Origin of the sequence: Brevibacterium sp. VCM10 (assembly GCF_000583215.1) — a bacterium.
Taxonomy (GTDB): Bacteria; Actinomycetota; Actinomycetes; order Actinomycetales; family Brevibacteriaceae; genus Brevibacterium; species Brevibacterium linens.
Genome location: NZ_JAJB01000027.1, coordinates 1 through 57,671, shown reverse-complemented (window position 1 = coordinate 57,671; position 57,671 = coordinate 1). Strand labels below are relative to the sequence as shown.

Sequence of the window (57,671 nt, the reverse complement as noted above, 5' to 3'; positions counted from 1 at the left end):
TGGTCGGCGATGGGCATCCGTGTGGCCATCTACCCGCTCTTCGCCATCCAGGCACTCAAAGCCGATACCGCCGTGGCCGGACTGGCCCTGACGATGTTCGCCATCGGCAACGCCTCGGCGGTGACAGTGGTCGGACGCTTCGCCGACACTCTCGGGCGCAAACCCTTCATCCAATGGGGACTGTTCGTCCTCGGCGTGACCACCGCGGCGCTGGCCTTCATCGACTCGATCTGGCTGTTCTTCGCGTTCTCCATCATCGCCGGTGTCGGCTCCGGCCTGGCCAACCCCGCGCAGCAGGCCACCGTCGCCGATGTCATCGGCCGCGACCGCAAGGGCGGCCGAGTGCTCGCCCGCTACCAGATGGCCCTCGACGGCGGAGCCATCCTCGGCCCGATCATCGCCGGAGCCGTCGTCGACCACTTCGACTACTCGTGGGCGTTCCTGCTCACCGGCGTCCTCGGCATCATCGCCGCAGGCCTGTGGTTCTTCGGCCGTGAGACCCGTCCCCGCCGGCCGGAGTCGACCCGCTGACGGACCAGCGGCCGCCCGTGCCCGGCTCCTGATTCGGAGAAGTCAGGTTTTCCTCATGGGCGGTTCAGGCGACACTCACTAGGATGGTTGATTGAGTCGGCGTTCTGCGTCGTCGCCCCTCTGCCTACGACAAAGAAAGTCCCCTCTGTGAGTTTCCTGACCCGGCTGAGCCTGAAGAACCGGGCGCTCATCGCGCTCATCTCCGTCGTCGCCGTCATCTTCGGCGTCATCGGAGCCGGTGCCCTCAAGCAAGAGCTCTTCCCGTCCCTCGACAACCCCCAGGCCACGGTCACCGCCTCGTACGAAGGAGCCACCCCCGAGGCCGTCGAATCCGAAGTCACCGACCCACTCGAAGGGGCGCTGACCGCACTGCCCGAGGTCGAGGAGATGACCTCGACCTCCTCGGCGGGCAGTGCGCAGATCACCGTGAGCACGAAGTACGGCGACGACTCCGATGACGTCGTCCGTGCCCTGCAGCGCGCCGTCTCCCAGGTGCAGCCGACCCTGCCCGACGGGGTCGAACCGAACGTCATGATGATGGGCACCGACGATATTCCTGTCCTCGCCCTGTCCGTGACCTCGGACGCCGATGAGGACCAGCTGGCAGCGAATCTCGAAGACATCGTCGAACCGGAGCTGAAGAAGGTCGACGGCGTCTCCCAGGTCCAGATCGCCGGAGCGAAGACCAAACAGGTCGAGATCAGCATCCGCCGCGACGACCTCGAGGACGAAAGGGCGAACCTCGACGAGGTGGCCGGAATCCTCCAGTCCAACGGCGTGCCCACCTCGGCGGGTGAACTCAAGGGCGCCGACGGTACGGCCCCGGTCGAGGTCGGCACCCGCATCCGCTCGCTCGATGCGATCAAAGACCTCGTCATCTCCGGCACGGACGGACCGATCCAGATCTCCGACGTCGCCGACGTCAAGCTCGTCGACGAACCCGTCGAGTCGATCTCGCGCACGAACGGCGAACCCTCGCTGTCCGTGTCGGTGATGAAGGAATCCGACGCGAACACCGTCGACGTCTCCCACGCGGTGGCCGACAAGCTGCCCGAACTCGAGAAGACGATGGGGGAGAACACGGAATTCGTCTCCGCGTTCGACCAGGCACCCTTCATCGAACAGTCCATCCACGACCTCCTCAACGAGGGTGGGCTGGGCCTGATCTTTGCGGTCCTCGTCATCCTCGTCTTCCTGCTGTCGGTGCGGGCGACGATCATCACCGCCATCTCCATTCCGCTGTCCCTCCTCATCGCCATGATCGGCCTGTGGATGGGCGGGGAGACCCTCAACATGCTCACCCTCGGTGCGCTGACGATCTCCGTGGGCCGCGTCGTCGACGACTCCATCGTCGTCATCGAAGCGATCCGCAGGCGCCACGCCTCCGGTGGTGACAAATTCTCGAACATCCTCGCCGCCGTCTCCGAGGTGGCCGGGGCCATCACCGCATCGACGCTGACCACGGTGGCTGTGTTCCTGCCGCTGGCGTTCGTGACCGGGCAGACCGGCGAGATGTTCCGGCCCTTCGCCCTGACCGCGACCATCGCCCTGCTCTCCTCCCTGTTCGTGGCCCTGACGATCGTCCCCGTCCTCGCCTATTGGTTCCTGCGTCAGCGTGAAGCGAAGGTCAAACTCACCCGTGCGGAGAAGAAGGAGATCCGCCGCAGCCGCAAGTCGATGCTGTCGCAGTGGCGGGCGGAGAAGAAGAAGGCGAAGAAGGCCGACAAGAAGCGCGACCTCGTCGCGGCCGGTGCCGCAGCCGAGGACACCGGGGCCCGAGACAGTGCCGACGCCGCCACCCATTCCGAACCGACCGGAGTGGCCGCGGGCGGTCCGCGCTACGGCGAATCCGCAGACGGCACGGAAGCAGTCGACGAACTCGCCGGAATGCACTCGCCGGTGACCCGTCTGCAGAAGACCTATATGCCGGCGATCTCGTTCTCGACGAAGCACCCGATCGTCATGATCCTCATCGCCGTGCTCGTGCTCGCCGGCACCGGAGCGATGATCCCGCAGCTGAAGACCGAACTCTTCGGCGACACAGGGCAGGATTCCCTGCAGATCTCGCAGACCTTCGACCCTGGCACCGACCTCGACGAGGCATCGAAGCAGGCAGAGAAGGTCGAGGACATCCTCGCCGACGAATCCGATGTCGACAATTACCAGCTGTCGCTGGGCGGCACGTCATTCGGCTTCACCGACGATTCGTCCCTGACAGGTACCTATATCGTCAACACGAAGTCCGGAGTCTCGGCGCAGTCGATCTCCGCGGACCTGCAGAAGCAGTTCGACGATCTCAAGGGCGCCGGCGACGTCGAGGTGGCAAGTCAGAGCTCGACTCCGGGTTCGCAGACGATCGACGTCACGCTCACGGCCACCGATCCACAGGAACTCGAGGACGCGACGAAGACGGTCAGCGACAAGCTCGAAGGGGTGTCTTCGGCACAGTCGGTGACCAGTGATATCGCTGCGGTCCAGCCCGTGATCGAGGTCAAGGTCGATCATGAGAAGGCAGCCGAGGAGAACCTCACCGAGGCGTCCATCGGCCAGTATGTGCAGCGTGCCATGCATGGTCAGCAGATCGGTGAGGTCGTCATCGACGATGTCTCGCATTCGGTGCTGCTCTTCGACCGCAATGCCGACACTGTGGAGAAGCTGCGCAAACTCAAGATCCCGGGCAAGCCGGAAGAAGCGACGCCTGCCGGCGGAGCAGGCGCGGCAGGAGGTGCCGGAGGAGCCGGCGGTTCAGGTGATGCCGGCGCGGCCGGAGGCGCCGGTGGCACGGGTGGCGCTGGTGGTGCGACTGGCGGCACCGGTACGGCAGGCGGCGACCCGAACGCGGGCGCTCCCGTGACCTCGGAGCCGCGCTTCATCGAACTCGATGACGTCGCCGAGGTCAAGGAAGTCAAAACTGCTCCGACGATCCGTCACACGGATTCGCAGCGTTCGACCACCGTGTCCGTGACCCCGGAAGGCGATGACCTCGGAGCCGTGTCGACCGAAGTGCAGTCCGCCCTCGACGAGGTGGACCTGCCCGATACGGTCGCCGTCGACACCGGAGGTGCCACCCAGGAGCAGAACGAAGCGTTCTCGCAGCTGGGACTGGCGATGCTCGCCGCGATCCTCATCGTCTTCATCATCATGGTCGCTACGTTCAAGTCACTGCTGCAGCCGTTGATCCTGCTGGTCTCGATTCCGTTCGCGGCCACCGGCTCGGTTGCGCTCTCGCTCATCACCGACACCCCGCTGGGGCTGACGTCGATGATCGGTCTGCTCATGCTCATCGGCATCGTGGTCACGAATGCGATCGTGCTCATCGACCTCATCAACCACTTCCGCATCCGCGGGGTCGATCTGCGCACAGCTATCGTCCACGGTGCTCGGCTGCGTTATCGTCCGATCCTCATGACCGCGGCCGCCACGATCTTCGCTCTGCTGCCGATGGCCCTCGGCCTCACCGGCGGGGGAGTGTTCATCTCCAAGCCGCTGGCGATCGTCGTCATCGGCGGTCTGGTCAGCTCGACCCTGCTCACGCTCATCCTCGTGCCCGTGCTGTACCTGCTGCTCGAAGGAGTCAAGGAACGCCGGGCCGAGAAGAAGTACGTGAAGAACATGGCCCGAGGTGAGGTCCTCGACGCTGCCGAGGCGCGGGCGCGGCAGCGTGAGACCGCCACGGTGCCTGCCGGTGCAGGTACTGCCGCCGGTTCCGGTGACACCCGGACACGGACAGAAGGAGAGGCTCCCACCGAGGCGCCCGCACCGACCGTGGACTCGACGTCAGCGGACTCGACGTCCGCGGATTCGGCCGGGGCCGCCTCGGTGCCGGAGGCGACGACGGGGTCCGACCGCCTCGACGACGGACGCGGCGACGAACCCGCCGGCAGTGACGGAGGGGACGCCGACGGGGAGCGAGGCGATGCGCCGGGAACGGACTTCACCCTGCGCAGCCAGCACCCGCGCCGCGACGACGGGCACGGTGAACCCAAACACTGAGCCGTCCCCGCTAGAGTTGAGTCCATGACGACCGAGCTCGAACCACAGGAGAGAAAGCGCCTGTGGTTCGAGCTCGGCCTCATTGCGGCGCTGTCCCTGGGCCAGGCGTCCGTCTACGCGATCGTGCGCCTGGCAGACATCGCCACGCGCGGACCGATCAGCGACGCCCAGGCGAAACTCAACACCTCGATGTCGCCCCGGCCGGGCTTCGACCTGATCTATCAGCTTCTGGACATCGGCTTCGCCCTCGTTCCCGTCGCCCTCGGGCTCTACCTGCTCAGTCGAGACCGACCGGCCCGGCCGCTGCCCATCCGGCTCGGAGTCGACGGGCACCGACTGCGCGACCTCGGCCACGGTGCCCTCATCTTCCTCGTGATCGGCATCGGCACCCTCGGGGTGTACGCGGGCGGCAGGGCATTGGGGATCACGGCCGAGATCCAGCCGTCCAACCTCGGCGATCATTGGTGGACGATCCCGGTGCTGCTGCTCTCGGCCGCGAAGAACGGAATCCTCGAAGAGGTGCTCATCTTCGGCTTCGGAGCACTTCGACTGCGGCAGCTGGGGTACGGACCGTGGCCGATCATCATCTCCCTGGCGCTCTTCCGGGCCAGCTACCACCTCTACCAGGGCATCGGCCCGTTCATCGGCAACGTCGCCATGGGCATCATCTTCGGCTGGTACTTCCTGCGCAAGGGCAGACTCATGCCGCTGGTGTGGGCGCACGTCATCATCGACGCCGTCGGATTCCTCGCCCCGGGAGTGCTCGCCCTCGTCGACATCGGCTGAGGCCAGGAGCCCCAGGCTGAGACCAGGACCCGAAGCCGGGACAGGCGAACGGGACACTCATTCCTCCCTCCGGGTTCACCTCTGATTCACCGACGGGTAGTTCCAGGGCCGCTTGCCGGTGACAGTCTCGATCGGGTGAGTCCTTCCGGCTCCGCCCTCTGTACCGGGCGGGTCCCGGACTGGGAAGATACCCGATACAAGGAGAGAATCGATGCGAACCTTTCTGCCGATGGCCGACCATGTGCGTGGCAAGCGCAGCCCCGTCACGTGCGCACTGAAGTGCGACAACGCCTGCCTCAAGGCCACCTGCAACACATCGGCAAATGGGTATTTCCGCGATATCGTCAATGCGAAGCTCAGCCGTCGCGCGGTTCTCGGTGCCTCGGCTGCAGGTGCCTTGGCCATCGCAGTGACCACTGCACCCAGCCCGACCGCACGCTCTGCCGCCGCAGCCACCGCAGGCAGTCTGGCCTTCACCGCCATCGACCCGGTCCAGCACGAGGTCGACGAATTCGTCGTCCCCGAAGGCTACTCCTGGCATCCGATCGTCCGCTGGGGAGACCCCTTGTTCCCCGACTCCCCGAAATTCGACCCGGAGAATCAGAGCCCAGAGGCGCAGCGCCGCCAGTTCGGCTACAACAACGACTTCCTGTCCATCCAGATCGACCCCGACGACTCCAACCGGGCCGTACTCTTCGCCAACCAGGAATACACGAACGACGCCATCATGTACCCCGAGGACATGGACGGAGCCGATCAGCGGGCGATCAGCCGTGAAGCCCACGGACTGACCGTTGCCGAACTCATCCGCACGGACGAGAAGTCGACGTGGACGATCGATGTCAACGGAAAGAAGAACCGCCGGTTCCTCATCGACACCGAGTACGAGTTCACCGGTTCCGCCGCCGGTTCCGATCTGCTGCGGACGAAGGACTACCCGAACGGTGACAAGGCGCAGGGCACTCTCGGCAACTGCTCGGGCGGGCTCACGCCCTGGGGCACTCTGGTGTCCGGTGAGGAGAACTTCAACTCGTACTTCAAGGCGCAGGGCACCTCGGCGGCCGATAAGCGCTACGGTCTCGACAGCGAAGACTCGGCCAACGGGTGGGAAGCCGATGTCGACCGATTCGATACGAACAAACCGGGCTACGCGAACGAAGCGAATCGGTTCGGCTGGATCGTCGAAGTCGACCCCTGGGACCCGAATTCCACCCCTCATAAGCACACGAACATGGGCCGCTTCAAACACGAAGGGGCGAACATCACGATCTCCGATTCGGGCCACGCCGTGGCCTATCTGGGAGACGATGAGAAGTTCGACTACCTCTACAAGTTCGTCTCGAAGGACACCTACGTCGAGGGCGACCGCGAACACAACAAGACGCTGCTGACCGACGGCGACCTCTACGTCGCGAAGTTCACCGGCAACTCACCGAAGTCCGAGATCGACGGCAGCGGTGAGGTGCCCGCCGACGGCGAGTTCGACGGCAGCGGACAGTGGCTTCCGCTGGTCAAGGACGGCAAGTCGCAGGTGTCGGGATTCTCCGTGGAAGAGGTCCTCGTCAACACCCGTCTGGCCGCCGACAAGGTCGGGCCGACGAAGATGGACCGCTGCGAAGACGTCGAACCGAACCCGGTCAACGGCCGCATCTACGTCGCCTGCACGAACAACTCCGACCGCGGCACCGACGGGAAGGCCGCCGCAGATGAGGCCAATCCGCGCACGGAGAACCGCGACGGGCACATCGTCGAGATCACCGAGCGCTCCGGCGATCATACGGGCACCGAATTCGACTGGACGCTGCTGTTGGTCTGCGGAGACCCGAAGCAGGGCGACGCCACCTACTTCTCCGGCTTCCCCGCCGATCAGGTCTCACCGATCTCCTGCCCGGACAATGTCGCTTTCGATACTGCCGGAAACCTGTGGATCTCCACCGACGGTGCTCCCGACGGCATCGGCTACTGCGACGGTCTGTTCAAGGTCACGATCGACGGTGACCAGCGCGGTCGGGTCGAACAGTTCCTGTCCGTGCCTCGCGAAGCCGAGGTCTGCGGACCACTCGTCCACGATGAGTATGAGTCAGCTTTCGTTGCGGTCCAGCACCCAGGTGAGGACGGCTCCTATGCCGATCAGCACTCGCAGTTCCCCGATTATGTCGACGCGACCGATGTCGATAAGGGAGTGGCCGCGATGCCGCGGCCCACGGTCGTGCAGGTCATCAAGGGTGACGGCGGATCGGCACCGGATCCGACTGAACCGCCGAAGGACCAGGACTCCGACGCCGACGGCACAGATGAAGGGGCCAAGGACTCGGATGAGAACGGCAGCTCAGATGGTGCCGGAACGGGTGAGGACACCGATGCCAAGGGCGACAGGACCGGAACGGATGCCGACAGCTCCGGATCGACTGCCGGGTCGCAGGACGGCGCGAAGGATGCCGCAGCAGCTGGTGCGGCCGCGAGCGCCGGAAGCGACGGCGGCTCCGGTTCGGGCGGTTCAGGCGGCTCCGGCTCGGGCGGCGGTTCTTCGAACGGCGGCTCGGGTTCAGGTGGGTCCGGCTCAGGAGGCTCCGGGTCGGACGGCGGTGAACTGCCGTGGACCGGCACTGACAGCACTCTGCCGCTGCTCGGCGGCGGAGCAGGTCTCCTCGCCGCCGGCGGTGCGATGGCGACGGCCGCTCATCTGCGTCGGAAGAAAGCAGATGGGACGGAAAGCGAGCAGGGATCGCCGATGGAGACTCAGGGCGACTGATGACTCCACGACCATAAGCTGAAGAAGGCCAGAGGCGACACTGCCTCTGGCCTTCTTCGACTCCGCTGTGTGCGCGGACGCTGAGGGCCTCAGATGGTGACGGGGCCGTTCTCCGTGTTGAAGCTCACCGACATGATGCCCGGCGTGCCATGGGGAGCGGACCAGTCGATGTTGATCTCCGAGATCGGCTTGGCATCCTGAGTACCCAGCCAATCGCGCAGACGATCGCGGTCCCCGGCGATCTGCAGGGTGTCGATGTCGACGCCCACATTCGTCTTGTACGTCGACGGGTGCTGCGAGGAGTCGGCGGACCACTTGATGAAGAACGGCAGCTGGGGATCGGCGATGAGCCCCTTGACGCCGATCTGCAGCCACCGAAGTTCCAAACCGGACTCCGGCGTGCGGTTTCCATCGACAGCCTTGCGCTCGAGGCGGGTTTCGACTGCGGTGAGATCGTCGACCGAGACGCACCAGCCCATCCAGCCGCCGCCGAGCTCGGAACGAGCCCGGACGGCCTGACCGAAGGGCGTCGAGAGAGCGGCCGGATGCTCCAAGGCTTCCACGACTTCGAGGTAATGACCGTTCGCTAGGGGGAAGATGAGGTTTCTGGTGCCGAATCGAGGATGCACACCGCCGTCGTAGGGAGCCACTCCGAGCTTGTCCGCGATCCGCTCGGCGGTCGCACGATAGCCGTCAGGTTCACTGGCGTATGACACATGATCGAGTTTCATGACACGACAATCGCATAACCTGGCTCACACTGCCCCTTAGGCTTACCTAAGAAATCGTGATGATCGTCACGCTGGGGTCCCGGCCGTCGCCAAAGCGAAACCGCCCGGATGTCATCATCCGGGCGGTCGCAGATCAGCGCTGAGTTCTCAGCACAGTGAGAGGGGAGGGACTCAGTGGCCCTCGGCCTTGAACCGTTCGATGGAGGCGTTGATCTCGGCCTCGGCGGCTTCGCGACCGGCCCAGCTCGACCCCTTGACGAACTTGCCGGGCTCGAGGTCCTTGTACCGGCTGAAGAAGTGCTCGATCGAGTCGAGCATGAACTGGTCCACATCCGAGACGTCGGTGTAGGAGTCCCACCGGGGATCTCCGGCGGGAACAGCGAGAACCTTGTCGTCGCCGCCGGCCTCGTCTTCCATCTGGAACATGCCGATCGGGCGGATGTCGACGAGCACACCGGGGAACAGCGGCTCCGGCAGCAGCACGAGTACATCGAGAGGGTCGCCGTCGTTGCCGAGAGTGTCCTCGATATAGCCGTAGTCGGCAGGGTACTGCATCGATGTGTAGAGGTAGCGATCGAGCTTGACCCGACCGGTCTCATGATCGACTTCGTACTTGTTGCGGGACCCCTGAGGGATCTCGATTGTGGCCAGCAGTTCCATAGTGCTCCTTCACGTTAGGGGTGCATCACTAGAATAGATGGTACAAGTCCCCGTCACCGCCCACCGACGGCGACCACCCCACGGTCGTCGAGGAATGAGAGCCTGCGTTTGAACGACACCGATGCGCCGCCGAATCCGTCGGACTCCGGCTCCCCCCGCCGCGAACGCAGAAGATCGCGGCGGAAGAGGGGCGGTGCGATCACAGCCGGGATCATGGTCCTCGCCCTCGGCGCCTATGTCGCCGTCGACGCCTATGACCTCGTGCCCGGTCTGCCCGGTGTGCTCACCACCGACCCCCAGGTCGAGGTCCAGACCGTGCCCACCCCGCAGGCCCGGGCTCAGCAGGTGCCCGCTCCTGCCTCGGCGGTCGACGATTCGGCTCCTGTGCCCACACGGATCCCGAAGACGATCGACGCCGTCCTCAAGGAGTCGAAGGTCACAGGCTTCGGCCTCGAGGTCCGCGACGGGATCAGCGACGACGTCCTCTACGCGAAGGACGAGACGAAGCCGCGCACTCCCGCCTCCGTGACGAAGGTGCTCACCGCGGCCGCCGCCCTGTCCGCGATCGGCGGGCAGACGCGCCTGGCGACGACGACGGACTTCGATGCGGACACGCACACCCTGACGCTGACCGCCGGAGGCGATGTGCTCCTGTCGGCCGGAGATTCCGATCCCGGTTCGGTCAATGGGCACGGGGGACTGCGGACCCTGGCCGAGGACACCGCGGCCGCACTCAAAGACCAGAACATCACCGAGGTGGCCCTGAACCTGGATACGAGCCGCTATGTCGGCGAGGACTTCGACTCCGGGTGGTCCCGGTCCGATATCGCCAAGGGCGTGATCACCCCGATCCAGCCGATCATGGTCGACACCGCCTACATCGGATCGACGAACGCGGAATGGCGCGGCCGCAGCGAGCACCCCGCCAAGGACGCGTTCTCGATCTTCGAAACAGAGCTGAAGAAGACCGGGATCACCGTCACCGAGGCGGCCGACGAGTCCGAATCCGAGACGCCGACCGAGAATCCGAAGGAACTCGCCCGGGTGGAGTCGGCGACGATCTCCGAGATCGTCGAATACGCGCTCGTGCACAGCGACAACGTCGTCGCCGAAGTGCTCGGCAATGAGGTCGCCATCGCCCAAGGCAGGGACGGCAGCCTCGAGAACGGTCCGAAGGCGGTCCTGGAGGCTCTCGGCGACTCCGTCGATCTCGGGCGCACCCACCTCGTCGACACCTCGGGGCTGTCCTATGACAACCGGATCGCCCCACACGATCTCACGACCGTCCTGCAGGCCTCGGTCGTCGCCGATGACTCTCTGGCTGGGCTCGTCAGCTACTTTCCCGTCGGCGGACTCACCGGCACCCTGCATGACCGCTTCCTCGACGAGAAGAATGCCTCCGGGGTGGTGCATGCGAAGACCGGAACGCTGTCGACCGTGACTTCTCTGGCCGGGGGAGTGCTCGACGCGGAGGGACGTTACCTCGTATTCTCCATCCAGATCGACGACGTGGATAAGGATAAGATCTTGGAAGCCAGAAAGACCGTGGACGATATCGTCACAGCCCTCGCGAACTGCGGCTGCCGATGATCATCGACGAGGGATTCGCCGCCCGCACCGCCCGTGAGCTCGTCTCCGCGGCGAAGGTCCCCGAACCGGGTGTGCTCGAGACACTCGTCGAGGGGATGAAGGACAATGCGCTGACGGCTCAGGACCTCGTCCTCGATTCGTTTCTGCTGCCGCCGGAGCACGCCGACGCGGTGCGCGGGCGGCTCTCCGCCGGTTCCGTGCTCGTCCTCGATCAGGTCAGCTGGGTCAAAGCCAATGCGCAGTCCGTCAACGGAATGCTCGACGAGGCGGCCCTGCCCGCCCCGGTCAGCTCCGCCACCGCGATGGCCGGTGCCGTCGAGGTCGCCGGGGTGCTCTCGCTCCTGTCGACCCGCGTGCTCGGCCAGTTCGACCCCTTCGCTGTGGAGACGGGACGGCTGATGTTCGTCGCCCCCGCCGTGCTCATCGCCGAGAAGGCCATGGACGTCGATCCGCGTGACTTCCGCATGTGGGTGGCCCTCCACGAGGCCACCCACCAAGTGCAGTTCGCGACGGCGCCCTGGCTGCGCGACCATATGCGCACCCTGCTCTCCGGGGCGGTGTCGACCCGACTGACGATGCCGGGAGTCGGCGGGATCGTCGACCTCTTCGCCACCCTTGGCCGCATCGTCAAGGGCGAGGCCAGCATCATCGACCTCATCCGCGACGAGAAAATGCGCGGCGCACTCGACGAGGCCACCGCGATCCTGTCCCTGCTCGAAGGCCACGCCGATGTCGTCATGGACGAAGTGGGCGCGGGAGTCATCCCGAGCGTGCGCCGGCTGCGCCGGAAGTTCGAGGCTCGGCGTGACGCGAGTCAGGGCGGCTTCCTCACCAATCTGCTCGGAATGGACCTCAAACTCGCCCAATATCGGGACGGGGCGAAGTTCGTCCGGGCCGTCCGCCGCGAGGTCGGACAGAAGGGCTTCTCCCGCATCTATGCCGAACCCGCGAACCTTCCCCGCACGGCGGAGATCCACGATCCGCAGCTCTGGCTCGACCGTGTCCACGGCTGAGGGGCCGCGCGACGCAGCCTCGCCGAGGCGGCCGACCCTCGACCCGGCGAGTGCCGCCATCCGCGCTGCCGTGCGTGCCGCACTCGCGGACGCAGGAGCGTCCGCACCGGGCCTCATCGTCGCGGTGTCCGGGGGAGCGGATTCGATGGCGCTGCTGCACGCGGCCGCGTTCCTCCACCGGCGCGGTGAGATCCGTGCCCGTGCGCTGACCGTCGACCACGGACTGCAGACCGTCACCGCCGAGGTAGCCGACCGGGTCGCCGCCACCGCCGAATCCTGGGGCGTGCCTGCCGAGGTGATGAGGGTGAGCATCGACGCCGGAGACGAAGGCCTCGAAGCCGCGGCGCGCACCGCCCGCTATGCCGCCCTCGAAACCGCTCGGGCGGCAGCCGGAGCCGACTGGATCCTCACCGCCCACACCCGCAGCGACCAGGCCGAGACCGTTCTGCTCGGCCTCATGCGCGGATCGGGCACCCGGTCCCTGGCCGGGATGAGCCCGCTGGCCGGTCGCCTCATGCGGCCCCTGCTCGGCCTCGACCGAGACCAGACCGAAGCGTCCTGCCGGGCCCAGGGCATCGAGTTCTGGAACGATCCGATGAACGCCGACACCGCGTTCACCCGAGTCCGGGCCCGGCAGCTGCTGGCCGGACTCGAAGCCGAACTCGGCCAGCCGATCACCGCGAACCTCGCCCGCACCGCCGACCTCTGCCGCGCCGATGCCGATTTCATCGATGCCCACGCCGAGGCGGCAGGGCAGCAGGTCCGCGCAGCCGCCTCGGTGCCGGTGGAGGTCTTCACCGCACTCGACGACGCCGTGCTCAGCCGAGTCGTGCGCGACTGGGTGATCTCACTCGGCGTGCCCGGACAGAACCTCGGAGCGGTCCGAGTCGCCGAACTCTGCGCCCTCATCCGCGACCGCAGGCGCGGTCGACTGTCCCTGCCCGGGGACATGGAAGTCGTCGTCGGAGGCGGGCAGGCCGTGTTCCAGCCGGCCGCGAGGGCCCGCTGAGGCTCAGCTCAGCCGCGGCCCGCCTGCCAATTCGCCGCCGGAGGCGATGAGCCGACCTGCCTTGAACACATCCCTGTCCCGTGGGCAGTCCATGATCGCCGAGGTGACCGTGTCGGCGTCGATGAGCACGAAGTCGGCGGGAGCACCCACGGCCAGACCGAACCGGGAATCGTCGACCAGCGCCGAACCGTCGGGGCGATCACCGGCCATGACCTGAGCTCCTCCGCGGGAGGCGATATCGAGACAGCCTTCGATGTCGGCATCACGGCGGAACCCGTTCGTGAACGCCAGCTGCCAGGTCCGGCGCAGCAGGTCGCCGTCACCATAGGGGCTCCAATAGTCCCGCTGACCGTCCTCACCGAGTCCCAGGGCCACGCGGCGGGCGCGGATGAGCGCCTGCGGCAGCGCACCCTTGGCCGGGGCAACCGTGGTCAGGGCCACTCCCGCCTCGGCGAGGACATCGAGGATCCGGGCGACCTCGGGTTCCGGGTTCGTATTCAGTGCGAACGCATGCGAGACCGTGACCTGCCCGGCCATGCCCGCGGCTCGGGTCCGCGCGGCGATCTCCTCGAGCGAGAACAGCCCCGCGGTGCCCGCCTCGTGGAGGTGGATGTCGATGCCCTTGCCGTGCTTGTCCGCCAGGCCGAAGACGACATCGAGATGGGAGACCGGATCCCGGTCGTAGAGCAGCGGATCGAGTCCGCCGACGAGGTCCGCGCCGTCGGCCAGCGCCGCATCGAGGAGCTCTTCGACGCCCTGTTCCCGCACGATACCCGCCTGCGGGAACGCGACGATCTGGAAGTCGAGGACATCGGCATGCGCCTCGAGTGCGGCCTTGACCCCGTGGAAGCGCTCGAGACCGCAGTCGGCGTCGACCTGTGCGTGCGAACGGATGCGCGTGCCGCCGGAGGCGACGATTCTCGCGATCGCAAAAGCGGCCTGATCGGCGACGCTGCGCTCGCCGCCTCGCCAGTTCTCCCGATCGTTCATGATGTACCCGTGCAGAGTGCCGTCGGCGGTGTGCGGACGGAACGTCTGGCCCATCCGATTCGAATCCAGGTGGGCATGGACGTCGCCGAGGCTCGGCAGCAGGATCCGCCCGGCACCGTCGATGACCTCGGCCCCGGTCGGCGTCGGCCCGGTCGTCGGTGACGCGGACTCGGTGGCGGCATCCTCAGCGGGGGAGAGGCGAGAGATTCGTCCCTCGGTGATCTCGACATCGAAGGCGGGAGCATCGGGGGTGCGCGGGAAGAGGCGCACATTCTTCACAACGATCATGTGCCCAGCCTACGACCGCCAGGCGGTATACCATCGGAGATCGTGCCCGGCAGCGCGCCTCCGTGGGGCCGCGGCCCGCGTGCTCGGCGACAACAGCTGTCTGAAAGGATGACGCCATGACGACTTCGCCCCAGCAGGGCTTCCGACGCTCCCGCGGCCTCGACGGTCTGGCCCTGGCCTGCCTCGTCCTCATCGCCGCCTCACTGCGGCCGGCAGCCTCCTCGCTGGGCCCCGTGCTCTCCGAAGTCAGCGACGGATTCTCCCTTGCCGAATGGCAGACCGGTCTGCTCACCGCTCTGCCGGGACTCGTGTTCGCCGTCTGCGGCATCATCGCCGTGCCCCTGCTCAAGCGCCTCGGTCTGTTCTCCGCACTGGCCCTGAGCGCCGCCCTCATCGTGGCAGGCATCGGTCTGCGCGCCATCGTCACCGAATGGGTGGCCTTCGCTCTGCTCACGGTCCTCGCCCTGGCCGGAATGTCGATCGGCAACGTCATCCTGCCCGTCTACGTCAAGTCCCGCTTCCCGTACCGGCCCACCCTTGGCGCGACGACGTTCACCGTCTCGCTCGGCCTCGGATCGATGCTGCCCTCGCTGCTGACCGCGCCCCTGGCCGCACAGTTCGGCGGGTGGCGCGTCGGCCTCGGCTTCTGGATGATCCTGCCCTTGTCCGCGCTCATCACCTGGACGGTGCTGCGGATACTGAAGTCCGTACCCGTCCTGACCGGACAGGCCGCGGAGCCCGGTGGGCAGCAGGCGGAGGCGCCGCCCCGGCGAGCTGTCTTCACCTCACCCAAGGCGCGGTACATGGCGATGTTCTTCGGCCTCCAATCGGCCAACGCCTACCTCCAGTTCGGGTGGCTGCCGCAGATCTACCGCGACGCCGGACTCGACCCCTTCCTCGCCGGGATCATGCTCACGATCGTCACCTTCGGCGGTCTGCCCGGCGGATTCCTCGCCCCGCAGATCATCGTCCGAAACATCGCCCCACGGGCCTTCCTCGTCTCCTTCGGCGCCAGTGCCGTTGGCGGCTATACCGGACTGCTGCTCAGCCCGGCCACCGTGCCCTGGCTGTGGGCGGCTCTGCTCGGCTACGGCGGATTCGCGTTCCCCGCCGCACTGGCGCTCATCACCTCACGCACCCGCGAGGTCTCGGTCACGGCCTCGACTTCGGCTTTCGTCCAGTCGTCGGGCTATGTGCTCGCCGCGCTGTGCCCACTGGCCGTGGGCGGACTGCTCGGGATCAGCGGCGGCTGGCAGGTGCCGCTGTGGTTCATGGTCATCATCTCCGCGCTGATGGCGATCACCGGCTGGCTGTCGGCCGGTCCGGGGGTCGTCGACGACGAACTGGGTCCGACATCCGGGTCCACTGGCACCGGTGAGGCAAAGTGACCCATAATTGAATCTCCAGGACCCGCATCTGAGGAGAATCGACACTCGTGGACATCAACGATCTCGGCAATGACATCGAAAAAGTACTCGTCTCGGAAGAGCAGATAGCCGCACGACTCGTTGAACTGGCCGCAGCCATCGATGAAGACTACAAAGACAAGGACATCCTCCTCGTCGGCGTGCTCAAAGGCGCCGTGATGGTCATGGCCGACCTCGCCCGTGCCCTGCACTCTCCGGTGACGATGGACTGGATGGCCGTGTCCTCCTACGGATCGGGCACCAAGTCCTCCGGCGTCGTGCGGATCCTCAAGGACCTCGACACCGACCTCACCGATCGCCACGTCCTCATCGTCGAAGACATCATCGACTCCGGCCTCACCCTGTCCTGGCTGGTCCAGAACCTGCGCACCCGCGGAGCTGCCACCGTCGAGATCTGCACCATGCTGCGCAAACCCGAAGCCGTCAAGGTCGACATCGACGTCAAGTACGTCGGCTTCGACGTGCCCAACGAATTCGTCATCGGCTACGGCCTCGACTACGCGGAGAAGTACCGCAATGTGCCGTTCGTCGCGACCCTGGCTCAGCACGTCTACAGCTGAACCGACTGCACCGCTTTTACGCCCGCGGCGAACCCGGGCCGCCTCCGGGGTCTGTGACGGAATAGATTCGGCACGCATTCGGGCTATAGGGGTGCGAAGTACTAGGCTGTGGGGGATGTTCCCAGGCAGCCTCGGTAGCCTGAAACGGTTGCCCACATCTTTTTCCTGAGAGGACTTATGGCCGAGTCGAACAAACGTCGCCCCCTGCTGAACAAGGCGACGAAGGGCCCATTGGTCTGGATCGTCCTGGCACTGCTCGTCGTATCGATCGGTGCTCTGCTGTTCAGCCAGTCCGGGTTCAGCCAGATCGACACCGAACAGGGTCTGCAGCTGCTGGGAGACGACAAGGTCGAACAGGCCAAGATCGTCGACAAGGACCAGCGCGTCGACCTCACTCTCAAGGACGACTACACAGTCGACGACAAGGACTTCGGCAAGAAAGTCCAGTTCTTCTACGTCGAACAGCGCGGCGAGCAGGTCGTCAAGGCCGTCGACTCCGCCGCACCGGACAAGGGCTTCACCGACGAGGTTCCCAAGCAGAGCTGGCTGATGTCGCTGCTGGGCACGCTCATCCCGTTCGTCATCATCTTCGTCGTCTTCTGGTTCCTCATCTCGCAGATGTCGGGCGGGAAGATGATGAACTTCGGCAAGTCGAAGGCGAAGCTGGTCAACAAGGAGAACCCGGACGTCACCTTCACCGACGTCGCCGGAGTCGACGAAGCCCTCGAGGAGCTCGAGGAGATCAAGGAGTTCCTCGCCGAACCGGAGAAGTTCAAGGCCGTGGGAGCGAAGATCCCCAAGGGCGTGCTCCTCTACGGTCAGCCCGGAACGGGCAAGACCCTGCTGGCCAAGGCCGTCGCCGGTGAGGCCGGAGTCCCGTTCTACTCGATCTCCGGTTCCGACTTCGTCGAGATGTACGTCGGCGTCGGTGCCTCCCGAGTCCGTGACCTCTTCGAACAGGCGAAGTCGAACGCCCCGTGCATCATCTTCATCGACGAGATCGACGCCGTCGGCCGCCAGCGCGGCGCCGGAATGGGCGGCGGGCATGATGAGCGCGAACAGACTCTAAACCAGCTGCTCGTCGAGATGGACGGATTCGACGTCAAGACCAACGTCATTCTCATCGCCGCGACCAACCGCCCCGACGTCCTCGACCCGGCGCTGCTGCGTCCCGGCCGCTTCGACCGGCAGATCCCCGTCGAGGCCCCGGATATGAAGGGCCGCAAGCACATCCTCGAGGTCCATGCCGCCGACAAGCCGCTGGCCGACGAGGTCGACCTCGGCCAGGTCGCGAAGCGGACCCCCGGATTCTCCGGCGCGGACCTGGCCAATGTCCTCAACGAGGCGGCCCTGCTCACCGCACGAGAGAACGCGAAGGTCATCGACAACCGGATCCTCGATGAGGCCATCGACCGCGTCATCGCCGGCCCGCAGAAGCGGACCCGACTGATGAACGACAAGGAACGCCTCGTCACCGCCTACCACGAGGGCGGACACGCCCTCGTCGCCGCGGCCATGAATCAGACCGACCCCGTCACCAAGGTCACGATCCTCCCGCGCGGACGCGCACTGGGCTACACGATGGTGCTGCCGAGCGAAGACAAGTACTCGACGACTCGCAACGAGCTGCTCGACCAGCTCGCCTATGCCATGGGCGGGCGCGTGGCCGAGGAGATCGTCTTCCACGATCCGACCACCGGCGCCAGCAACGACATTGAGAAGGCGACGAATATCGCCCGCAAGATGGTCACCCAGTACGGCATGAGCGACAAGCTGGGCATGGTCAAGATCGGCGACGACCAATCCGAACCCTTCGCCGGACGCGGCTACGGCGGCGGCGACGAATACGGGGATTCGACCCTGTCCTCGATCGATCGCGAGGTCCGCGGTCTTATCGACTCCGCACACGCCGACGCCTACTGGGCGCTGACGCACAACCGCGATGTGCTCGACAACCTCGCCTACCAGCTGCTCGAACGCGAAACGCTGGACCAGGCCGCCCTGGAAGAGATCTTCGCCCCCGTCGTCAAGCGCGCCACCCGCGACGTGTGGCTGGCCCACGACGATCGACCCGTGTCCGAACGCGGTCCCATCGCACCGCCCGCACCGCTGAGCGAACGCAGCGACGGTGACGGCTCGACCGGCGCCGAGGTCGACACCACCGACATCCCCGGAGCCGGACCCACCGGTGTCAGCGGACCCCATGTCCCGCACAACCCGCCGGGACCCGAGAACCCGAACGGCCCCACCGGCCCGACCGGAGGATCCGGCGCAGGCGGTCCCGGAACCGGGGGACCGGCGAAGAATGAGACGGACGAGGACAGAGGGAACAACGACTGATGGCCGATATCGAAGAGGTCTCCGCCGGCCTCGGCCCTGCCCCCTCGGGGCAGGAGAACAAGGTCGACCAGGAGCGCATCGCCGCTGCCGTGCGTGAGATCCTCATCGCCGTCGGCGAGGACCCCGACCGGGAAGGTCTGCTCGAGACTCCCGGCCGAGTGGCTCGCGCCTATGAGGAGATCTTCGCCGGGCTCCACCGCGACCCGGCCGAAGTCCTCGGCGTCACCTTCGACATCAGCCACGAGGAGCTCGTCCTCGTCCGCGACATCGACCTGTACTCCACCTGCGAACACCACCTCGTGCCCTTCCACGGAGTCGCCCACATCGGCTACATCCCGAGCAAGAACGGCAAAGTCACGGGGCTGTCGAAGCTGGCCCGCCTCGTCGAGATCTATGCTCGTCGCCCCCAGGTGCAGGAACGCCTGACCTCGCAGATCGCCGATGCGCTCGTCGACCACCTGGAACCGCAGGGCGTCATCGTCGTCGTCGAGGCCGAACACCTGTGCATGACCATGCGCGGAGTCCGCAAGCCCGGAGCTTCGACGATCACCTCGGCCGTGCGCGGGCAGCTGCGCGAAAGCGCCTCCCGGGCAGAAGCGATGAGTCTCATCCTCGGCCGCTGAGGCCAGAACACGGATCACCCAGCGATGGATCTCTCAGCAGCGAAGACGACGCAGATCATGGGCGTCCTCAATGTCACCCCCGACTCCTTCTCCGACGGCGGACTGTGGTTCGACCACGACATGGCCGTCGGCCACGGCCTCGAACTCATGGCCGCCGGTGCCGACATCATCGACGTCGGAGGCGAATCGACGCGTCCGGGATCGGCCCGCGTCGACGAAGCCGAAGAGCTGCGCCGAGTCGTGCCGGTCGTGCGTGAGCTCGCCTCTGCCGGAGCAGTCATCAGCGTTGATACGATGCGTGCCCGTGTCGCCGCAGAATCCCTGGCAGCCGGGGCTCATATCATCAACGACGTCTCCGCCGGACAGTCGGATCCGACCATGCTCAGCGTCGCCGCCGAATCCGGAGCCCCCATCGTGCTCATGCACTGGCGCGGCTACCTCGATCAGGCCTCGGCGACCTTCCACTACGACGATGTCGTCGCCGAGGTGATCGCCGAACTGCGCACCCGCATCGACGAAGCCATCGCCGTCGGCGTGAAACCTGCGAACATCATCGTCGACCCCGGCCTCGGATTCTCGAAGAACGCCGAACACAATTGGCAGCTGCTGGCCGCGCTCGACGAATTCGCCGCCCTCGACCATCGGCTCCTCGTCGCCGCCAGTCGGAAGCGCTTCATCGCCTCCCTGCTCAGCCCCGATGACCCGAAGCAGGCCGAACAGGCGGCGAAGGATCAGGCCACGGCCACGATCTCCGCGATCTCCGCACAGGCCGGCGCCTGGGCGGTCCGCGTCCACGATCCGGCCACCTCGGCGGTCGCGTGCAAGGTCATCGCCGCGGTCCGGGAACACTCCGCAGCAGCGAACCCTGCCGCGAACCTCGACACGGAGGACAACGGGCGATGACCGGCGCCGAGGCGACCCCCGACCGCATCGAACTGCGCGGGCTGACGGTGCGCGGCAACCACGGCGTGTTCGACTTCGAGAAACGCGAAGGCCAGGATTTCGTCATCGACGTCACCCTGCACACCTCCGTCGCACGTGCCGCGGCCACCGACGACCTCGCCGAGACGATCCACTACGGCGAACTCGCCGAAGACGTCGCCGGAATCGTCGAGAACAACACCTTCGACCTCATCGAGACGCTGGCCGACCGCATCGCCGACCACTGCCTGAGCCTGTGCGAGCACGTCGAAGTCGTCGTCCACAAACCCTCCGCCCCGATCCAGCGGACCTTCGACGATGTGCGCATCCGCGTCGAGCGCCACCGTGCTGCCGGCGCAGACGCGGGGGAGACCGAAGCGTATCTCAGCCTCGGGGCGAACCTCGGCGATGCCGCGGACACCCTCGACCAGGCGGTGGCCGCCCTCGACCGGCATCCCGACATCACCGTCACCGGCCGTTCCTCACTCTTCCGCACCGCGCCCTGGGGCGGAGTCGACCAGGACGACTTCCTCAACCTCGGAGTGCTCGTGACCACGACGCTGCCGGCACTCGAGCTGCTCTCGGTGGCACAGGGAATCGAAGTCGCCTGCGGGCGCACGCGCGAACTCAGGTGGGGACCGCGCACCCTCGACATCGACCTCATCCGCGTCGGCGGCGAGGACGCCGAGCAGCACCGCCGGACTCCGCGGCTGACGCTGCCGCACCCACGCGCCCATGAACGCGCCTTCGTGCTCGCCCCCTGGGCCGAGCTCGTCGGAGACACACTCATCGACACCCCTCGGGGGCGGCGCCCCCTCAGCGCGGTTCTGGCCGAACTCGACGACCAGGACATCTCCCGGATCACCTCTGGATAACCGCCCGCGATCTGAGAGACTGGGAAGCATGCAGAGAACCTCCTCGTCCACCCTCGCCGTGTGGGCCGTCATCGGCACGGTGCTCTCGATCGTGGTCGACGTGGTGCTCGAAAGCCAAGGGTTCTCACTGCCGGGCCTGCCGTGGTTCGCCGTCATCGGCATGCTCGTCCTCTCCGTCATCCTGTTCCTGCTCGGCTGGCCCATCAAGAAGTGGAACGACGGGGACCGGACGAAGGAGATCGACCCGATCCAAGCGGCGAGAGTGGCGATCATGGCCAAGGCCAGCGCTCTGACCGGGGCCGGACTCTCCGGCTGGTACCTCGGCAACGCCGGGTACTATTTCCTGTCGGCCCCGGGGATCCGCAACGATCTGGCCGCAGGTATGCTTGTCGCAATGATCTCTGCCGCCGTGCTCATGATCGTCGGCATGATCGTCGAGGGATTCTGCGAGATCCCACCCCAAGACCCGCCGGGAGCCGAAACAGCATGAACCGCGACCCCTTCTTCTTCTCCGTCGGAGCCGATGTGCCCTTCAACCGGGTGAGCTCGAAGTACGGGCGGAAAGAGGTCCTCGCCTCAATGATTCTCCTCGTTCCGCTGCTCATCGCCGCCCTCGTCGTCGCGATCATCTTCACCTCCGAGGTGCCGTGGCTGCACCTGGCCTGGATCGCCGTCGCCGTCTACGGCATCCTCTCGACGATCATCATCCTTCGGCAGGCCCGCGCCATCGGCTATGCCGAACGTGAAGACGACCTGCTCGTCCGCCGCGGCATCATGTTCCACCGCGCCACCGTCGTGCCCTACGGCCGACTTCAGTTCGTCGACGTCGACGCCGGCCCCATCGACCGCATGTTCGGCCTGGCGACCGTCAAGCTCCACACCGCGTCGGCCGCCACCGACGCGACGATCCCCGGACTGCCTCGCGCCGAAGCCGATCGCCTGCGCGACAGCCTCGCCGGACTCGGCCAGGCCAATCTCGCCGGACTGTGACCATGCGTGACGAATCCTCGCCCAACTCTCCGAACCCCGGCACCGAGGCGGCCGCACCGGAGGTCTGGCACCGCGTCCATCCGCTGACGCCGATCCTCGAGAGCCTCGGTGTCCTCGTCGGTATCTTCATCGCCGCAGCCTACGGTCTGCAGAACTTCTTCCAGAGTGCCGTCGAAGACCTGGCCTCCGGCCGCTCCGTCAACCTCACCTTCGCCGAATGGCTGGGCGCCCACCCGCTGGTGATCCTCGCCGTCGTCGGCGGAATCATCCTGCTCCTTCTCCTCACAGCCTTCTTCAGCTGGCTGGCCTGGCGAGTCATGGGGTACCGGGTCGACGCCGAAGCGATCTACTATCGGCGCGGACTGCTGTCGAAGAAGCTGCGCAAGGCCCGCCTGGACCGCGTCCAGTCGATCGACCTGCAGCAGAAGCTGCTGCCGCGCATGCTCGGAATGGGCGAACTCGTCTTCGACGTCGCCGGCGGCACCGACTCGAACATCTCCCTGAAATACCTGTCGAAGAAGCGTGCCGAAGAGCTTCGCGATGAGCTTCTCGCCGCGGTGAAAGCAAAGAAGAGCGCATCCGCTGCGGTCGCCACGGCACCGACCGGAGCCACAGCCGAGCACGGTGGGCCCGAGCCCGAAACAGGAGCAGCCGGAGAGGCTGAAGCCGGTGCGGATGCGGCAGGTCAGCCACGGGTCACGGCCGGTGGCCACGGCGGCCCGGGCCTCGACTCCAGCAGAGAACAGCCGGGTATCGATCTCTCCGTGCCCGAACGCAGCGCCGACAGCCTCGGAGTCCGGCTGAGCAAACGGCTGGGCGTCCTGGCCGACGACGTCTCCCACGAAGCGGAAGGCAGCCTCAACGATCTGCTGGCTCCGTACCACCTCTCGGCCGATGTCGGTGAGGAGGGCGAGATCATCCGTGTGCCCGCTCACCGTGTCATCGTGTCCTCCCTGCTCAACACCGGAACGCTGATCTCCGTCGGCGTGATCGTCGTCCTCATCGCCATTGCCGTCGTCTTCCTCGTCGTCGGGATCGAGGAGGCCTTCCTCCCGATCCTCATCGGTGGACTGCCCGGCATCTTCGCCGCATTCACCGCATTCAAGAAGAACCTCGACAATGCCAATTTCGTCGTCCGCATCAGCGAAGACGGGCTGGCCGTCAGGCATGGACTCTTCTCCACCTCCCGCAAGGTCATCCCCCTCGACCGACTGCAGGCCGTCTGCCTGCATCAGCCGCTGCTGTGGCGCTGGGCCGGCTGGTGGAGGGCCGAGTACAACATCGCCAGCGACGGAGGCAAGAACGACGAGAATCTGCTCCTGCCCGTCGGCGATATCGACCAGGCACTGCTCATGGTGGGTCTCGCCCTGCCCGACCCGCAGCTGCCCGCAGGCATCTCCGCCGACGGCCTCGTCCGGTCAGCCATGTACGACCGGAAGTCCACACATCCCGACGCAGCGGCGGCCGAGGGGCTGTTCCACGCGCAGCCGCGCTCCTCACGGGTCATCGACCCCCTCGTCTGGAAGCGACGCGCCTATGCGCTCACCGATTCCCTGCTCGTGCTGCGCCTGGGCATCCTCGACCGACGTGTCGACTTCGTGCCCCATGTCAGGGTCCAGTCCCTGCGCTACTATCAGGGCCCGCTGATGCGAGCGCTGAAGCTGGGCACTGTGGCCGTGCATTCGACCGCCGGTCCCATCACCCCACTCGTGAAGCATCAGGATGCCGACGCCGCCAAACGCTTCTTCACCGAGCATGCCGAACGCACTCGGATCGCCCGCCAGACCTACGACGCGGCGGCGAAGAGCCCCCACACCGACCGGACACAGATCCTCGAGGAGGACGAAGGATGAGCCAGGACGACGCACCGCGGCTGGGCATCGGAATCATCGGCTGCGGCCGCGTCGGGGCCAGCATCGGAGCCGCCTGGAGGCAGGCGGGGCACGCCATCATCGGCGTCAGCGCCACCTCGGCGGCGAGCCTCGAACGCGCCGAGGAGATGCTGCCGGCAGTGCCCGTCCTCGACCCGGATGAGATCACCGAACGCGCCGAACTCGTCCTCGTCGCCGTTCCCGATGACGAGATCGCGCCGTTGGTCACGGGTCTGGCCGACCTCGGACGCATCCACGCCGGGCAGATCCTCGTGCACTGCTCCGGCCGGTACGGAACGGACGTCCTCGACGCCGGGACCCGCCTCGGCGCCCTGCCCATCGCCCTGCATCCGTCCCTGACGTTCACCGGAACCGAAGTCGACCTGAGTCGGCTGCGGCAGGCGACGATCGCGGTCACCGCGCCGGCACCGATCCGTCCGGTGGGGGAGGCCCTCGTCGTCGAACTCGGCGCCGAACCGATCGACATCGCCGAAGCGGACCGCCCCCTCTACCACGCGGCCATCACCCACGCCTCGAACCATTCGATCACGATCCTCGCCGAAGCCATGGAACTGCTCTCAGAGGCCGGAGTCGCCGATCCCTCGGCCGTCCTCCACGCCCTCGTCGACGCCAGCGTCGCCAACACCATGCAGAATGGGCCCAAGGCACTGACCGGACCGATCAGCCGCGGCGACGTCGGAACCATCGAAGCGCACCTGGCCGCACTGAGCGAATTCAGCCTCAGCCGGTCGAACCCGTCCGTGCGCAACAGCTACATCGCGCTCGCGCGATCGACAGCCGCGAAAGCCCTGGCGATGGGACGGATCACAGAAGCCCAGGCACAGCAGATCCTGACTGCTCTGGACTGACCGCCGAATTCCCCCGTACGGCCCGTCCACGGTAGCCTTGAAGCATGGCGAACACCGACTCGAAGACACCTGAGAACGCAGACCTTTCACCCGAACACCTCGACCCGGAACAGATCCGGATCCGAAAGGACAAGCGCCAGCGTCTCCTCGATGACGGAACCGACGCCTACCCGGTCACGGTGCCCCGCACGCACAGCCTCGCCGAGGTCCACGCCGCCCACGACGGACTCGAAGCCGGTGAGGAGACCGACGACGTCGTCGGCGTCATCGGCCGCGTCGTCTTCGTCCGCACCACAGGAAAACTCTGCTTCGTCACCCTGCAGGCCGGCGACGGCACCCGACTGCAGGGCATGCTCTCGCTGCGCGAAGTCGGTCAGGAGCGCCTGGATGACTTCAAGACCGACGTCGACCTCGGCGATTTCCTGTTCCTGCACGGGAAGGTCATCAAGTCCAAGCGCGGTGAGCTCTCCGTCCTCGCGGACTCGTGGACCATGGCATCGAAGGCCATCCGCCCGCTGCCCGGCCTGCACACCGAACTCGCCGAGGACACTCGCGTCCGCCAGCGCTACCTCGACCTCATCACCCGCGAGCAGGCCCGGGAGACGATGCTCACCCGAGCCAAAGTGATGTCATCGCTGCGGAAGACCTTCGCGGACCAGGACTTCGTCGAGATCGAGACCCCGATGCTGCAGACCATGCACGGCGGTGCCTCGGCGCGCCCATTCAAGACGCATATGAACGCCTACGACATCGACATGTATCTGCGCATCGCCCCGGAGCTGTTCCTCAAGCGGGCGGTCGTCGGCGGAATCGAGAACGTCTTCGAGATCAACCGGAACTTCCGCAATGAGGGCGCTGACTCCACGCATTCCCCGGAATTCGCGATGCTCGAGGCCTACCAGTCCTTCGGCGACTACCACTCGATCGCCGATCTGACGAAGACCCTGATCCAGAACGCGGCCCAGGAAGCCACCGGATCTCTCATTGTCACTCTCGACGACGGCACCGAATACGACTTCGGCGGAGACTGGCCGGTCGTGAGCATGTACGACTCCCTGTCCGAGGAATCCGGCGTCGAGGTGACCCCGGAGACCGGTTTGGACGTCCTCGACAAGATCGCCGCCGACAACAACGTCGACTTGAGCGGCGTCTTCCGTTCACACGGCAAGTACGTCGAAGAGCTGTGGGAGCACTTCTATCAGGACAAGCTGTGGGCTCCGACCTTCGTCACCGACTTCCCGGTCGATACCTCACCGCTGGTGCGTGAGCACCGGACGAAGAAGGGCGTCGTGGAGAAGTGGGACCTGTACGTGCGCGGATTCGAGCTGGCGACCGGCTATTCCGAGCTCGTCGACCCGATCATCCAGCGGCAGCGCTTCGAAGCTCAGGCTGCGGACGCTGCTCGCGGCGACGACGAGGCGATGGGTCTCGACGAAGACTTCCTCATGGCCATGGAGCACGGAATGCCGCCGACCGGCGGAATGGGAATGGGGCTCGACCGTCTGCTCATGGCACTGACAGGTTTGGGAATCCGCGAAACAATTCTGTTCCCATTCACCAAGCCATTGGCTTCTTCGCAGGAGGACTCGGCTCAGGAGGGCTGATGTGAATATGTTGGATATCCTCAAAGCGCTGCTCCCGTCGATCTGTGTGGGATTGCTGTTCTGGTATGTATTCCGGAATATCGTCCGCGCAGATCGCAATGAACGCGCACAGGTTGATAAGTACTATTCAGAGATTGAAGTTAGCGGAATCGAGGATAATCCCGAAACGGATGTTAAGATGACAGCGACAAAATCCTCTGATTACGAAAAGAGTGAACATGGCAAGGGAAATGCGCCTCGTTCTCACGGATGATTTCGACGGAAGCGAAGCGGCGGAAACCGTTCGCTTCAGCCTCGACCAGGCGACGTACGAACTCGAGCTCTCAACCGAGAATGCCGAAAAGCTCCGTGAGACGTTCGCCCCATTCATCGCCAAAGCACGTCGTGTAGCCAACACCGGTGGCCGTGGCCGCCGTGCGGGTTCGTCGGGACCCAAGCGGGACACTGCGAAGATCCGCGAATGGGCTCAGAGCAACGGATACCAGCTCGGTGATCGCGGACGGATTCCGCTGGAGATCGTCGAAGCATATGAAGCAGCGGAGAAGTAAGAGGTTCATCCGAAAGCCGATAACCTCCGATTAGTCCCGAGGGGCCAGCGAATTGAATCGCTGGCCCCTCGGGTCTTTTTGTGCTCGGCCTCGACATTATCGAATTCAGTGGTCCGGCGATGCGGCAGAACGGCAGTGATGAAACGTCACAGACAATTGCCAGGTACAAAGCAGTTGACGGTCATGTCGATGAATGGTCCGGGCAAATGATTCGTTGAACTGAGCGGTGAATCAAGGTGCCCTGAGCCGGGGTTCGCGAATGTCGTCAGCGCATCGAGACGATAATGCTGTTGGTTGAGGTCGTCGGGATCAGTTGTGTTCGTGCCACTTTGATCTGCTCCGGCTCTCCCGCCCGCAGCGGTCTGCAATGCGTACGGCCCCAGTTCGACGGTGGCGAAGCCTCGGCGACCAGGGAATTTCGCCGACAGCCAAACCCATTCGGCTCATGGCGAAACCTGCAATAGATCCGCGGTCGTGGTGGTTAGGCTCAGAAGAATCAGAAGACCGAGGAGGATGAATATGTTCGAGCGGTTCACCGACCGAGCACGACGCGTCGTGGTGCTCGCGCAGGAAGAAGCAAAACTTCTCAAACACAACTACATCGGCACCGAGCACATTCTGCTCGGCCTCATCCACGAGGGTGAAGGTCTGGCAGCGAAGGCTCTCGAGGGCATGGACATCTCCCTCGAACAGGTGCGTGACCAGGTCCAGGAGATCATCGGCCAGGGCCAGCAGGCGCCCAGCGGCCACATTCCCTTCACCCCGCGGGCGAAGAAGGTCCTCGAGCTCAGCCTCCGTGAAGCCCTGCAGCTGGGTCACAGCTACATCGGCACCGAGCACATTCTGCTCGGCCTCATCCGTGAGGGCGAAGGCGTTGCCGCGCAGGTGCTCGTCAAGCTCGGCGCGGATCTGGGACGCGTCCGTCAGGAAGTCATCAAGCTGCTGTCGGGCTACCAGGGCAAGGAACCCGTGTCCGCCGGTGGTCGCGAAGAGGGAACCCCCTCGGGGTCGCTCGTGCTCGACCAGTTCGGCACCAACCTCACCGCCGCGGCCCGCGAAGCCACGCTCGACCCGGTCATCGGCCGGCACGAGCAGATGCAGCGCGTGATGCAGATCCTCTCGCGCCGCACGAAGAACAACCCCGTCCTCATCGGCGAACCCGGTGTCGGCAAGACTGCTGTCGTCGAAGGACTCGCACAGGCCATCGTCAACGGCGATGTTCCCGAGATCCTCGCCGACAAGCAGCTCTACACCCTCGACCTCGGTTCGCTGGTCGCAGGTTCCCGCTACCGGGGTGACTTCGAAGAGCGCCTGAAGAAGGTGCTCAAGGAGATCCGCACCCGCGGCGACATCATCCTCTTCATCGACGAGATCCACACCCTCGTCGGTGCCGGAGCCGCCGAAGGTGCCATCGACGCCGCGTCGATCCTCAAGCCCATGCTGGCTCGGGGTGAGCTGCAGACCATCGGTGCGACCACTCTGGACGAGTACCGCAAGCACATCGAGAAGGATGCCGCGCTCGAGCGTCGGTTCCAGCCGATCCAGGTTCCCGAACCGTCGCTGGCGCATTCGATCGAGATCCTCAAGGGTCTGCGGGACAAGTACGAAGCGCACCACAAGGTCACCGTCACCGACGGGGCTCTGGCAGCCGCGGTGAATATGTCCGATCGCTACATCAACGACCGGTACCTGCCGGACAAGGCGATCGACCTCATCGACGAAGCCGGTGCCAAGCTGCGCATCTCGCGTCTGTCGGTTCCCCAGGAGATCCGTGACCTGGAGGAGAAGATCCTCGAGGCCCGCCACCGCAAGGAAGCCGCCATCGATGCTCAGGACTTCGAACTGGCAGCCTCGGAGCGTGACTCCGAGATGAAGCTGCAGAAGGAGAAGGAAGAGGAGACCGAGGCATGGCGCAAGTCCGGCACCGACACCTCGAAGGTCGTCGATGCCGATCTCATCGCCGAAGTGCTCGCCTCTGCCACGGGCATCCCGATCTTCAAGCTCACCGAGGAGGAATCCTCGCGTCTGCTCCGGATGGAAGACGAGCTGCACAAGCGCGTCATCGGTCAGGAAGACGCGGTCAAGGCGATCTCGCGGGCGATCCGGCGTACCCGTGCCGGACTGAAGGATCCGAAGCGTCCCTCCGGTTCGTTCATCTTCGCCGGACCCACCGGCGTCGGCAAGACCGAGCTGGCCAAGGCGCTGTCCGAGTTCCTCTTCGGCGATGAGGACTCGCTCATCAGCCTCGACATGTCCGAGTACTCCGAGAAGCACACGGTCTCGCGACTGTTCGGTTCGCCTCCGGGCTACGTCGGCTACGAAGAGGGCGGTCAGCTCACGGAGAAGGTTCGCCGCAAGCCGTTCTCGGTCGTCCTCTTCGATGAGGTGGAGAAGGCCCACTCGGACATCTTCAACTCGCTGCTGCAGATCCTCGAGGACGGTCGCCTGACCGACTCGCAGGGCCGTGAGGTGGACTTCAAGAACACCATCATCATCATGACGACCAACCTCGGTACGCGTGATATCTCGAGTGGACTCCAGCTCGGATTCCAGGTCGAGGGTGACACGAAGACCAACTACGACCGGATGAAGCAGCGGGTCAACGAAGAGCTCAAGCAGCACTTCCGTCCCGAGTTCCTCAACCGTGTCGATGACACGATCGTGTTCCCGCAGCTGAGCATGGACGAGATCATCAAGATCGTCGATCTCTTCCTCGAGCGTCTCGATGTCCGCCTGGCTGATCAGGGCATGAAGGTCGACGTCACCGCCAAGGCGAAGGATCTGCTCGCCGAGCGCGGCTACGATCCCGTCCTGGGTGCCCGACCGCTGCGTCGGACCATCCAGCTCGAGATCGAGGACACCCTGTCGGAGAAGATCCTGTTCAAGGAGCTCGGACGCGGTCAGACCGTGAAGGTCGACGTCAAGGGTGAAGGAAAGGACGCTGAGTTCACCTTCGAAGGCATCGAGACCGAGAGCCTGAAGCCCGCTGAGGATGTCGACAGCGAACTCGCAGGTTTGAGTTCGTCCGGTTCGAGCGGGTCCTCGGAGACTTCGGCCTGATCGTTCCTCACCTTCTCGGATAACGCGTAAGAGTCCGGGGAGTCGGCAGCCAGCCGGCTCCCCGGACTCTTTCGTATCTGGACCCGGAGATGGTGTTGAATGTGGGTATGAGCTCACACGCAGGCGACTTCGACCACGAGGGGATCTCCGAAGACCACCATTCCAAGCACGAACTGCCCGGAGGCCTGTACCTGCGACGGGCGAGGACCGGCGACGTCAAAGGCATCGAGGCACTTGTTGCTCCGCTGGCCGGGGAGCGGATTCTGCTCGCCAAGGACACGGTGACGTACTTCGAGTCGCTGCAGGAGTTCTGGTTGGTCGTCGACCCGCAGCCCGATGGGTCGGAGATCCTCGCCGGTTGCGGTGCCCTGCACATCATCTGGGCTGACCTCGCCGAGGCCCGCACGGTCGCCACGTCCCCGGACTATCGAGGCAGGGGAGTGGGCAAAGCGATCATCAGACAGCTCCTCACCGATGCCCGTGAGATCGGTGTCGACCGAGTGTTCTGCCTGACCTTCGAGACCGGATTCTTCGGATCGCTCGGCTTCGAGCCGATCAAGGGCATCCCCGTCTCACCCGAGGTCTACGTCGAACTGCTTCACTCCACCGATGAGGGTGTGGCAGAGTTCCTCGATCTGGCACGGGTGAAACCGAACACCCTGGGCAACTCGCGGATGATCAAATACCTCTGAGACGGACGCGGTTCACACCTCTCACAGGCCGGTGGGGGCGATGGCGGCCGCACCACTTCTGCATTTCCAGTTGTCGCACCGCGGCCCGGGCGTCAGCGGTTCGGCAGTGCCAATCGCCCGTCGATCTGCTGTGCCAGTCCGTCGGTGATGAGATCAGAGATGAGTCGAGAGATCCTGTCCCGGTCGGCGCTGAGTTCGCGCACTCGCGCCACTGCTGCGGCCGTGGATTCGGCCAATGAGTCGAGAAGCGCCGGATCGAAGTCGGTCATCGCAGTGGTGAAGACGTCGAGGCTGACGCCGTGCCGGTCGTCCTCAGCAGCATGGGCGGCTTTGAGAGCGTCCATGATCGCTCCGCGCAGCTGGCGATCCGTGCCCGCCCACTTCTGAGTCTTCGGTTTCGTCGCCGAGGCGGGTCGGCCCAACCGGTTCCATGTGCAGATGTCCTGAAGCGGGCAGGCGGGGCAATCGGGATTGCGAGCCGTGCAGACGAGGGCCCCGAACTCCATGACACCGGCGTTCCACTCAACATGTTCATCCTCGGGCACGAGGCCGGCCGCCCAGGCAGTCTCCTTCCGGCTGGGGGAGCTGGTGGGACGTTCTCTTCCTGCGAAGAGGCGGATGAGAACCCGACGGACATTCGTGTCCAGCACGGTCGTCTTTCGGCCGAAGGCGAAGGACGAGACCGCAGCGGCGGTATAGGACCCGATGCCCGGCAGCCGTTCGAGTTCTTCGGTCGTTTCGGGAACCCGGTTGTCCAGGTTCGCAGCGATGACTTCGGCGGCCTCCTGCAGCCGCAGGGCCCTGCGCGGATAGCCCAAACGGTCCCAGGCGTGGAGGACCTCGGAGGTCGGCGCGGCAGCGAGATCGGCCGGGGTCGGCCACATCTGCATCCAGGCACGCCACCGTGGTTCCACCCGGGCGACAGGGGTCTGCTGAGACATGATCTCGCTGACGAGGATCGCCCAGGCGCTCGTGTTCGGAGCCCTCCACGGCAGGTCGCGGGCGGCTTCTTCGAACCAGGCGATGACCGTGTCCTGGACCCGTCTGAGCACAGGCTCCGTCACCTCGGGAAAGGCGGCAGAAGGCCCGGCGGAATCGGATTCGGAACCGGCTCGGTGTGTCATTTGGATGCTCATTCGCAATTGCCTAGGCTCAAAGCGATGACTCCTTCCAATCGTGGTTCGCAGCCGAGCAGAGCTGCCGGGCAGCCCCGCCAGTCTAGCGGGAAGTTGCCTGCTCACGTGTACCGCAGACGCCGCATCACGCTCGCTGTGGCCGGCCTCCTCGTCGTGGCACTCCTGGTGCTCGGAATCGTCGGCATCGTCACCGCCATCGGCGGCCGCAGTGATGGATCGGACGAGGTCGCCGCCGAGGAGACGACTCCGGCCGAATCGACGACGGCGGCCCCGGTGCCCGATAAGCAGGCGGCGAGCGGAAAATGCCCGGAGGACCAGGTCTCGCTGAAGGCGAAGGTCGATCCGAATTCCGTGAAGGACGGAAAAGAACCCGAATTCGGCATGGTCATCGAGAACGGACACTCGGCCACATGCCTCATCGAGGTCGGCACCGACAAGCAGGAGTTCATCGTCGAAAAAGACGGCGACGTTGTGTGGTCGTCGACGTACTGTGCGGCCGCGAAAGACGAGAATGCAGAGGCGTCCACTGAGTTCGCACCGCAGTCGGAGAAGACCGCGAAGCTCAAGTGGAACCGGATCAAGGTCGACAAGAACTGCAACCGCGAAGACGACGACTTCGCTCCCGGTGACTATGAGCTCATCGTGAAACTCGACGACAAGAAGAGCGAACCGACTGAGTTCACGCTCGAGAAGAGCGCCGCCGAAAAGGCCAAGGAGAAGAAGGCCGCGGAGAAGAAGAGGGCCGCGGAGGAGAAGAAGAAAGCCGACGAAGAGAAGAAGTCGGAGCAGGACTCCGGAGAGAAGGACTCCGGCGAGACGCAGTCAGAGGAACCGCAGGACTGAGCAATCAGGCCCCGCGGTAGGAGCCGACTCCCCACGAGTTGCCATCGTGGTCGCGGAAGTCGAACTCGCGGCCGCCGTGGTCTTGAGTCGCCACCGGTCGAACGATCGCATGCCCCAGGTCGACGATCTCCTGGTAGAGCCGGTCGACTTCGCGTTCGGTGTCGACGACGACGTAGATCGAGCCGCCGCCCACCGCGTCGAGCGCCGATCCGTCGTGGCGGACCGAACCGAACATGATCCCGCCGTTGTTACCGAGCGCGAATTCGGCATGCTCGACGAGCGCCGGGTCCTGCTCATTGCGTACGAGCAGTCTTTCGGTGAATCCGAGCGTGACCAGCAGCTCGATCGTCGCTGCCGCATCGGTGGTCCGGAATGCTGGAAATACTGTCGTGGTCATGACACCAGGATGCGCCAAAACCGTGCGAAAGTCCCGAACTTTCTCACTTCTGTTCCCGCAGGGCGCCATTTGTCAGCATGAGTTCGACGGCCCCGGCGATGTGTTCGCACTCGTCGACTTTCATCTTCTCCGGCGTCGCCACATTGGTCATCGCGCCCTTGGCCACGACGGCATGGGTGATGCCCAGACGTTTGGCTTCGTTGAGGCGTTGGCCGAGATTGGGGACGTTGCGGATCTCGCCGGACAGGCTGACCTCGCCGATCGCGACGAGGTGGCGAGCCAGCGGCTTGCCGAGCAGCGCCGAAGCCAGGGACATGCAGATCGCCAGATCGCTGGCCGGTTCCGACAGCTTCGCTCCGCCGACCGTGGCGGTGAAGACATCGCTCTTGGCGAGGTTCGCCTGTGAGACGTTCTGGCTGAGCACGGCCAGCATCATCGCCACACGTGAGGAGTCGACTCCGGAGACGGACCGGCGGGACTGACCGCCGGCGGATTCGGTGATGAGCGATTGGACTTCGACGAGCAGCGGACGCTTGCCCTCCTGCGTCACGGTCAGGCAGGTGCCGGGCGGGTTCGCCCCGCTGCGCGAGAGGAACAGACCCGAGGGGTCCTCGAGACTCTTGATCCCGTTCTCCTCCATATCGAAGCAGCCCACATCGTCGGTGGGGCCGAAGCGATTCTTCACCGCTCGCAGCATGCGGAGCCGAGAATGCCTCTCACCTTCGAAGGTGCACACGACATCGACGAGGTGTTCGAGGAGGCGAGGGCCGGCGATAGTGCCGTCCTTCGTGATGTGGCCGACGAGCACAGTCGGCAGAGATCGGGCCTTGGCTTCTCGGATGAGGGCGGAGGCGACTTCGCGGACCTGGGTGACTCCGCCGGGGATGCCTTCGACCTCGGAAGAGGCCAAAGTTTGGATCGAGTCGACGACGAGCAGCTCCGGCTGTTCGGCCTCGATCATTCCCAGCACCGAACCCAGATCGGTCTCGGCGGCGAGGAGCAGCGAGTCGGCCAGGGCGTTAATCCGTTCGGCGCGCAGCCGCACCTGGCCGGCGGATTCCTCACCGGTGACATAGAGGACCTTGACTCCGAACATCGCGATCTTCGCAGCGACGTCGAGCAGCAGCGTTGACTTGCCGACACCGGGTTCTCCGGAGAGCAGGACGACCGCGCCGGGCACGATGCCACCACCGAGCACCCGATCGAACTCGGGGACGAACGTCGATCTCGCCTGCGCGAGCGTCGAGTCGATCTCGCTGATCGGCTTCGCTGCGCTGGATTTCTTGACCTTCGTCTTCACCTTCGACGAGTTCGCACCCTTTTCTTCAAGGGTGCCCCAGGCCTGGCATTCGGGGCAGCGTCCCAACCATTTGACCGTCGAATAGCCGCATTCCGAGCATGTGAAAGACATACCGCAATTCTGGCACGGACCACTGACATGAGATTCCTTGCTCGAGAGACCGTCTTCAACAACAGGGAGCCGGCCGGTGTGCGCTGCAGCGGGGGAGTCCGGAGAACGCAGAGGGGCGCCCGACGATGAGTTCGTCGGGCGCCCCTTGCCGGCAGAGTGCGGCAGCCAGGTCAGTCGAGCGTGGTGAGGATTCGGGGACCATCCTCGGTGATGGCGATCGTGTTCTCCGAATGGGCACCATTCGAACCGTCGGCCAGACGCAGGGTCCAGCCGTCCTTGTCGACGGACAGCTTCTTCGACGTGAACGACCACCACGGTTCGATGGCCAGGGTCAGTCCTGGTTTGAGGACCAGTCCGCGACCGCCCTTGCCGCGGTTGGGCACGTGCGGATCTTCATGCATCGTGTGGCCGAGGCCGTGCCCGCCGAAGTCGAGGTTGACGGGGATGCGGTGGGCATCGGCGACGTCACCGATGGCCTTCGAGATATCGCCGAGGCGGTTGCCGGCTTGGGCGGCACCGATTCCGGCTTCGAGGCCGGCCCAGGTGGTGTCGATGAGGCGCTGGTCCTCATCGCTGCCGTCGCCGACGACGACGGAACGGGCGGCGTCGGCGACCCAGCCGTCGATGGACACGGCGAAGTCGAGGGTGAGCAGGTCACCGTCCTTCATCACGTAGTTGTGCGGTTTGCCGTGGAGGACGCCGTCGTTGACGGACAGGCAGATGACATTGCGGAAGGGGCCGGAGCCGAATGACGGAGCGTAGTCCCAGTAGCAGGACTTCGCTCCGGCGTCATCGATGAGCTTCCGCGCGGTCTTCTCCAGGTGCATGATGTCCATGCCCGGTTCTGCGATCGAGGTCAGCTCGGCCAAGGTCTTCGCGACGAAACGGCCGGTCACCGCCATCTTGTCGATCTCGGCGGGCGTCTTCAGCTCAATCACAGGGGTCTCCTTAAATGAGGTGCGGGGTTTCAACGGCGTTCACTGGTCCAGACTCGATTTTAGTCCTCGGCAATGCCGAAGTCGCGGCCGCACCCGGATCTGTGGGCAAGCAGACAGTCGCGCGGCGCCTCCCTCCCGACTCGCTCGGTCAAGGGTTGGCAGCAGATAGCCATTCGTGGACGGGGTGATATCTGCGCCAGCCCTTGGACGAGGCAGGCGGTCGGCGACGGTCCCTCAGAGGAACTCGACGCCCTGCGCCAGCGGCAGCTCGCCGGAGTAGTTGATCGTGTTCGTGGCCGGACGCATATAGGCCTTCCACGAATCCGAACCCGACTCGCGTCCGCCGCCGGTCTCCTTCTCACCACCGAAGGCACCGCCGATCTCCGCACCGGAGGTGCCGATGTTGACGTTGGCGATTCCGCAGTCGGAGCGGGAGAGGAACTTCTCGGACTCGGCGAGTTCGGCAGTGAAGATCGCCGAGGACAGGCCCTGAGGCACCCCGTTGTGGATCTCGAGCGCCTCATCGAGATTCGAATACGTGACGACGTAGAGGATCGGGGCGAAGGTCTCCTCCTTGACCACGGCGGTCTGACTCGGCATCCGCACCACTGCCGGTTCGACGTAGTGGGCGTTCGGGCGTTCATCGGCGAGCACCCGGCCGCCTCCGCAGAGGATCTCGCCGCCCTCTGCCTCTGCCTGTTTGAGGGCCGCCTGCATCGCCTCGTACGAACCCGAATTGATGAGCGGTCCCACGAGCACTCCGTCATCGGTCGGCGATCCGATGCTCAGCGTCTTGTACGCGGCGACGACCTTGGCGACGAACTCGTCGGCGATGGACTCGTGCACGATGAGCCGCCGCAGCGTCGTGCACCTCTGACCGGCCGTTCCGGCGGCCGCGAAGACCACTCCGCGCAGTGCCAGGTCGACATCGGCGCTCGGGGCGACGATGGCGGCGTTGTTGCCGCCGAGCTCGAGCAGGATCTTGCCGAAGCGCTCGGCCACAACGGGGCCGACCTCGCGACCCATCCGCACCGATCCCGTCGCCGAGACCAGGGCCACGCGGTCATCCCGGACCATGACATCGCCGATGTCCCGACCGCCGACGAGGACAGGCGCGAGATTCTCCGGTGCCCCCACCTCGGCGGCGGCCCTGACCAGCAGGGACTGTGCCCCCAGCGCTGCGAGCACGGCGTTCTCCGAGGGCTTCCACACAACCGCGTCACCGGCCACCAAGGCCAGAGCGGTGTTCCATGAATAAACGGCCACCGGGAAGTTGAACGCGGAGATGACACCGACGACGCCGAGGGGATGCCACGTCTCCATGAGCCGGTGACCCGGCCGTTCGCTGGGCATGGTCTTGCCCCACAGCTGCCGGGACTGACCGAGTGCGAACTCACAGATGTCGATCATCTCCTGCACCTCACCGGCCGCCTCCGAGGGGGTCTTGCCGGCTTCGACGGTGATGATCTTCGCCAGATCGTCTTTGTGCTCGCCGAGCAGCTGTCCCCACCGCTGCACCAGCTGACCGCGGACGGGAGCGGGCACGTCCCGCCAGGTCTCGAACGCAGTCTGGGCTGCAGCGATCTTGTTCGCCGCCGTCTGCGCGGTGTCCGCCGCGATCGTGCCGAGGTCCTGTCCCGTGATGGGAGAGCGGGCCGGAAGGCTCGCCGAGGCGGCCGATCCCTCAAGCACGGATGCCTCCACTCCGCAGGCGCTAAGCCCTGAGGTGAGGAGGTCGGTGATGGTCTGATCGGTGGGCAGTGCGGTCATTGCTGTCCTTTCGTCATCTGCTGTGTCGATCGGCGGCTTGGCCGGTCGTCGGTGTTCCGTCGTCGTGGGGAGGTCGGGTGTGAGGGGCGGGTGTGCGAGGACTCAGATCACATTGAGCTCCTTACGCAGCCCGGTGGTGGTGAAGCGTCGTTTGTCCATGGGAGTCACATCGACGAAGGGGGTGCGGCCGGTCATGAGGTCGGCGACGACCTCTCCGACGGCCGGGCCCATGAGGAAGCCGTGGCCGGAGAACCCGCAGGCGTAGAAGAATCCCGGCCTCTCCTCGGCCTCGCCGATGAGGGCATTGTGGTCGGGCGTCATCTCGTACAGTCCCGCCCACCCGTGTTTCGCTTCGACATCGCCGAGTTCCGGGGTGCGGGCGTCGATGTGCTCGGCCAGGGTGGCCAGCCAGTTCGGGTCGCGTTTGTCGTTGAAGGACCAGTCATCGACCTCATCGGGGCAGCCGAACAGCAGCCCGGCCCCTTCCGGGTGGACGTAGTAGCTGGTGGAGAAGTCGATCGTGAAGGGCATCCGCGAGGTGTCGAAGTCGACGGGTTCGGAGACCATGATCTCCCGCCGCAGCGGCTTGACCGGCAGATCGACCCCAGCCATGTCCCCGATGGGGCCCGACCAGGCTCCCGCCGCGACGACGACCTGTTCGCAGCTGATCGTGCCCTGATTCGTGATCACCGAGGTGGCCCTGCGGTCCGTCCCGCCGTCGGTGTCGAATCCGGTGACTTCGCAGTTCTTGACCACCGTGACCCCGCGCTCGCGGGCGGCGGTGACGAAGCCTGCGACGACGGCCTCGGGGGTGCAGTGACCGTCGCCGGGATTGAACGCCCCGGCCACCAGCCCTTCGGTGTTGACGAACGGGGCCAGCTCGGCCACCTCGGCGAGGGTGAGCATCCGCGAATCCAGGCCCATCCGCTGCTGGAGGGCCACATTGTCGGTGAACGCGCGCACGTCGTCATCGTTGTCGAGGAGGAACAGGTAGCCGTTGCTGACCAGATCGATGTCGACGCCGAAATCGGTCTCGAAGTTCCGCAGCACGTCGAGCCCGCGGGCGGCCAGGGCGATGTTGACCTCGTCGGAGAATTGGCAGCGCACCCCTCCGGCGGCTTTCGACGTCGATCCGGCTCCGGGGGTGTCGCGTTCGACGATGATGATGTCGCTGACTCCGCGTGCGGCCAGGTGGTAGGCGATGGCCGCTCCCATGACGCCGGCGCCGATGATGACCACGGAGGCTTCGGCGGGCAGGGCTCTCGACGTGTCGGGGACCCCGTCGGTGTTCGGGGCGGTGGTCGATGCGGTGGGGGATTCCACGGTTCACCTCGCTGTCTGCTGCCGGGGCGACCGTCATTGGGCGCCCAGGAAACGGAGAGTGCCGACGGCGATGTCGGCGTTTGTGTCTTGACTTCATTGTGGTTGCCATCACACTTAAGAACAAGGGAGAGTTTGTGAACACTGCGTTCAAGAAACCTAAAGACAAGGGGGTGCTGCCATGACATGGACGCTCGGACAGCTGCGCACGTTCGTCGCTGTGGCCGAACTCGGGTCGATGACGCGGGCGGCCGACCACCTCGGCTACAGCGTCGGTGCGGTGTCCCAGCACATCTCGGCGCTGCGCCGGGTCGTCGCTTCCGACCTGTTCCGCAGGCGCGGTCGCGGGCTCGTCCTCGCTGAAGCCGGGCGCACTCTGCTGCCCCGGGCCCGGAACATCCTCGCCGCTCAGCAGCAGGCGGAGATGGCGATGCTCGGCCGGGACTTCCGCAGCGAGGCCATCGTCACCCTCGGAGTCTTCGGATCGGCGTCGACGACGGCGCTGCCGAAGGTGGTGCGGGCGCTGGCCGAGCGTCATCCGCATATCGAAGTCCGGGCGCGGGAGATCAATGTCGAGACCATGTCGGCGGCCGTCATCGACGGGGTCATCGATCTGGGGATCGGGATCAACTACCCGGCCGCGCCGCTGCCGCCGATGCGCGGGCTGCGCTGGGCGGCGGTGGCGGACGAGGACTTCGGCATCGTCGTCCCCGCGGGGACGACGCGGCCGAGCGATGACGATCTGGCCGAGGCCGACTGGATCCTCCCACCGGCCGAGGAGCTCTTCGGCCGCGCGATGCGGTTGGCCACCTCGGCGCTGGGAATCGATGCGAAGGAGACCCACATCGTCACGGACACCGCGGTCGCGTTGGCGCTCGCCGGGACCGGGCTCGGCCTGACCTTGGCAACGCCGATCATGATGTCGTTGGGCGGGCCCGACGTCGACCTCCACCCGGTCGCCGAGGCGGGCGGACGCGAGATCATCGTGCTGACTTCCCCGGACCCCAGCGACCCGGTCCGAGCCGTCGCCGAGGTGGTCACCGAAGTCTTCGCCTGAGGTTCCGGCCTAGGATGAGGGCATGAGCTTCGACCATCAGTGGAACAAGGTACGCAGGGCCAACCCCGATCATTCGGCGAACTACGCGCAGCGGTGGCGTGATCTCGCGGCCGCCGGGCACGACATCGGCGGTGAGGCTAGGTTCGTCAACGCCATGGCTCCGCGGGGATCGCGCATCCTCGACGCCGGCTGCGGAACCGGACGGGCCGGCGGACAGCTCATCGACGAAGGGCACACCGTCTTCGGCGTCGACCTCGACGAATTCCTCATCTCCGTCGCCGAGGACGATTTCCCCAGCGGGGAATGGCGCACCGGCGACCTCGCCGACTTCGATTTCGCCGGTGCCGGGATCACCGAGATCGACGTCGCCTTCTGCGCCGGAAACGTCCTGTCCTTCCTCGATCCCGCCTCCCGGCGGCAGACCCTGGGCAACATCAAGTCGACCCTCAAGCACGGCGGTCGATTCGTGTCCGGCTTCGGTGCCGGACGCGGGTACGATTTCGACGACTTCATAGAGGACGTCAAAGCCACGGGGATGTTCGTCGATCAGAAGTTCTCCACCTGGGAGCTGCGTCCCTTCGAAGCTGACAGCGACTTCCTCGTCCTCATCGCCGAAAGGCTGTGAGCCGGTCGATTCGCAATTGCGGCAGAACTAAGCTGGGATCGGCCTGTACTGCGGATCACCTGAAGGAGAACGACCATGATCTTCATCGTCGTAAAATATGACGTGAAACCCGAAAGCGTCGAGAAGTTCCCCGAAGCGGTGCGGGCCTTCACCGAGGCCGTGCGGGAAGAGCCCGGCAACCTGTGGTTCGAATGGTCGAAGAGCCTGGAGAACCCGAACGAGTTCGTGCTCGTCGAAGCGTTCACCGACGAAGGTGCCGAACCTCATGTCAAGAGCGACCATTTCGCCGCCGGTCTCGAAGCCATGCGCCCGCACCTGGCCACGACGCCGAAGATCATCTCCCGCAAGATCGACGGCGAAGGCTGGGACGAGATGGGCGAACTCAAGATCGACTGAACCCCTTCCAGACCTTCATCCCGGGTCGACCGAGCACATAGACTTCTGCCATGGCGACCAAAGCGCAGAACATCGCATCGATCGAAAAGGCCCTCGGCGAGCCATGGGCAGACACCCGTGGTCGTTTGGAGGCAGCCGGGGGAGCGTCGGCGAGTCACAAAGAACTCGCCGACGCTCTCTTTCCCCAGTTCGACGGCAGAGTCGACAACCACGGCTGGTGGGTCCAAGGCGCCGTCGTCGCCTATGAGCAGGAGATCGGACGCCGCGTCCCCGGCCAGCGCGCCGACGGCACCTTCGACGTCGCCGTCTCCCGCACCATCCCCGGCGATCGTTCCGCACTCATCGAAAAATTCGCGTCCCTCGTCGACGACACCCTCAACGAGGTGGCCCTCGACGCCGATCCCCGCACCTCGGAGACGGCGAAGCGCTCCTTCTGGCGAGCGAACCTCGACGGCGGCATCAAGGTCGAAGCCGCCGCTGAGACGAAGAGCGAAGACAAAACCCTCTTCGTCCTCACCACGTCGAAGCTTCCCAGCCCCGAAGCCCTGGAGGAATGGCGGGCCTTCGGCAAGGGCCTCCTCAAACAGCTCTGAGTCGCGCCATATCCGCGTCGCCTCACCCGATGATCGGGTTCCAGACTCCGAGCATGTGAGCCGCACCGATCGCGACCGCGCAGACGGCCAGACTGAGAAGCACCGCCACGACATCTCGGACCGCGAACTTCGACCGCCTGCGCCACGTCCGTCCAGGACAACCGAATGCCCGACCCTCCATCGCCATCGCCAAGGTCGTCGCCCGGCGGATCGAGACCACGAGCAGGACGAACACCCCGCTGAAGAGGCTACCCGTGCGTCGCAGAAGCGAACCTCCGGCGACACCGCGCGCACGGCGAGCCATCGCCAGCACCTGCCACTCACTGACCAACAGTCCGAGCAGGCGTGAGGCCGCGAGAACCGAGACGACGACGACCTCTGGCAGGCGCAGGTGCTGAATGAGCGCATCGGCGAGGTCACGCGGATCGATCGTCGACGCGAGCACGATGAGCGGGATCGCCAAGGCGAGGGCACGGACGAAGATCGCCGCAGCCGCGGCCAGGGACCCCGTGGTGAACAGAATCGGACCGAAGTCGACGACCACATCCCCGGTCTTCTCCGCCAACAGAGCAGTGCCCCAAGCGGCGAGCAGAGCGCCGGCGGGCAGGAACCACAGCCGCTTGGCCGCGGCCACCAGATCGAGTCCGGTCGCCGGCAGCGCCAGCACTGCTGCCAGCAGCACCACCCCGGCAGAGACCAGATCGATGCTCAGCAGCGCCCCGACCATGAGGATGAGAGCGACTGCGATCTTCGTCAGCGGATTGCACCGAGCCAAAGCGGTCGAACGCACCACGGGGATGAGCTGCCCCGGATCCTGTACCGCGACCTCGGGGGAGTGGCGAACGTGCTCATCGAGGCCCTTACTCACCGCGCTCACCCGCCCTGACATGCGAATCCGACTTATTGCCGTCGGATCGCTCTTCATGGCCGCGGTCGCCGAGCTCGAGGAGATCGGCGCCGATGGCCTCGAGGAACGCCAGATCATGGCTGACCGCCACCACTGCGGAACCGTGATCCAAGGCATCGAGGAACATCTCCACCAACCCCGCCCACGTCAGCGCATCCTGACCGAAGGTCGGCTCATCGACGATGAGCACCCGGGGCCGGGGAGCCAGCATCGCCGCCACCGACAGGCGACGCTTCTCCCCACCGGAGAGACTCTGCGGATGAGCCTGCGCCAAACCGGTGAGACCGAGACCCGCAAGAAGCTCATCCACCCGTGCCTGCGACTCGGCGGCAGACCACCCGGCCAGCCGGGGACCCAGCTCGAGTTCGGCCGCCACGCTCGAGGTGAGGAACTGGTGGGCCGGTTCCTGGAAGACCATCCCGATGCGCGCCGCCAGCTGCTTCGACGGCCACGCGAACGGTCGGGGCCGTTTGGCTCCTTCCCGCAGGGCCGCCTCGGCGAGGACCTGCCCGGAGAATTCGGGCAGCAGGCCCGCCAAGGTCAGGGCCGTGGTCGATTTGCCTGCCCCATTCGCACCGATGATTCCGAGGGCCTGACCGGCGCTCAGGCTCAGGTCCAGTCCGGTCGCGGCGGGGGTGGCCATGCGCGGTCGAGCAACGCTGAGCCGATCTGTGCGTAGCAGAACCTCGCCGAGGCGGCCCGACGTCCCACCGAATCCCTCGGTTCCGCCTCGGCGCGGGGTGGGGGAGTCCTGCGGCATCCAGATGCCGCAGCCGATGAGCGTTTCGGTCAGGTCCGGATCGGTGAAGATATGCTCGGGCGGACCTTGGGCGACGATCCCGTCACCGCCCAGCACGATGACACGGTCGACGTGCTCGGTCCACAGCTCCACCCGGTGTTCGACGACGAGCATGGTCGCCTGTGTCTCGGCCTGCACGGTGAGCACGGCATCGCGGACCTCGGTCGCCGAGGCGGGATCGATATTGGCCGTCGGTTCGTCGAGGACGATGACCTCCGGGGCCATCGCATGGATTCCGGCCAGAGCCAGCCGCTGCTTCTGCCCACCGGACAGGGCAGCACTCGGATGCTCCGGGGCCAGATCGAGTCCCAACGCATGCAGGGACTCGGGGACCTGAGCCTCGATGACCTCGGCCGGGAGTCCGAGGTTCTCCATCCCGAATGCCACATCATCACCGACGCGGGAGAAGATCACCTGCGAATCGGGATCTTGGAGGACCAGCCCGGTGCTGCCTCGGCGAGGATCCGGTTTCTCTCCGCCGACGAGGAGTTCACCGGTGGCCTCACCCGATTCCTCGGGCAGGACACCGGCGACGGCGTGGAGGAACGTCGATTTCCCCGCTCCGGAGGCGCCGAGCAGCAGCACCTTCTCTCCGGCCGCGATCTGCAGGTCGAGCGGACCGACGGCCGGCGCGTCACGGTCGGTGTGCGTCCATGAGAAGCCGGCGGCCGTGATCGGCAGCGCCATCAGCGACGGCCGGAGGCGAAGGAGCTCAGAGCTCCGGTGGCCGCGATCGCCCGGTATGCGTACCAGGCGCCGATCCCGGAGATGACGAGGCCGGAGACGATCGCGCAGACCGCATAGATCGCCTGGAACCCGAACTGCCATTCGGCGTTGTACATGATGTTCTCGCTCACGGCCATGAACGCCGCGGCCAGCACACCCGAAGCGGCGGTGACCCACAGGGTGAAGCGTTTGTACCCGAAGGCGGCGAAGACGAGTTCGGCACCGAGGCCCTGCAGCAGTCCCGAGAGCAGAACGGTCGCCCCGAAGTGGGAGCCGAGCACGGCTTCGACGATCGCGGCGATGAGTTCGCACAGGAGTGCGGCACCGGGTTTGCGGATGATGGCACCGGCCAGCGGACCGGCCAGCACCCAGAGTCCAGCGATGAGGCCGATCGACGGCGGGAATGCTTGGAAGGCGAGTTCGAGAACCTTCCAGCTCAGCGCGAGCACCCAGAAGACGAGTCCCACGGCGATGCCGAGCACGGCGGTGGTGACATAGTCGACGACCCGCCACTGCTTGGTCTTCGGCGCCGCGGTGAAAGCCTGCGCGCGGGCGGGGGTGGTGGTCGGCGCGGTGGTATTCGGCATTGTGCCTCCTCATATCAAGGAGGGGTGAAGAGTCTCGACTTCCTTCGGCGGTACTGACCGCATCAGGTTCGAGGGTCTGCAGCTTCTTCTGCACTCTCAGCGCCCCTGACGGCGCTCCCCTGTCGTAGCCACCACTGTACAACAGGGGAGCGACGCGGAGGCTGGGATCGGAAACGACGCGGAGTCCGGGGTCGGTCATCGAGGATTCACTTCCCGTTTCCCTTCCCGTCGACGGTCCTCGAACGACCGGACACTACTGGTCAGTAGGAATAGGCGGGTGAATACGCATCGACTGAAGAGACCGCTCAGTGTGCCCTGTCCGCCGCCACCCTGCTCGCCGCTCTGGTGGCGGCCCCGGTGCCCGTGCGTGCCGAACCATCTCTCGGCTCGGGCGGCCCGAGTTCGACCGCGAGCCAGGACCCGACGGACACACCCGCCGAGGTGGATGCGGGGAGTGAAGCGATCACCGATCCCGTACTGCAGGTCGGAGCCGACTCGACGACGCGCAACCTCTCGTGGATGAGTGAGAACTCCGGCGGGGGAGAAGTCCAGTGGGCGCCGGTCAATGAACTCGAGGGAGGCGAACTTCCCGCCGACGCGGCAGCGGCTCAGACCACGGACTCCGGTCTCGCCACCGACCTCAAACGTCACTTCAACCATGCGAGCATGACCGACCTGGAACCCGACACCGACTACGCCTACCAGGTCGGCAGCGACGAGGACGGGTTCACCGAGGTGCAGCAGTTCACCACAGGATCGTCTGGAGGAGATGACGAATTCCTCGTCTTCGGCGACCCCCAGGTCGGCGCCGGAGGCGGAGACCCCGACGACGCCACCGGCTGGGACCGGACCCTGTCGACGGCCGTGGCCACTGCCGACGACCCGAGCTTCTTCTACTCCTTGGGAGACCAGGTCAACTCCGCCGGCAACCAAGAGCAGTGCGCGCAGTACCTGGCCCCGGAAGCAACCCGGACGATCCCGCAGGCGACCACGATCGGCAACCACGATGTGTCTTCGAAGGCCTACGAACAGCACTTCAACCGACCCAATGTCAGCCAGGATCACGGCGGCGGAGGCATCATCACCTCCGGCGGCGACTACTGGTTCATCGAAGACGGAGTCCTGTTCCTCAACATCAACTCGAACAGTCCGGACTTGGACGCCCACGCCGAGTTCATCGACGAGGTCGTCGCCGAACACGGTGGCCAGGCACGATGGACTGTGCTGGGATTCCACCATTCGATCTATTCGACGGCAACACATTGGAACGATCTCGATGTGAAGCGGCTGCGGAAGGCGATCCCACCGGTCGCGGCCCGCAATGACATCGACCTCGTCGTCTCCGGCCACGACCACATCTATAACCGCACCTTCCTCATGGACGGGGAGGGCAAGCCCGTCGAGGGCTCCGAAGCGGGAGCCGAGGAGGAGAAGGAAGACGGGCAGACGCTCTACCTCACGCTGACCTCGTCATCGGGATCGAAGTTCTACAACTACGTTCCCGGCCTCGACTGGGAAGGCAAGAGCGTCCACAACGACGTGCCCGCCTTCACCCGAGTCCGCGTCAGCGACGAAGCGCTGCGGGCGACGACCTATGAGGTGCCCGCTGGGGGAGCGTCGGCCGATGGCGAACGGGCGGAAGCGCAGGCAACAGCCGAGCAGATCGACGATGTCGAACTCAGGCGCGCCGAGGCGGACGACCCCGCCCCGGGCGCCGAGGCAGAAGCGGCCGAGGCGAACGCCGCAGGGACGAATGATGATGCGGGTTCCTCCGGGACCGCCTCGGCGGGTGGGGATGGAGACCTTCCCCGCACCGGCGGCGGGCTCAGCTGATTGCCACAGCCTTGCTGATCGGCCCGACGCTTCGCATCAGCTCGGTACCACCATGACCGGGCCTCCGGCGTGATTGAGTACTCCGCGCGAGACCGATCCCAGCAGGGCGCTGCGGATCCGTCCGCGCCCGCGGGTGCCCATCACCGTCAGCTGAGCGCGCGAACTGATCTCGACGAGGGTCTCGGTCGGATCGCCGACCGGCACCGAGTTGGTCACCGTCAGGTCCGGGAACTGCTCGGACAGCGTCGCGGCCTCCTTCTCCAGACCTTCGGCCAGCTGCTTCTTCCGTCGCGCGGTGACCTCGGAGCTGAGTTCGAGATCGGGGTACCAATAGAGCCACTCCTCACCGGCCGGCAGCACCACGACGAGTTCGAGCTCCGCTCCGCGTAGGGTCGCCTCGGCGGCTGCGGTGAACATGGCGACCCGACCGGTCTCGGACCCGTCGACCGCGACGACCACCGGGCCAGTGTCCGCGGACGCTGAAGTCGACCGTTCGGCAACAACGATCGTCGGGCAGTGAGCATGCGCCGGCAGGGCCGTGGACACGGAGCCGAGGACGCGGCCCATGAAGCCGCCGCGCCCGCGGGCGCCGACGATGACGACTTCGGCATCGGCGCTGAGAGTCACGAGCGCACCGGCGGAGTTGCCGGGTTCGGTGCGGAAGGACGTCTCACCGGGGTAGTCGCGCAGAAGGTCGACCGCCTCGGCGAGGGTCTTCTCCGCTTGCTTCCTCGCCTTCTCGTCTTCCGGCTCGCTGGGGATGGAGGCCATATTCGGGTAGATCATCGTCGGCAGCTCATAGGCGGTGACGACGGTGAGAACGGTTCTGCGTCGTTCGGCTTCGATGGCGCCGTAGCGGACGGCTTGGGCGGCGAGTTCGGAACCGTCGAAGCCGACGAGGACACCGAGTTCGAGGTTCAGGCCGGATTCGGACGGATTGGTTTGAGCAGACATCTCGCACCTCTCGATCGGGGCCAGAACAACCCAGACGCCGACGACGGCCCCGACAGACGATATCGTCCGCGTCGCCTTCAGTCTACCAAGCAAATTCTACGGACTGTAGAAAAAGTCCGGAGGTGAGAAGCTTCGTCTCACCCGGGCGCGCCCGTGGCTCAGACGCGGAAGCCCAGGTGGGCCAGCGCGATGCGCAGAATATGGTCCTGGCCGTAGCAGAGCTCGCCGACGATATCGGGGCGCAGAGTCTCCTCGGGGGTCAGCCAGTCGAGGCTGAGGGCATCGGCCCGCGGAGTGCATTCGCCGCGGACCTCCATGATGAAGCACATGGCGATCGCGTGCTGGCGCGGATCATGGAGGAGGGCCGAACCCTCGGTGGGGAAGTATTCGGCGATGTGGAACGGGCTGATCGCCGGCGGAATGACCGGCAGCGCCATCGGGCCGAGGTCGTTCTCGGCGTGACGCACCAGCGCGGTGCGGATCGTCTCATGGAAGCGGATCCGCCCGCCCACGACCTCCCGTCCGAGGGTGCCGTCCTCGAGGCTGCGCAGCAGCAGGCCGATGCGTTCGACGTTGCCGGTCTCGCCCACCCGCACCGGGATGGCGTTGACATAGGGGATCGGCATGCGTCTGCGCAGGCGCGCATATTCCGCGTCGTCGAACCAGTTCTCGTCGAAGTCCAGGGCAGTCCGAGTCATGACCCAATATTCCCACAACCATCCCTCGCGGCAGAAGAGCATGGAGACCCCGTTGGTGAACTGGGACACGCTTCGGGTAAAATATCTTGATGTCGAGATAAATTTCCGACCGGCAGGGACCTGCCAAGTGACGTGGCCTACAGTTGTGTCAGCACTACGTGACCATTTCCGGTCAAGGACTATGAAGGGGTATCCATGATCAATCATGAAGTCCGCACCTACAAGAGCTCAGAGAACCTGGCTCGCGAAGATCAGCTCGCATGGAAGATCGCCGAGGTCGCATCCGACCCGACGCCGATCGATTCAGATGTCACCGAAATGGTCATCAACCGCGTCATCGACAACGCTTCTGTGGCTGCCGCATCCGTGCGTCGCTCCGCTCCGACCCATGCTCGCGAACAGGCCCAGACCCACCCGTTCAATCCCGGTGCCAACATCTTCGGTCTGCCGGTGAGTGACCGCTTCTCACCGGAATGGGCCGCTTGGGCCAACGGTGTGGCCGTGCGCGAACTCGATTTCCACGACACCTTCCTCGCCGCAGAGTACTCACACCCCGGAGACAACATTCCTGCCGTGCTCGCAGTCGCCCAGCACAAGGGCATCGGCGGCAAAGACCTCATCAACGGTGTGGCCACCGGCTACGAGATCCAGGTCGACCTCGTCAAGGGAATGTGCCTGCACGAGCACAAGATCGACCATGTCGCCCACCTCGGTCCCTCGGCTGCCGCCGGTATCGGCGCAATGCTCCGCCTGCCCACGGAGGTCACCTTCCAGGCCGTCCAGCAGGCACTGCACGTGACGACGGCGACCCGTCAGTCGCGCAAGGGCGAGATCTCGTCCTGGAAGGCCCACGCTCCGGCGTTCGCCGGCAAGATGGCCGTCGAATCCGTCGACCGTGCGATGCGCGGCGAGGGCGCCCCGAACCCGATCTACGAAGGCGAGGACGGCTTCATCGCCTGGATCCTCTCCGGCCCCGAAGCCCGCTACACCATCCCGCTGCCGGGCAAGGGCGAAGCGAAGCGCGCGATCCTCGACACCTACACCAAGGAGCACTCGGCCGAATATCAGGCCCAGGCGCTCATCGACCTCGCCCGCAAGCTCGGCGGACAGATCGAGGACCTGACGAAGATCAAGCGCATCGTCATCCACACCTCGCACCACACCCACAACGTCATCGGCACCGGTGCGAACGATCCGCAGAAGATGGATCCTCGTGCCAGCCGCGAGACCCTCGACCACTCGATCATGTACATCTTCGCCGTGGCCATGCAGGACCAGGGCTGGCACCACGAGCACTCATATGCTCCCGAGCGCGCCGGTCGTCCCGACACGGTCGAACTGTGGCACAAGATCGAGACCACCGAGGATCCAGAGTGGACCCGCCGCTACCACTCGATCGACCCCAACGAGAAGGCCTTCGGCGGTCGCGTGGAGATCGAATTCGAGGACGGCTCGACGCTGACCGACGAGATCGCCGTCGCCGACGCCCACCCGTTCGGTGCCCGTCCCTTCGCCCGTGCGAACTACATCGAAAAGTTCAAGACCCTGGCCGAGGGCATCGTTTCCGACTCCGAGCAGGCTCGCTTCCTCGATCTGGCCGAGAACCTCGAGAGCCTCGACGCCAAGGGCGTTGCGGAACTGAGCTTCGCCGTCGACGGACTCGAGCACAGCGGATCGAAGGGAATCTTCTGATGCTCGGCGCACAGGCAACCCCCGCCGAGCGCCGCGCCACGTTCCGCGAGCTGCTCGCCGGCGACGAGATCGTCCAGTTCCCCGGCGCCATCAACCCGATCAACGCTCAGCTCATCGAGCAGACCGGCTTCGAAGGCGTCTACATCTCCGGCGGCGCGTTCTCCGCGGCCATGGGCCTGCCCGACATCGGGCTGACCACGCTCACCGAGGTGGCCGACCACGGCCGCAATATCGCCCGAGTGACGAACCTGCCGACCTTCATCGACGCCGACACCGGATGGGGCGAAGCCATGAATGTGGCCCGCACCGTCCAGGAGTTCGAGGACGCCGGAATCTCGGGCATGCACCTGGAGGATCAGGTCAACCCGAAGCGCTGCGGCCACCTCGACGGCAAGGAGGTCGTGACCGCGGCCGAGATGTCCAAGCGCATCAAGGCCGCCGTCAAGGGACGCCGAGACGAGAACTTCGTCATCTGCGCCCGCACCGACTCCCGCGCCGGAGAGGGCCTCGACGCCGCCATCGACCGGGCGAAAGCCTACGCCGATGCGGGAGCGGACATGATCTTCCCCGAGGCGATGAGAGATCTCGGAGAATTCGAGAGATTCGCCTCGGCCGTCGACGTGCCGATCCTGGCGAACATGACGGAATTCGGAAAGAGCGAACTGTTCACCACCGAACAGTTGGCGAATGTCGGAGTCAAACTTGTGATCTACCCGGTCACGACTCTGCGCATCGCCATGGGTGCGATCAAATCGGGCCTGCAGACCATTCGGGACAAGGGCACTCAGGTGGACCTGCTCGAGGGCATGCAGACCCGTGCGGACCTGTATGACACGATCGACTACTCGGCGTACAACGAGTTCGACGCCGCAGTATTCAACTTCTCACAGGAGGGTCACCAGTGACCGAAGAAATCAAGAAGGGCCTCGCCGGTGTCGTGGTCGACACCACCGCAGTGTCCAAAGTGGTCCAGGAGACCAACTCTCTGACCTACCGCGGCTACCCCGTGCAGGAGCTCGCCGCCAAGCGCAGCTTCGAAGACGTCGCCTACCTCATCTGGAACGGCGAACTGCCCACCGAGGCGCAGCTGGCAGAATTCCAGGAACGCGAACGCTCCCAGCGTGCCGTCGATGACAAGCTCGTCGACCTCATCCTCGGCCTGCCCAAGGACTGCCACCCGATGCACGTCGTGCAGACGGCCGTGGCCTACCTGGGCGCCGTCGACCCCGAGGCCGACGCCGAGGGCGCCGAGGCGAACCTCGCGAAGGCCGAGCGTCTCTACGCCCAGCTGCCGACGATCGTGGCCATCGACCACCGTCGTCGTCACGGCCTCGACCCGATCGCCCCGACGAAGGACCTCGGCTACGCCGCGAACTTCTTCAAGATGGTCTTCGACGAAGTTCCCGCCGAGGAGGTCGTGCGCTGCTTCGACGTGTCGATGATCCTCTACGCCGAGCACTCGTTCAACGCCTCGACCTTCACCGGTCGCGTCATCACCTCGACCACCTCGGACCTGTACTCGGCGGTCGCCGGTGCCATCGGTGCGCTCAAGGGCCCGCTGCACGGCGGAGCGAACGAAGCCGTCATGGCGATGCTCGAAGAGGTCGGCACCGCCGACAAGGCGTCTGCCTGGATCGACGAGGCATTGGCCAAGAAGGCGAAGATCATGGGCTTCGGCCACCGCGTGTACAAGAACGGCGATTCGCGCGTTCCGACCATGCGCAAGGCCTTCGAGGACATGGTCGCCGTCAAGGGTGCGAACGATCTGCTCGATCTGTACAACACCTTCGAAGAGGACTTCGTCGGGCGCAAGGGCATCTACCCGAACCTCGACTATCCCTCGGGCCCGGCCTACCACCTCATGGGCTTCGACACCGAGCAGTTCACCCCGATCTTCGTGATGGCTCGCATCACCGGCTGGACCGCGCACATCTTCGAGCAGCAGGCCAGCAACGCTCTCATCCGTCCCCTGAGCGCCTACGACGGTGAGGACCAGCGCGAGGTTCCCGACAGTCGGGGCTGACCTCTCGAAAGGCAGAACACACATGAGACCAGACGGTACATACCGTCCGGTCGATCTCGAGGGTTTCGACTTCGCCGTCTCCGGTGGGGTCGGAACCCTCGTCATTGATCGGACCGAAAAGCGCAATGCGATCTCCCGGCCCATGTGGCGGGCGCTGCCGCAGATCATCGCGAACGTCGATGCCGATGATTCGATCGGCGCGCTCGTGATCACAGGAGCCGGCGGACACTTCTCCGCCGGTTCGGACATTGCCGACCTCAATGTGCCGCTCGATGATTTCTGGGACCTCAACTCCACCGCCGAGGCGGCCCTGGCGAACTCGCGGACACCGACGATCGCCGCGATCACCGGCAACTGCGTGGGCGGGGGAACGGAGATCGCCGCGGCCTGCGATATCCGCATCGCCGCCCCCGGATCGATCTTCGGCGTCACCGCAGCCAAGCTCGGACTCGTCTACCCGGCCGGACCCACGAAGCGACTGGCTCGAATCCTCGGTGATGCCTGGGCGAGGTATCTGCTCATCACGGCCTCGATCGTGAAATTCGAGACGATGGCCGAACTCGGCTTCTTCCACGAGGTCTCCGACACCCCGCTCGAGACGGCGCAGGCTCTGGGGGAGCGGATCGTGGGACTGTCCCGGCTCAGCCAGGTCGGAGCCAAGGCGATCCTCGACGGTGAACTGACCGAGGGCACACAGCCGCCTCGGTGGCTCGATGATGCCTACCGGGACGAGATCATCCGCGGCCAGGAAGCCTTCTTTGCCAAGGAGCCGCCGGAATTCGGCTTCGCCAAATCCGCATGGCAGAACGGTTCCTGAGTTCGTGGGCACGGAGTCCCGAGGAGAGGATAAACTGAGCGAATGCGCCTAGCAGTCCTCGATATCGGCTCCAACAGCGTCCACCTCCTGGTCGTCGACGCCCACGTCGGAGCACCGCCCCTGCCGGCCACCTCGCACAAGGAGGTGCTCCGGCTCGCCGAATACCTGAGCGACGACGGTTCGATCGATGCCGAAGGTCAGGAACGACTGCGTTCCTTCATCGCCGATGCCGTCGAGATCGCCGAAGACCAGGGGGCGGAGCAGATTCTCGCATTCGCCACCTCGGCGGTCAGGGAAGCTCCGAATGGGGTCAGCCTCATCGAATCGATCAACGCCCAGCTCGGGGTCACCCTCAACGTCATGTCCGGCCGTGACGAAGCACGCGTGACTTTCCTCGCCGCCCGCCGCTGGTTCGGGTGGTCGGCGGGGAAGATCCTGCTGCTCGACATCGGCGGCGGTTCATTGGAGATCGCGGCAGGTCAGGACGAGTACCCGCAGGCCGCCGTGTCGGTTCCGCTCGGAGCCGGACGCACCTATTCGGATTTCCTCCCTGACCCGGTGCCCACTGCAGAAGACATCCACCGGCTGCGCAAGCATGCCCGGGCGCAGATCGGACGCATCGCCGGCGACATCAATCGGGTCGGAGTGCCCGACCAGGTCGTCGGTTCGTCGAAGACCTTCCGCTCCCTGGCGCGCATCGCCGGTGCCGCTCCGAGCGGCGACGGAATCTATGCTCCCAGGAAGCTCTTCCGCCGCGACCTCGAAGGCATCATCGACACCCTCGCATCCCGCACCCCCGAAGAGCGGGCGACCCTGCCCGGCGTCTCCGAGGCGCGTGCCGGTCAGGTGCTGGCCGGAGCGATCGTCGCCGAGGCGGCCTTCACGATCTTCGACATCGGCGTGATGAACATCTCCCCATGGGCGCTGCGCGAAGGCATCATCATGCGCAAACTCGACCTCCTCGACTCTGCCGAGCAGTCCTCGGCGATGCGCGTGGAGACCGTCTCCGCCCTCGACTGAGCCGCCCTCACGGACCTCGCAACGCCTGCCCGTCACGCCGCGCTTCGGCCGCCGATCTCAGCAGGCTTTCGCTACCGGTCGGTATCGCCGTTCAGAATAGCCTGCTAGTTTTTGATTATTCGCCGCAGTGCGCCCTCGGCATCAACCGCTGGGGTGACAATGGTGAATGACAACAACGTCTGAAAGAAAGTGCGCTTCTGCCGATGCGAAATGGTGAGCTGTCCCCGAACTTCCGTGACCAGGCACTCGAGACACTGAAGAAGACGAGCGCGGCGGACCCGCTCGACGTCTTCGTCGTCGGTGGGGGAGTCACCGGAGCAGGATCGGCCTTCGACGCAGCCACCCGCGGACTCAAGGTCGGCGTCGTCGATGCCAAGGACTGGGCCTCGGGAACCTCGTCCCGGTCCTCGAAGCTCATGCACGGCGGACTGCGCTACCTCGAGATGCTCGACTTCAAACTCGTTGCCGAGGCTCTCAAGGAACGCGACCTGCTGCTCCAGCACACCGCACCCCATCTCGTCGAACCCGTCGCCTTCGTTTTCCCCTTCGAACACCGCCTCATCGACCGCGCTTTCATCGGCTCCGGCGTGCTCCTCTACGACACGATGGCCACTCGGCCGGGCCGCAAACGGGCCGTGCCGATGCACCGCCACCTGGGGAAGAAGGCACTGAGCTCCCACTTCCCGGGCTTGGCCGACGACGCCGCCGTCGGAGCCCTCGAATACTATGACGCGAAGGTCGATGACGCCCGCTTCGTCATGACCCTGGTCCGCTCGGCCGTGAGCTACGGGGCCGCAGCCGCCAACCACGTCTCCGTCATCGGCTACCTCCACGACGGCGACCAGGTCACCGGCGTCCACGCCCGGGACGAGATCACCGGTGAAGAATTCGACATCCATGCCCGCCGCACCATCCTCGCCGGAGGAGTCTGGACCGAAGAGCAGCAGGATCTGGCGAAGGCCGATGCCGGACTCAAGGTGCTCGCCTCCAAGGGCGTGCACATCACGGTGGCCGAGGACAAGATCAAGGCCGACCCGAACACCGGAATCATCTCGAAGACGGAGAAGTCCGTCCTCTTCGTCATCCCCTGGGAAGGCTATTGGGTCATCGGCACCACCGATACCCCGTGGAACGAAGACGTCGACGCCCCGGTGGCGACCTCGCAGGACATCGACTACCTGCTCGAACACGCCAACGCCATCCTCGCCGACAAACTCACCCGCGACGACGTCATCGGCGTCTACTCCGGACTGCGGCCGCTGCTCCAGCCGGTCGTCAAGGAGGGGCAGGCTTCGACGAAGGTCTCCCGCGAGCACACCGTGATGGAGGTCGAACCGGCCCTCGCCGCGATCGCCGGAGGCAAGTTCACCACCTACCGGGTGATGGCCGAAGACGCCGTCGACTTCGTCCTCGGCGACGATGCGAAGGACCGCCGGTCGCTCACCGAATCCGTGCCGCTGCTCGGCGCCCAGGGAGTGGGTGCGCTGCGGCGCGGCCAATCCGGGATCGCGGAGAAGTACGGCTGGGACGAAGACCGCGTCAAGCGGCTCATCCGCCGCTACGGCACCCTCATCGAGGATCTGCTCGACCTCGTTGATGAGGATCCCGAGCTCGGTCAGCCGCTGGAAGGCGCCGAACGCTACCTGCGCGTCGAGGCCCACTACGCGGCCGCAGCAGAGGGGGCCGTCCACCTCGGCGACATCCTCGAGAGGCGGATGCGGCTGAACTACGAAGCCCCGGACCGAGGCAAGAACGCCGCCGAGGCGGTCGCGGCCATCGTCGCGCCCGTCCTCGGATGGGGCGCCGATCGGCAGTCGGCCGAGGTTGAGAAATTCAACGCTCACGTCGACGCTCAGGTCGCGGCCGAGGCCACCGACGACGACGCCTCGGCGGCGGCCCTGGTCGGGGAGACTCTCCACTGAACCGTGCACAGCGAAGTGCGGAACCACAACGGAATACCGACAACTGAATATCGACCGACCCGGAGCATCCTCCGGGTCGACCATCGGCCGGAACACCCACCGGAAATGCAAACAATAGGAGTTTGTGAGATATGGGCACTATCTTCCTCTATGAGATCGCCGGTACAGCGATGCTCATGCTGCTCGGCGTCGGCGTCGTTGCCAACGTCGTCCTGACCAAGACCAAAGGCAACGGCGGCGGCTGGCTGCTGATCTCCTTCGGCTGGGGCCTCGGCGTCTTCGCCGGTGTCTTCGTCGCTTTTAAGACCGGAGCACACCTCAACCCCGCCGTGACCTTCGGCATCCTCTTCAGCGGGGCGAGCGAATACGCCGACGGCATCCCCGTCAACTTCGCCAACACGGTGGCCTACCTCGCCGCCGAACTCATCGGTGCGATGATCGGTGCAGTCCTCGCTTGGGCGGTGTACAAGAAGCACTACGACGAGGAGAAGGACGCCGGGAGCATCCTCGGCACCTTCTCGACCGGGCCGGAGATCCGCTCCTACGGCTGGAACTTCGTCACCGAAGTCGTGGCCACTTTCGTGCTCGTCATCGTCATCCTCCTGTTCGGTGGAACACCGGACAGGCTCGGACCGCTGGCAGTCGCACTGATCGTCGTCGCCATCGGCGCCTCCTTGGGCGGACCGACCGGCTACGCGATCAACCCTGCCCGTGACCTCGGTCCGCGCATCGTCCATGCGCTGCTGCCGATTCCGAACAAGGGCGGCTCCGACTGGGCTTACTCGTGGGTGCCGATCGCCGGGCCTCTCGTCGGTGCGGTGCTTGCCGGCCTGGCCTCACAGGCGTTCGTCTGAGTACGATCGCAGACAACCGACCACGATCACAGACAATCACTTCGACACAGGAGTCAGAATGAGTCAGGAAAAGTTCATCCTCGCCGTCGACCAGGGCACCACCTCGTCGCGGGCGATCGTCTTCAACCATGACGGACAGATCGTGTCGTCCGGCCAGCTCGAGCACGAGCAGATCTTCCCTCGCGCCGGCTGGGTCGAGCACGACCCGGTTGAGATCATCAAGAACACCAACGAGGCGATCGGTCAGGCCCTGACCCGGGCGAACATCAACCGCCACCAGCTCGAGGGCGTCGGTATCACGAACCAGCGTGAGACCACCGTCATCTGGAACAAGAACACCGGCGAACCCGTCTACAACGCCATCGTGTGGCAGGACGCGCGCACCCAGAAGGTCTGCGACGAACTCGCCGGGGACGAGGGACCGGACAAGTACAAGGACCGGGTGGGTCTGCCTCTTGCGACCTATTTCGCCGGACCGAAGGCCAAATGGATCTTCGACAACGTCGACGGGGTCAAGGAAGCCGCCGCGGCCGGGGACTTGCTCTTCGGCACCATGGACACGTGGGTGATCTGGAACCTCACCGGCGGCGTCAACGGCGGAATCCACGTCACCGATGTCACGAATGCCTCACGGACGATGCTGATGAACATCGACACGCTCGATTGGAACCCCGATATCGCGGCGGATATGGGCATTCCCGTCGAGATGCTGCCGGAGATCAGGTCCTGCTCGGAGATCTACGGCTACGGGGCGAAGAACGGACTCATCATCGACACCCCGATCTGCGGCATCCTCGGCGATCAGCAGGCTGCGACCTTCGGTCAGGCCTGCTTCGAGAAGGGGCAGGCGAAGAACACCTACGGCACCGGCAACTTCATGCTCATCAACACCGGAAACGAGCCGGTGGCCAGCAAGAACGGCCTGCTCACCACGGTCGCGTACAAGATCGGCGAGGACGACGCCGTCTACGCGCTCGAGGGTTCGGTGGCCGTGACCGGTTCGCTCGTCCAATGGCTGCGCGACAACTTCGGCATCATCAAGGACGCCCCCGAGGTCGAGACCCTGGCCAAGCAGGTCGAGGACAACGGCGGCTGCTATATCGTGCCCGCGTTCTCCGGGCTCTTCGCCCCGCACTGGGAGTCCGATGCCCGCGGCGTGATGGTGGGTCTGACCCGGTATGTCAACAAGAACCACATCGCCCGTGCAGCCCTGGAGTCCGTGGCCTTCCAGTCCCGTGAGGTGCTCGACTCGATGAACCTCGACTCGGGTGTCGAGCTCACCGAGCTCAAGGTCGACGGAGGCATGGTCGCGAACGAAACGCTCATGCAGTTCCAGGCTGACCTCCTCGGCGTGCCCGTCATCCGTCCCGAGGTCATCGAGACCACGGCGCTGGGCGCGGCCTATGCGGCGGGCATCGCCGTGAAGTTCTGGAACGGCGAGGACGACGTGAAGGGCAACTGGCGTGAGGACAAGCGCTGGAACCCGTCGATGGACGACGAGACGGTCGACCGTCTCTACCGCCTCTGGAACAAGGCCGTCGAACGCTCCAAGGGGTGGGTCGACGAGGACACCGAAACCCTCTACGGCTGAATTACTACCCGACGGCGGCCCAGCAACCTCGCGCGAGGT

51 protein-coding genes and 1 riboswitch (1 of these 52 running past the window's edge) are annotated in these 57,671 nt (G+C 65.5%); of the genes, 36 read left to right on the top strand and 15 right to left on the bottom strand.

Going from position 1 to position 57,671, the window contains the following annotated elements:
* The 4 genes from AD89_RS0107760 to AD89_RS18300 form a co-directional block, all read left to right on the top strand.
* Positions 1 to 531, top strand: partial view of an MFS transporter gene (locus AD89_RS0107760; RefSeq protein ID WP_025778037.1) — the 3' portion only. Its footprint begins 723 nt before the window's first position; only the last 531 of its 1,254 coding nucleotides appear in the window; the start codon falls outside the window, past its left edge; its stop codon occupies positions 529 to 531.
* Positions 532 to 678: 147 nt separating this feature from the next.
* A complete protein-coding gene (locus AD89_RS0107755; RefSeq protein ID WP_025778036.1) occupies positions 679 to 4,524 on the top strand; it encodes an efflux RND transporter permease subunit in 3,846 nt (1,281 codons plus the stop codon).
* 24 nt (positions 4,525 to 4,548) lie between these two features.
* Positions 4,549 to 5,310: a CPBP family intramembrane glutamic endopeptidase gene (locus AD89_RS0107750; RefSeq protein WP_025778035.1), complete on the top strand. Its 762-nt coding sequence runs from the start codon at positions 4,549 to 4,551 to the stop codon at positions 5,308 to 5,310.
* Positions 5,311 to 5,521: 211 nt separating this feature from the next.
* A complete protein-coding gene (locus tag AD89_RS18300) occupies positions 5,522 to 8,062 on the top strand; it encodes a PhoX family protein (protein ID WP_051505147.1) in 2,541 nt (846 codons plus the stop codon).
* 89 nt (positions 8,063 to 8,151) lie between these two features.
* On the opposite strand, the gene AD89_RS0107740 is transcribed toward AD89_RS18300, so the two are convergent.
* The 3 genes from AD89_RS0107740 to AD89_RS19885 form a co-directional block, all read right to left on the bottom strand.
* Positions 8,152 to 8,793, bottom strand: coding sequence for a VOC family protein (locus tag AD89_RS0107740; protein WP_025778033.1), 642 nt, complete (start codon positions 8,791 to 8,793; stop codon positions 8,152 to 8,154).
* A 171-nt stretch (positions 8,794 to 8,964) separates the two neighbouring features.
* Positions 8,965 to 9,453, bottom strand: a complete 489-nt coding sequence (locus AD89_RS0107735) for an inorganic diphosphatase (protein ID WP_025778032.1) — start codon at positions 9,451 to 9,453, stop codon at positions 8,965 to 8,967.
* A gap of 53 nt (positions 9,454 to 9,506) precedes the next feature.
* On the bottom strand, positions 9,507 to 9,656 hold the full coding sequence (locus AD89_RS19885) for a hypothetical protein (protein ID WP_155807387.1): 150 nt from the start codon (positions 9,654 to 9,656) through the stop codon (positions 9,507 to 9,509).
* A gap of 10 nt (positions 9,657 to 9,666) precedes the next feature.
* Between AD89_RS19885 and dacB the strand changes: the two genes are divergently transcribed.
* Genes dacB through tilS form a run of 3 tightly spaced genes read left to right on the top strand, consistent with a single transcriptional unit; the run spans position 9,667 to position 13,065 of the window.
* Positions 9,667 to 11,043 carry a D-alanyl-D-alanine carboxypeptidase/D-alanyl-D-alanine endopeptidase gene (gene dacB, locus AD89_RS0107730; RefSeq protein ID WP_081770377.1) on the top strand — a complete coding sequence of 459 codons (1,377 nt, stop codon included), beginning with the start codon at positions 9,667 to 9,669 and terminating at the stop codon, positions 11,041 to 11,043.
* The gene (locus tag AD89_RS0107725; RefSeq protein ID WP_025778030.1) at positions 11,040 to 12,056 is read left to right on the top strand and encodes a zinc-dependent metalloprotease; all 1,017 of its coding nucleotides are present in this window, start codon (positions 11,040 to 11,042) and stop codon (positions 12,054 to 12,056) included. The genes dacB and AD89_RS0107725 overlap by 4 nt, the downstream gene beginning before the upstream one ends.
* Positions 12,043 to 13,065, top strand: coding sequence for a tRNA lysidine(34) synthetase TilS (tilS, locus tag AD89_RS0107720; protein WP_025778029.1), 1,023 nt, complete (start codon positions 12,043 to 12,045; stop codon positions 13,063 to 13,065). Before AD89_RS0107725 ends, tilS begins: the two co-directional genes overlap by 14 nt.
* 3 nt (positions 13,066 to 13,068) lie before the next feature.
* Here the strand turns inward: tilS and AD89_RS0107715 are convergent, their stop codons facing one another.
* Entirely contained in the window at positions 13,069 to 14,343 is a 1,275-nt protein-coding gene (locus AD89_RS0107715) for an amidohydrolase family protein (protein WP_155807386.1), read from the bottom strand.
* Between the two features lie 116 nt (positions 14,344 to 14,459).
* Here AD89_RS0107715 and AD89_RS0107710 point away from each other — a divergent pair, with 116 nt between their 5' ends.
* The 15 genes from AD89_RS0107710 (at position 14,460) to AD89_RS0107645 (ending at position 30,723) form a co-directional block, all read left to right on the top strand.
* Entirely contained in the window at positions 14,460 to 15,731 is a 1,272-nt protein-coding gene (locus AD89_RS0107710; RefSeq protein WP_025778027.1) for an MFS transporter, read from the top strand.
* Positions 15,732 to 15,778: 47 nt separating this feature from the next.
* Positions 15,779 to 16,330: a hypoxanthine phosphoribosyltransferase gene (gene hpt, locus AD89_RS0107705; protein ID WP_025778026.1), complete on the top strand. Its 552-nt coding sequence runs from the start codon at positions 15,779 to 15,781 to the stop codon at positions 16,328 to 16,330.
* 177 nt (positions 16,331 to 16,507) lie between these two features.
* Complete coding sequence (gene ftsH / locus AD89_RS0107700; protein ID WP_051505146.1) at positions 16,508 to 18,670, top strand: ATP-dependent zinc metalloprotease FtsH; 2,163 nt, start codon at positions 16,508 to 16,510, stop codon at positions 18,668 to 18,670.
* Positions 18,670 to 19,293, top strand: coding sequence for a GTP cyclohydrolase I FolE (gene folE / locus AD89_RS0107695; protein WP_025778024.1), 624 nt, complete (start codon positions 18,670 to 18,672; stop codon positions 19,291 to 19,293). The genes ftsH and folE overlap by 1 nt, the downstream gene beginning before the upstream one ends.
* A gap of 24 nt (positions 19,294 to 19,317) precedes the next feature.
* Positions 19,318 to 20,196, top strand: coding sequence for a dihydropteroate synthase (gene folP, locus AD89_RS0107690; RefSeq protein ID WP_155807385.1), 879 nt, complete (start codon positions 19,318 to 19,320; stop codon positions 20,194 to 20,196).
* Positions 20,193 to 21,089: a 2-amino-4-hydroxy-6-hydroxymethyldihydropteridine diphosphokinase gene (folK, locus tag AD89_RS0107685; protein ID WP_025778022.1), complete on the top strand. Its 897-nt coding sequence runs from the start codon at positions 20,193 to 20,195 to the stop codon at positions 21,087 to 21,089. The genes folP and folK overlap by 4 nt, the downstream gene beginning before the upstream one ends.
* A 28-nt stretch (positions 21,090 to 21,117) precedes the next feature.
* Entirely contained in the window at positions 21,118 to 21,579 is a 462-nt protein-coding gene (locus AD89_RS0107680) for a DUF3180 domain-containing protein (RefSeq protein ID WP_025778021.1), read from the top strand.
* On the top strand, positions 21,576 to 22,079 hold the full coding sequence (locus AD89_RS0107675) for a PH domain-containing protein (protein ID WP_025778020.1): 504 nt from the start codon (positions 21,576 to 21,578) through the stop codon (positions 22,077 to 22,079). Before AD89_RS0107680 ends, AD89_RS0107675 begins: the two co-directional genes overlap by 4 nt.
* 2 nt (positions 22,080 to 22,081) lie before the next feature.
* Positions 22,082 to 23,932, top strand: a complete 1,851-nt coding sequence (locus AD89_RS0107670) for a PH domain-containing protein (protein WP_025778019.1) — start codon at positions 22,082 to 22,084, stop codon at positions 23,930 to 23,932.
* Complete coding sequence (locus AD89_RS0107665) at positions 23,929 to 24,819, top strand: Rossmann-like and DUF2520 domain-containing protein (protein WP_025778018.1); 891 nt, start codon at positions 23,929 to 23,931, stop codon at positions 24,817 to 24,819. Before AD89_RS0107670 ends, AD89_RS0107665 begins: the two co-directional genes overlap by 4 nt.
* 44 nt (positions 24,820 to 24,863) lie before the next feature.
* Entirely contained in the window at positions 24,864 to 26,423 is a 1,560-nt protein-coding gene (gene lysS / locus AD89_RS0107660; protein ID WP_025778017.1) for a lysine--tRNA ligase, read from the top strand.
* Position 26,424: 1 nt separating this feature from the next.
* The gene (locus AD89_RS20125; protein ID WP_101555682.1) at positions 26,425 to 26,676 is read left to right on the top strand and encodes a hypothetical protein; all 252 of its coding nucleotides are present in this window, start codon (positions 26,425 to 26,427) and stop codon (positions 26,674 to 26,676) included.
* Complete coding sequence (locus AD89_RS0107655) at positions 26,642 to 26,971, top strand: histone-like nucleoid-structuring protein Lsr2 (protein ID WP_025778016.1); 330 nt, start codon at positions 26,642 to 26,644, stop codon at positions 26,969 to 26,971. Before AD89_RS20125 ends, AD89_RS0107655 begins: the two co-directional genes overlap by 35 nt.
* Before the next feature lie 519 nt (positions 26,972 to 27,490).
* Entirely contained in the window at positions 27,491 to 30,031 is a 2,541-nt protein-coding gene (locus tag AD89_RS0107650) for an ATP-dependent Clp protease ATP-binding subunit (RefSeq protein ID WP_025778015.1), read from the top strand.
* 107 nt (positions 30,032 to 30,138) lie between these two features.
* Positions 30,139 to 30,723 (top strand): amino-acid N-acetyltransferase, encoded by a 585-nt coding sequence (locus tag AD89_RS0107645; RefSeq protein ID WP_025778014.1) that lies wholly within the window; start codon positions 30,139 to 30,141, stop codon positions 30,721 to 30,723.
* Between the two features lie 92 nt (positions 30,724 to 30,815).
* On the opposite strand, the gene AD89_RS0107640 is transcribed toward AD89_RS0107645, so the two are convergent.
* A complete protein-coding gene (locus tag AD89_RS0107640) occupies positions 30,816 to 31,847 on the bottom strand; it encodes an A/G-specific adenine glycosylase (RefSeq protein WP_025778013.1) in 1,032 nt (343 codons plus the stop codon).
* Between the two features lie 117 nt (positions 31,848 to 31,964).
* On the opposite strand from AD89_RS0107640, the gene AD89_RS0107635 reads away from it, so the two are divergent.
* The gene (locus tag AD89_RS0107635) at positions 31,965 to 32,702 is read left to right on the top strand and encodes a hypothetical protein (protein ID WP_025778012.1); all 738 of its coding nucleotides are present in this window, start codon (positions 31,965 to 31,967) and stop codon (positions 32,700 to 32,702) included.
* A 4-nt stretch (positions 32,703 to 32,706) separates the two neighbouring features.
* On the opposite strand, the gene AD89_RS0107630 is transcribed toward AD89_RS0107635, so the two are convergent.
* The 5 genes from AD89_RS0107630 to AD89_RS0107610 all read right to left on the bottom strand — a co-directional run bounded on the left by AD89_RS0107630 (position 32,707) and on the right by AD89_RS0107610 (position 38,541).
* Positions 32,707 to 33,099 (bottom strand): VOC family protein, encoded by a 393-nt coding sequence (locus tag AD89_RS0107630; protein WP_025778011.1) that lies wholly within the window; start codon positions 33,097 to 33,099, stop codon positions 32,707 to 32,709.
* 43 nt (positions 33,100 to 33,142) lie between these two features.
* Complete coding sequence (gene radA, locus AD89_RS0107625) at positions 33,143 to 34,510, bottom strand: DNA repair protein RadA (protein WP_025778010.1); 1,368 nt, start codon at positions 34,508 to 34,510, stop codon at positions 33,143 to 33,145.
* 170 nt (positions 34,511 to 34,680) lie between these two features.
* On the bottom strand, positions 34,681 to 35,448 hold the full coding sequence (gene map / locus AD89_RS0107620; RefSeq protein ID WP_025778009.1) for a type I methionyl aminopeptidase: 768 nt from the start codon (positions 35,446 to 35,448) through the stop codon (positions 34,681 to 34,683).
* Positions 35,449 to 35,682: 234 nt separating this feature from the next.
* Positions 35,683 to 37,218, bottom strand: a complete 1,536-nt coding sequence (gene amaB / locus AD89_RS0107615; RefSeq protein WP_025778008.1) for an L-piperidine-6-carboxylate dehydrogenase — start codon at positions 37,216 to 37,218, stop codon at positions 35,683 to 35,685.
* A gap of 102 nt (positions 37,219 to 37,320) precedes the next feature.
* Positions 37,321 to 38,541, bottom strand: coding sequence for an NAD(P)/FAD-dependent oxidoreductase (locus AD89_RS0107610; RefSeq protein WP_025778007.1), 1,221 nt, complete (start codon positions 38,539 to 38,541; stop codon positions 37,321 to 37,323).
* A 178-nt stretch (positions 38,542 to 38,719) separates the two neighbouring features.
* On the opposite strand from AD89_RS0107610, the gene AD89_RS0107605 reads away from it, so the two are divergent.
* From AD89_RS0107605 to AD89_RS0107590, 4 genes are all read left to right on the top strand, one after another.
* Positions 38,720 to 39,595, top strand: a complete 876-nt coding sequence (locus AD89_RS0107605; RefSeq protein ID WP_025778006.1) for a LysR family transcriptional regulator — start codon at positions 38,720 to 38,722, stop codon at positions 39,593 to 39,595.
* 22 nt (positions 39,596 to 39,617) lie between these two features.
* The gene (locus tag AD89_RS0107600) at positions 39,618 to 40,220 is read left to right on the top strand and encodes a class I SAM-dependent methyltransferase (RefSeq protein WP_025778005.1); all 603 of its coding nucleotides are present in this window, start codon (positions 39,618 to 39,620) and stop codon (positions 40,218 to 40,220) included.
* A 75-nt stretch (positions 40,221 to 40,295) separates the two neighbouring features.
* Complete coding sequence (locus tag AD89_RS0107595) at positions 40,296 to 40,616, top strand: putative quinol monooxygenase (RefSeq protein WP_025778004.1); 321 nt, start codon at positions 40,296 to 40,298, stop codon at positions 40,614 to 40,616.
* 50 nt (positions 40,617 to 40,666) lie between these two features.
* Positions 40,667 to 41,209: a hypothetical protein gene (locus AD89_RS0107590; RefSeq protein ID WP_025778003.1), complete on the top strand. Its 543-nt coding sequence runs from the start codon at positions 40,667 to 40,669 to the stop codon at positions 41,207 to 41,209.
* Positions 41,210 to 41,231: 22 nt separating this feature from the next.
* Here AD89_RS0107590 and AD89_RS0107585 read toward each other — a convergent pair whose 3' ends face one another.
* The 3 genes from AD89_RS0107585 to AD89_RS0107575 are packed head-to-tail and all read right to left on the bottom strand — an operon-like array spanning position 41,232 to position 44,228.
* Positions 41,232 to 42,077 carry an energy-coupling factor transporter transmembrane component T family protein gene (locus tag AD89_RS0107585; protein ID WP_025778002.1) on the bottom strand — a complete coding sequence of 282 codons (846 nt, stop codon included), beginning with the start codon at positions 42,075 to 42,077 and terminating at the stop codon, positions 41,232 to 41,234.
* Entirely contained in the window at positions 42,070 to 43,602 is a 1,533-nt protein-coding gene (locus AD89_RS0107580; protein WP_025778001.1) for an ABC transporter ATP-binding protein, read from the bottom strand. The genes AD89_RS0107585 and AD89_RS0107580 overlap by 8 nt, the downstream gene beginning before the upstream one ends.
* Positions 43,602 to 44,228 (bottom strand): ECF transporter S component, encoded by a 627-nt coding sequence (locus AD89_RS0107575; RefSeq protein ID WP_025778000.1) that lies wholly within the window; start codon positions 44,226 to 44,228, stop codon positions 43,602 to 43,604. Before AD89_RS0107575 ends, AD89_RS0107580 begins: the two co-directional genes overlap by 1 nt.
* Positions 44,229 to 44,250: 22 nt before the next feature.
* Positions 44,251 to 44,359: riboswitch (TPP riboswitch) on the bottom strand.
* A 214-nt stretch (positions 44,360 to 44,573) separates the two neighbouring features.
* Here AD89_RS0107575 and AD89_RS18295 point away from each other — a divergent pair.
* Positions 44,574 to 46,061, top strand: coding sequence for a fibronectin type III domain-containing protein (locus AD89_RS18295; RefSeq protein WP_081770372.1), 1,488 nt, complete (start codon positions 44,574 to 44,576; stop codon positions 46,059 to 46,061).
* A 36-nt stretch (positions 46,062 to 46,097) separates the two neighbouring features.
* On the opposite strand, the gene AD89_RS0107565 is transcribed toward AD89_RS18295, so the two are convergent.
* Complete coding sequence (locus AD89_RS0107565; protein ID WP_025777998.1) at positions 46,098 to 47,015, bottom strand: universal stress protein; 918 nt, start codon at positions 47,013 to 47,015, stop codon at positions 46,098 to 46,100.
* 158 nt (positions 47,016 to 47,173) lie between these two features.
* On the bottom strand, positions 47,174 to 47,713 hold the full coding sequence (locus AD89_RS0107560) for a DUF4916 domain-containing protein (RefSeq protein ID WP_025777997.1): 540 nt from the start codon (positions 47,711 to 47,713) through the stop codon (positions 47,174 to 47,176).
* A gap of 195 nt (positions 47,714 to 47,908) precedes the next feature.
* Between AD89_RS0107560 and AD89_RS0107555 the strand changes: the two genes are divergently transcribed.
* The 8 genes from AD89_RS0107555 to glpK all read left to right on the top strand — a co-directional run bounded on the left by AD89_RS0107555 (position 47,909) and on the right by glpK (position 57,632).
* The gene (locus AD89_RS0107555; RefSeq protein WP_025777996.1) at positions 47,909 to 49,405 is read left to right on the top strand and encodes an MmgE/PrpD family protein; all 1,497 of its coding nucleotides are present in this window, start codon (positions 47,909 to 47,911) and stop codon (positions 49,403 to 49,405) included.
* Positions 49,405 to 50,310: a methylisocitrate lyase gene (gene prpB, locus AD89_RS0107550; RefSeq protein WP_025777995.1), complete on the top strand. Its 906-nt coding sequence runs from the start codon at positions 49,405 to 49,407 to the stop codon at positions 50,308 to 50,310. Before AD89_RS0107555 ends, prpB begins: the two co-directional genes overlap by 1 nt.
* On the top strand, positions 50,307 to 51,428 hold the full coding sequence (locus AD89_RS0107545) for a bifunctional 2-methylcitrate synthase/citrate synthase (RefSeq protein ID WP_025777994.1): 1,122 nt from the start codon (positions 50,307 to 50,309) through the stop codon (positions 51,426 to 51,428). The genes prpB and AD89_RS0107545 overlap by 4 nt, the downstream gene beginning before the upstream one ends.
* A 22-nt stretch (positions 51,429 to 51,450) precedes the next feature.
* On the top strand, positions 51,451 to 52,245 hold the full coding sequence (locus AD89_RS0107540) for an enoyl-CoA hydratase/isomerase family protein (RefSeq protein WP_025777993.1): 795 nt from the start codon (positions 51,451 to 51,453) through the stop codon (positions 52,243 to 52,245).
* Between the two features lie 42 nt (positions 52,246 to 52,287).
* Positions 52,288 to 53,265 (top strand): Ppx/GppA phosphatase family protein, encoded by a 978-nt coding sequence (locus tag AD89_RS0107535; protein ID WP_025777992.1) that lies wholly within the window; start codon positions 52,288 to 52,290, stop codon positions 53,263 to 53,265.
* A gap of 203 nt (positions 53,266 to 53,468) precedes the next feature.
* Positions 53,469 to 55,187: a glycerol-3-phosphate dehydrogenase/oxidase gene (locus AD89_RS0107530; RefSeq protein ID WP_025777991.1), complete on the top strand. Its 1,719-nt coding sequence runs from the start codon at positions 53,469 to 53,471 to the stop codon at positions 55,185 to 55,187.
* Positions 55,188 to 55,318: 131 nt separating this feature from the next.
* Positions 55,319 to 56,041, top strand: coding sequence for an MIP/aquaporin family protein (locus AD89_RS0107525; RefSeq protein ID WP_025777990.1), 723 nt, complete (start codon positions 55,319 to 55,321; stop codon positions 56,039 to 56,041).
* Between the two features lie 58 nt (positions 56,042 to 56,099).
* Positions 56,100 to 57,632, top strand: coding sequence for a glycerol kinase GlpK (gene glpK / locus AD89_RS0107520; protein WP_025777989.1), 1,533 nt, complete (start codon positions 56,100 to 56,102; stop codon positions 57,630 to 57,632).
* Positions 57,633 to 57,671 lie beyond the last annotated feature (39 nt).

Bases quoted from the DNA above. Each gene is read 5' to 3' on its own strand.
- AD89_RS0107665 (WP_025778018.1), top strand. From the start codon at position 23,929: ATGAGCCAGGACGACGCACCGCGGCTGGGCATCGGAATCATCGGCTGC.
- AD89_RS0107600 (WP_025778005.1), top strand. From the start codon at position 39,618: ATGAGCTTCGACCATCAGTGGAACAAGGTACGCAGGGCCAACCCCGAT.
- lysS (WP_025778017.1), top strand. From the start codon at position 24,864: ATGGCGAACACCGACTCGAAGACACCTGAGAACGCAGACCTTTCACCC.
- AD89_RS0107540 (WP_025777993.1), top strand. From the start codon at position 51,451: ATGAGACCAGACGGTACATACCGTCCGGTCGATCTCGAGGGTTTCGAC.
- AD89_RS0107645 (WP_025778014.1), top strand. From the start codon at position 30,139: ATGAGCTCACACGCAGGCGACTTCGACCACGAGGGGATCTCCGAAGAC.
- folE (WP_025778024.1), top strand. From the start codon at position 18,670: ATGGCCGATATCGAAGAGGTCTCCGCCGGCCTCGGCCCTGCCCCCTCG.
- amaB (WP_025778008.1), bottom strand. From the start codon at position 37,218: ATGACCGCACTGCCCACCGATCAGACCATCACCGACCTCCTCACCTCA.
- dacB (WP_081770377.1), top strand. From the start codon at position 9,667: ATGGTCCTCGCCCTCGGCGCCTATGTCGCCGTCGACGCCTATGACCTC.
- AD89_RS0107530 (WP_025777991.1), top strand. From the start codon at position 53,469: ATGCGAAATGGTGAGCTGTCCCCGAACTTCCGTGACCAGGCACTCGAG.
- AD89_RS0107640 (WP_025778013.1), bottom strand. From the start codon at position 31,847: ATGACACACCGAGCCGGTTCCGAATCCGATTCCGCCGGGCCTTCTGCC.
- AD89_RS0107535 (WP_025777992.1), top strand. From the start codon at position 52,288: ATGCGCCTAGCAGTCCTCGATATCGGCTCCAACAGCGTCCACCTCCTG.
- folP (WP_155807385.1), top strand. From the start codon at position 19,318: ATGGATCTCTCAGCAGCGAAGACGACGCAGATCATGGGCGTCCTCAAT.
- AD89_RS0107575 (WP_025778000.1), bottom strand. From the start codon at position 44,228: ATGCCGAATACCACCGCGCCGACCACCACCCCCGCCCGCGCGCAGGCT.
- AD89_RS0107525 (WP_025777990.1), top strand. From the start codon at position 55,319: ATGGGCACTATCTTCCTCTATGAGATCGCCGGTACAGCGATGCTCATG.
- AD89_RS0107710 (WP_025778027.1), top strand. From the start codon at position 14,460: ATGACGACTTCGCCCCAGCAGGGCTTCCGACGCTCCCGCGGCCTCGAC.
- radA (WP_025778010.1), bottom strand. From the start codon at position 34,510: ATGTCTTTCACATGCTCGGAATGCGGCTATTCGACGGTCAAATGGTTG.
- AD89_RS0107655 (WP_025778016.1), top strand. From the start codon at position 26,642: ATGGCAAGGGAAATGCGCCTCGTTCTCACGGATGATTTCGACGGAAGC.
- AD89_RS0107630 (WP_025778011.1), bottom strand. From the start codon at position 33,099: ATGACCACGACAGTATTTCCAGCATTCCGGACCACCGATGCGGCAGCG.
- AD89_RS0107675 (WP_025778020.1), top strand. From the start codon at position 21,576: ATGAACCGCGACCCCTTCTTCTTCTCCGTCGGAGCCGATGTGCCCTTC.
- AD89_RS0107605 (WP_025778006.1), top strand. From the start codon at position 38,720: ATGACATGGACGCTCGGACAGCTGCGCACGTTCGTCGCTGTGGCCGAA.
- folK (WP_025778022.1), top strand. From the start codon at position 20,193: ATGACCGGCGCCGAGGCGACCCCCGACCGCATCGAACTGCGCGGGCTG.
- AD89_RS0107590 (WP_025778003.1), top strand. From the start codon at position 40,667: ATGGCGACCAAAGCGCAGAACATCGCATCGATCGAAAAGGCCCTCGGC.
- AD89_RS0107740 (WP_025778033.1), bottom strand. From the start codon at position 8,793: ATGAAACTCGATCATGTGTCATACGCCAGTGAACCTGACGGCTATCGT.
- AD89_RS0107735 (WP_025778032.1), bottom strand. From the start codon at position 9,453: ATGGAACTGCTGGCCACAATCGAGATCCCTCAGGGGTCCCGCAACAAG.
- AD89_RS0107560 (WP_025777997.1), bottom strand. From the start codon at position 47,713: ATGACTCGGACTGCCCTGGACTTCGACGAGAACTGGTTCGACGACGCG.
- ftsH (WP_051505146.1), top strand. From the start codon at position 16,508: ATGGCCGAGTCGAACAAACGTCGCCCCCTGCTGAACAAGGCGACGAAG.
- AD89_RS0107725 (WP_025778030.1), top strand. From the start codon at position 11,040: ATGATCATCGACGAGGGATTCGCCGCCCGCACCGCCCGTGAGCTCGTC.
- AD89_RS0107715 (WP_155807386.1), bottom strand. From the start codon at position 14,343: ATGATCGTTGTGAAGAATGTGCGCCTCTTCCCGCGCACCCCCGATGCT.
- AD89_RS0107750 (WP_025778035.1), top strand. From the start codon at position 4,549: ATGACGACCGAGCTCGAACCACAGGAGAGAAAGCGCCTGTGGTTCGAG.
- AD89_RS0107555 (WP_025777996.1), top strand. From the start codon at position 47,909: ATGATCAATCATGAAGTCCGCACCTACAAGAGCTCAGAGAACCTGGCT.
- AD89_RS0107565 (WP_025777998.1), bottom strand. From the start codon at position 47,015: ATGTCTGCTCAAACCAATCCGTCCGAATCCGGCCTGAACCTCGAACTC.
- AD89_RS0107595 (WP_025778004.1), top strand. From the start codon at position 40,296: ATGATCTTCATCGTCGTAAAATATGACGTGAAACCCGAAAGCGTCGAG.
- prpB (WP_025777995.1), top strand. From the start codon at position 49,405: ATGCTCGGCGCACAGGCAACCCCCGCCGAGCGCCGCGCCACGTTCCGC.
- AD89_RS0107580 (WP_025778001.1), bottom strand. From the start codon at position 43,602: ATGGCGCTGCCGATCACGGCCGCCGGCTTCTCATGGACGCACACCGAC.
- AD89_RS0107680 (WP_025778021.1), top strand. From the start codon at position 21,118: ATGCAGAGAACCTCCTCGTCCACCCTCGCCGTGTGGGCCGTCATCGGC.
- AD89_RS0107670 (WP_025778019.1), top strand. From the start codon at position 22,082: ATGCGTGACGAATCCTCGCCCAACTCTCCGAACCCCGGCACCGAGGCG.
- glpK (WP_025777989.1), top strand. From the start codon at position 56,100: ATGAGTCAGGAAAAGTTCATCCTCGCCGTCGACCAGGGCACCACCTCG.
- AD89_RS18300 (WP_051505147.1), top strand. From the start codon at position 5,522: ATGCGAACCTTTCTGCCGATGGCCGACCATGTGCGTGGCAAGCGCAGC.
- AD89_RS0107650 (WP_025778015.1), top strand. From the start codon at position 27,491: ATGTTCGAGCGGTTCACCGACCGAGCACGACGCGTCGTGGTGCTCGCG.